The 55,599-nt window shown below is 66.5% G+C and carries 51 protein-coding genes (2 of these 51 cut by a window edge); 24 read left to right on the top strand and 27 right to left on the bottom strand.

Annotation, left to right across the window (positions count from 1 at the left end):
- From E5CHR_RS30060 to E5CHR_RS30075, 4 genes are all read right to left on the bottom strand, one after another.
- Positions 1 to 368: the 5' portion of a Bug family tripartite tricarboxylate transporter substrate binding protein gene (locus tag E5CHR_RS30060; RefSeq protein WP_162583402.1), read on the bottom strand. Its footprint begins 625 nt before the window's first position; the window shows 368 of its 993 coding nt (coding positions 1-368); it begins with the start codon at positions 366 to 368; its stop codon lies off the left edge, out of view.
- A 132-nt stretch (positions 369 to 500) separates the two neighbouring features.
- Positions 501 to 758 (bottom strand): hypothetical protein, encoded by a 258-nt coding sequence (locus E5CHR_RS30065; RefSeq protein ID WP_162583403.1) that lies wholly within the window; start codon positions 756 to 758, stop codon positions 501 to 503.
- The gene (locus E5CHR_RS30070; RefSeq protein WP_162583404.1) at positions 755 to 2,083 is read right to left on the bottom strand and encodes an arylsulfatase; all 1,329 of its coding nucleotides are present in this window, start codon (positions 2,081 to 2,083) and stop codon (positions 755 to 757) included. The genes E5CHR_RS30065 and E5CHR_RS30070 overlap by 4 nt, the downstream gene beginning before the upstream one ends.
- A gap of 105 nt (positions 2,084 to 2,188) precedes the next feature.
- Positions 2,189 to 3,091, bottom strand: a complete 903-nt coding sequence (locus E5CHR_RS30075; RefSeq protein ID WP_162583405.1) for a LysR family transcriptional regulator — start codon at positions 3,089 to 3,091, stop codon at positions 2,189 to 2,191.
- A 218-nt stretch (positions 3,092 to 3,309) separates the two neighbouring features.
- Here E5CHR_RS30075 and E5CHR_RS30080 point away from each other — a divergent pair, with 218 nt between their 5' ends.
- The 3 genes from E5CHR_RS30080 (at position 3,310) to E5CHR_RS30090 (ending at position 6,454) form a co-directional block, all read left to right on the top strand.
- Complete coding sequence (locus E5CHR_RS30080) at positions 3,310 to 4,269, top strand: LysR family transcriptional regulator (protein ID WP_162583406.1); 960 nt, start codon at positions 3,310 to 3,312, stop codon at positions 4,267 to 4,269.
- A 70-nt stretch (positions 4,270 to 4,339) separates the two neighbouring features.
- Entirely contained in the window at positions 4,340 to 5,425 is a 1,086-nt protein-coding gene (locus E5CHR_RS30085; RefSeq protein ID WP_162583407.1) for an adenosine deaminase family protein, read from the top strand.
- A gap of 24 nt (positions 5,426 to 5,449) precedes the next feature.
- Positions 5,450 to 6,454 carry a Bug family tripartite tricarboxylate transporter substrate binding protein gene (locus tag E5CHR_RS30090; RefSeq protein ID WP_162583408.1) on the top strand — a complete coding sequence of 335 codons (1,005 nt, stop codon included), beginning with the start codon at positions 5,450 to 5,452 and terminating at the stop codon, positions 6,452 to 6,454.
- A gap of 55 nt (positions 6,455 to 6,509) precedes the next feature.
- Here the strand turns inward: E5CHR_RS30090 and E5CHR_RS30095 are convergent, their stop codons facing one another.
- From E5CHR_RS30095 to E5CHR_RS30120, 6 genes are read right to left on the bottom strand one after another with little or no spacing between them, the layout of a single operon-like run.
- Positions 6,510 to 7,325 (bottom strand): HpcH/HpaI aldolase family protein, encoded by an 816-nt coding sequence (locus E5CHR_RS30095; protein ID WP_162583409.1) that lies wholly within the window; start codon positions 7,323 to 7,325, stop codon positions 6,510 to 6,512.
- Between the two features lie 5 nt (positions 7,326 to 7,330).
- A complete protein-coding gene (hpaH, locus tag E5CHR_RS30100; RefSeq protein WP_162583410.1) occupies positions 7,331 to 8,143 on the bottom strand; it encodes a 2-oxo-hept-4-ene-1,7-dioate hydratase in 813 nt (270 codons plus the stop codon).
- On the bottom strand, positions 8,140 to 9,015 hold the full coding sequence (locus E5CHR_RS30105) for a fumarylacetoacetate hydrolase family protein (RefSeq protein WP_162583411.1): 876 nt from the start codon (positions 9,013 to 9,015) through the stop codon (positions 8,140 to 8,142). Before E5CHR_RS30105 ends, hpaH begins: the two co-directional genes overlap by 4 nt.
- On the bottom strand, positions 9,012 to 9,899 hold the full coding sequence (locus E5CHR_RS30110) for an amidohydrolase family protein (protein WP_162583412.1): 888 nt from the start codon (positions 9,897 to 9,899) through the stop codon (positions 9,012 to 9,014). The genes E5CHR_RS30105 and E5CHR_RS30110 overlap by 4 nt, the downstream gene beginning before the upstream one ends.
- Before the next feature lie 25 nt (positions 9,900 to 9,924).
- A complete protein-coding gene (locus E5CHR_RS30115) occupies positions 9,925 to 10,344 on the bottom strand; it encodes a RidA family protein (protein WP_162583413.1) in 420 nt (139 codons plus the stop codon).
- Positions 10,341 to 11,306 (bottom strand): Bug family tripartite tricarboxylate transporter substrate binding protein, encoded by a 966-nt coding sequence (locus tag E5CHR_RS30120; protein WP_443083132.1) that lies wholly within the window; start codon positions 11,304 to 11,306, stop codon positions 10,341 to 10,343. Before E5CHR_RS30120 ends, E5CHR_RS30115 begins: the two co-directional genes overlap by 4 nt.
- 205 nt (positions 11,307 to 11,511) lie before the next feature.
- Here E5CHR_RS30120 and E5CHR_RS30125 point away from each other — a divergent pair, with 205 nt between their 5' ends.
- Positions 11,512 to 12,135 (top strand): flavin reductase family protein, encoded by a 624-nt coding sequence (locus E5CHR_RS30125; RefSeq protein ID WP_162583415.1) that lies wholly within the window; start codon positions 11,512 to 11,514, stop codon positions 12,133 to 12,135.
- The gene (locus tag E5CHR_RS30130) at positions 12,135 to 12,929 is read left to right on the top strand and encodes an IclR family transcriptional regulator (protein WP_162583416.1); all 795 of its coding nucleotides are present in this window, start codon (positions 12,135 to 12,137) and stop codon (positions 12,927 to 12,929) included. The genes E5CHR_RS30125 and E5CHR_RS30130 overlap by 1 nt, the downstream gene beginning before the upstream one ends.
- Positions 12,930 to 13,000: 71 nt before the next feature.
- Here E5CHR_RS30130 and E5CHR_RS30135 read toward each other — a convergent pair whose 3' ends face one another.
- Positions 13,001 to 13,807, bottom strand: coding sequence for an alpha/beta fold hydrolase (locus E5CHR_RS30135; protein WP_162583417.1), 807 nt, complete (start codon positions 13,805 to 13,807; stop codon positions 13,001 to 13,003).
- 480 nt (positions 13,808 to 14,287) lie between these two features.
- On the opposite strand from E5CHR_RS30135, the gene E5CHR_RS30140 reads away from it, so the two are divergent.
- Positions 14,288 to 14,581: a copper-binding protein gene (locus E5CHR_RS30140; RefSeq protein ID WP_232062247.1), complete on the top strand. Its 294-nt coding sequence runs from the start codon at positions 14,288 to 14,290 to the stop codon at positions 14,579 to 14,581.
- A 36-nt stretch (positions 14,582 to 14,617) separates the two neighbouring features.
- Complete coding sequence (locus E5CHR_RS30145) at positions 14,618 to 15,442, top strand: methyltransferase, TIGR04325 family (protein ID WP_162583419.1); 825 nt, start codon at positions 14,618 to 14,620, stop codon at positions 15,440 to 15,442.
- Between the two features lie 186 nt (positions 15,443 to 15,628).
- Here the strand turns inward: E5CHR_RS30145 and E5CHR_RS30150 are convergent, their stop codons facing one another.
- Positions 15,629 to 15,808: an oxidoreductase-like domain-containing protein gene (locus E5CHR_RS30150; protein ID WP_232062248.1), complete on the bottom strand. Its 180-nt coding sequence runs from the start codon at positions 15,806 to 15,808 to the stop codon at positions 15,629 to 15,631.
- A 165-nt stretch (positions 15,809 to 15,973) separates the two neighbouring features.
- On the opposite strand from E5CHR_RS30150, the gene E5CHR_RS30155 reads away from it, so the two are divergent.
- Positions 15,974 to 16,621, top strand: coding sequence for a dihydrofolate reductase family protein (locus E5CHR_RS30155; protein ID WP_162583420.1), 648 nt, complete (start codon positions 15,974 to 15,976; stop codon positions 16,619 to 16,621).
- A 205-nt stretch (positions 16,622 to 16,826) separates the two neighbouring features.
- Positions 16,827 to 17,012 carry a CsbD family protein gene (locus E5CHR_RS30160; RefSeq protein ID WP_162583421.1) on the top strand — a complete coding sequence of 62 codons (186 nt, stop codon included), beginning with the start codon at positions 16,827 to 16,829 and terminating at the stop codon, positions 17,010 to 17,012.
- A 66-nt stretch (positions 17,013 to 17,078) separates the two neighbouring features.
- Here the strand turns inward: E5CHR_RS30160 and E5CHR_RS30165 are convergent, their stop codons facing one another.
- From E5CHR_RS30165 to E5CHR_RS30175, 3 genes are read right to left on the bottom strand one after another with little or no spacing between them, the layout of a single operon-like run.
- Positions 17,079 to 18,056 carry a Bug family tripartite tricarboxylate transporter substrate binding protein gene (locus tag E5CHR_RS30165; protein WP_162583422.1) on the bottom strand — a complete coding sequence of 326 codons (978 nt, stop codon included), beginning with the start codon at positions 18,054 to 18,056 and terminating at the stop codon, positions 17,079 to 17,081.
- A 34-nt stretch (positions 18,057 to 18,090) separates the two neighbouring features.
- Entirely contained in the window at positions 18,091 to 19,311 is a 1,221-nt protein-coding gene (locus E5CHR_RS30170; RefSeq protein WP_162583423.1) for an acyl-CoA dehydrogenase family protein, read from the bottom strand.
- A gap of 16 nt (positions 19,312 to 19,327) precedes the next feature.
- The gene (locus tag E5CHR_RS30175) at positions 19,328 to 20,893 is read right to left on the bottom strand and encodes an AMP-binding protein (protein ID WP_162583424.1); all 1,566 of its coding nucleotides are present in this window, start codon (positions 20,891 to 20,893) and stop codon (positions 19,328 to 19,330) included.
- Between the two features lie 127 nt (positions 20,894 to 21,020).
- On the opposite strand from E5CHR_RS30175, the gene E5CHR_RS30180 reads away from it, so the two are divergent.
- Together E5CHR_RS30180 and E5CHR_RS30185 are read left to right on the top strand one after the other, a co-directional pair.
- Entirely contained in the window at positions 21,021 to 21,989 is a 969-nt protein-coding gene (locus E5CHR_RS30180; RefSeq protein ID WP_162583425.1) for a LysR family transcriptional regulator, read from the top strand.
- A gap of 87 nt (positions 21,990 to 22,076) precedes the next feature.
- Positions 22,077 to 22,322, top strand: a complete 246-nt coding sequence (locus E5CHR_RS30185) for a hypothetical protein (protein WP_162583426.1) — start codon at positions 22,077 to 22,079, stop codon at positions 22,320 to 22,322.
- A 155-nt stretch (positions 22,323 to 22,477) separates the two neighbouring features.
- Here E5CHR_RS30185 and E5CHR_RS30190 read toward each other — a convergent pair whose 3' ends face one another.
- Together E5CHR_RS30190 and E5CHR_RS30195 are read right to left on the bottom strand one after the other, a co-directional pair.
- On the bottom strand, positions 22,478 to 23,992 hold the full coding sequence (locus E5CHR_RS30190) for a tripartite tricarboxylate transporter permease (protein WP_162583427.1): 1,515 nt from the start codon (positions 23,990 to 23,992) through the stop codon (positions 22,478 to 22,480).
- Between the two features lie 14 nt (positions 23,993 to 24,006).
- Positions 24,007 to 24,495 carry a tripartite tricarboxylate transporter TctB family protein gene (locus E5CHR_RS30195; protein ID WP_162583428.1) on the bottom strand — a complete coding sequence of 163 codons (489 nt, stop codon included), beginning with the start codon at positions 24,493 to 24,495 and terminating at the stop codon, positions 24,007 to 24,009.
- Between the two features lie 275 nt (positions 24,496 to 24,770).
- On the opposite strand from E5CHR_RS30195, the gene E5CHR_RS30200 reads away from it, so the two are divergent.
- The gene (locus tag E5CHR_RS30200; protein ID WP_162583429.1) at positions 24,771 to 25,202 is read left to right on the top strand and encodes a MarR family winged helix-turn-helix transcriptional regulator; all 432 of its coding nucleotides are present in this window, start codon (positions 24,771 to 24,773) and stop codon (positions 25,200 to 25,202) included.
- A gap of 30 nt (positions 25,203 to 25,232) precedes the next feature.
- On the opposite strand, the gene E5CHR_RS30205 is transcribed toward E5CHR_RS30200, so the two are convergent.
- Both E5CHR_RS30205 and E5CHR_RS30210 read right to left on the bottom strand, forming a co-directional pair.
- On the bottom strand, positions 25,233 to 28,277 hold the full coding sequence (locus E5CHR_RS30205; protein ID WP_162583430.1) for an FAD-binding and (Fe-S)-binding domain-containing protein: 3,045 nt from the start codon (positions 28,275 to 28,277) through the stop codon (positions 25,233 to 25,235).
- Entirely contained in the window at positions 28,277 to 28,975 is a 699-nt protein-coding gene (locus tag E5CHR_RS30210) for a GntR family transcriptional regulator (protein ID WP_162583431.1), read from the bottom strand. Before E5CHR_RS30210 ends, E5CHR_RS30205 begins: the two co-directional genes overlap by 1 nt.
- Positions 28,976 to 29,096: 121 nt before the next feature.
- Between E5CHR_RS30210 and E5CHR_RS30215 the strand changes: the two genes are divergently transcribed.
- A complete protein-coding gene (locus E5CHR_RS30215) occupies positions 29,097 to 30,335 on the top strand; it encodes a pyridoxal-phosphate-dependent aminotransferase family protein (protein ID WP_162583432.1) in 1,239 nt (412 codons plus the stop codon).
- A 40-nt stretch (positions 30,336 to 30,375) separates the two neighbouring features.
- Positions 30,376 to 31,353: a Bug family tripartite tricarboxylate transporter substrate binding protein gene (locus E5CHR_RS30220; RefSeq protein WP_162583433.1), complete on the top strand. Its 978-nt coding sequence runs from the start codon at positions 30,376 to 30,378 to the stop codon at positions 31,351 to 31,353.
- A 15-nt stretch (positions 31,354 to 31,368) separates the two neighbouring features.
- Here the strand turns inward: E5CHR_RS30220 and E5CHR_RS30225 are convergent, their stop codons facing one another.
- On the bottom strand, positions 31,369 to 33,939 hold the full coding sequence (locus E5CHR_RS30225) for a hypothetical protein (protein WP_162583434.1): 2,571 nt from the start codon (positions 33,937 to 33,939) through the stop codon (positions 31,369 to 31,371).
- 242 nt (positions 33,940 to 34,181) lie between these two features.
- On the opposite strand from E5CHR_RS30225, the gene E5CHR_RS30230 reads away from it, so the two are divergent.
- A complete protein-coding gene (locus E5CHR_RS30230) occupies positions 34,182 to 39,443 on the top strand; it encodes a non-ribosomal peptide synthetase (RefSeq protein WP_162583435.1) in 5,262 nt (1,753 codons plus the stop codon).
- On the opposite strand, the gene E5CHR_RS30235 is transcribed toward E5CHR_RS30230, so the two are convergent.
- Positions 39,424 to 40,017: a DNA-3-methyladenine glycosylase gene (locus tag E5CHR_RS30235; protein ID WP_232062250.1), complete on the bottom strand. Its 594-nt coding sequence runs from the start codon at positions 40,015 to 40,017 to the stop codon at positions 39,424 to 39,426. The two genes, E5CHR_RS30230 and E5CHR_RS30235, sit on opposite strands and share 20 nt — an antisense overlap.
- On the bottom strand, positions 40,014 to 40,670 hold the full coding sequence (locus E5CHR_RS30240) for a TetR/AcrR family transcriptional regulator (protein ID WP_232062251.1): 657 nt from the start codon (positions 40,668 to 40,670) through the stop codon (positions 40,014 to 40,016). Before E5CHR_RS30240 ends, E5CHR_RS30235 begins: the two co-directional genes overlap by 4 nt.
- Before the next feature lie 98 nt (positions 40,671 to 40,768).
- Between E5CHR_RS30240 and E5CHR_RS30245 the strand changes: the two genes are divergently transcribed.
- From E5CHR_RS30245 to E5CHR_RS30260, 4 genes are all read left to right on the top strand, one after another.
- A complete protein-coding gene (locus E5CHR_RS30245) occupies positions 40,769 to 41,176 on the top strand; it encodes a VOC family protein (RefSeq protein WP_162583437.1) in 408 nt (135 codons plus the stop codon).
- Positions 41,177 to 41,231: 55 nt separating this feature from the next.
- Positions 41,232 to 41,675: a VOC family protein gene (locus E5CHR_RS30250; RefSeq protein WP_162583438.1), complete on the top strand. Its 444-nt coding sequence runs from the start codon at positions 41,232 to 41,234 to the stop codon at positions 41,673 to 41,675.
- Between the two features lie 328 nt (positions 41,676 to 42,003).
- Complete coding sequence (locus tag E5CHR_RS30255; RefSeq protein ID WP_232062252.1) at positions 42,004 to 43,023, top strand: M14 family zinc carboxypeptidase; 1,020 nt, start codon at positions 42,004 to 42,006, stop codon at positions 43,021 to 43,023.
- Positions 43,023 to 43,820 (top strand): alpha/beta fold hydrolase, encoded by a 798-nt coding sequence (locus tag E5CHR_RS30260; protein WP_162583439.1) that lies wholly within the window; start codon positions 43,023 to 43,025, stop codon positions 43,818 to 43,820. Before E5CHR_RS30255 ends, E5CHR_RS30260 begins: the two co-directional genes overlap by 1 nt.
- Here E5CHR_RS30260 and E5CHR_RS30265 read toward each other — a convergent pair.
- The 4 genes from E5CHR_RS30265 to E5CHR_RS30280 form a co-directional block, all read right to left on the bottom strand.
- On the bottom strand, positions 43,774 to 44,514 hold the full coding sequence (locus E5CHR_RS30265) for a M48 family metallopeptidase (protein ID WP_162583440.1): 741 nt from the start codon (positions 44,512 to 44,514) through the stop codon (positions 43,774 to 43,776). The genes E5CHR_RS30260 and E5CHR_RS30265 overlap by 47 nt on opposite strands.
- Positions 44,511 to 47,774 carry a type I restriction endonuclease subunit R gene (locus E5CHR_RS30270; protein ID WP_232062253.1) on the bottom strand — a complete coding sequence of 1,088 codons (3,264 nt, stop codon included), beginning with the start codon at positions 47,772 to 47,774 and terminating at the stop codon, positions 44,511 to 44,513. The genes E5CHR_RS30265 and E5CHR_RS30270 overlap by 4 nt, the downstream gene beginning before the upstream one ends.
- A gap of 168 nt (positions 47,775 to 47,942) precedes the next feature.
- Positions 47,943 to 49,463 carry a type I restriction-modification system subunit M gene (locus E5CHR_RS30275; RefSeq protein ID WP_162583442.1) on the bottom strand — a complete coding sequence of 507 codons (1,521 nt, stop codon included), beginning with the start codon at positions 49,461 to 49,463 and terminating at the stop codon, positions 47,943 to 47,945.
- 26 nt (positions 49,464 to 49,489) lie between these two features.
- Entirely contained in the window at positions 49,490 to 50,101 is a 612-nt protein-coding gene (locus E5CHR_RS30280; protein WP_232062254.1) for a restriction endonuclease subunit S, read from the bottom strand.
- 75 nt (positions 50,102 to 50,176) lie between these two features.
- Between E5CHR_RS30280 and E5CHR_RS30285 the strand changes: the two genes are divergently transcribed.
- The gene (locus E5CHR_RS30285) at positions 50,177 to 51,196 is read left to right on the top strand and encodes a hypothetical protein (protein WP_162583443.1); all 1,020 of its coding nucleotides are present in this window, start codon (positions 50,177 to 50,179) and stop codon (positions 51,194 to 51,196) included.
- Positions 51,197 to 51,199: 3 nt separating this feature from the next.
- Here the strand turns inward: E5CHR_RS30285 and E5CHR_RS30290 are convergent, their stop codons facing one another.
- Entirely contained in the window at positions 51,200 to 52,018 is an 819-nt protein-coding gene (locus E5CHR_RS30290) for a GntR family transcriptional regulator (RefSeq protein ID WP_232062255.1), read from the bottom strand.
- Between the two features lie 137 nt (positions 52,019 to 52,155).
- Between E5CHR_RS30290 and leuC the strand changes: the two genes are divergently transcribed.
- From leuC to E5CHR_RS30310, 4 genes are all read left to right on the top strand, one after another.
- Positions 52,156 to 53,541, top strand: a complete 1,386-nt coding sequence (leuC, locus tag E5CHR_RS30295) for a 3-isopropylmalate dehydratase large subunit (RefSeq protein ID WP_162583445.1) — start codon at positions 52,156 to 52,158, stop codon at positions 53,539 to 53,541.
- Positions 53,538 to 54,206 carry a 3-isopropylmalate dehydratase small subunit gene (leuD, locus tag E5CHR_RS30300; protein ID WP_232062256.1) on the top strand — a complete coding sequence of 223 codons (669 nt, stop codon included), beginning with the start codon at positions 53,538 to 53,540 and terminating at the stop codon, positions 54,204 to 54,206. Before leuC ends, leuD begins: the two co-directional genes overlap by 4 nt.
- Positions 54,207 to 54,289: 83 nt before the next feature.
- On the top strand, positions 54,290 to 55,192 hold the full coding sequence (locus E5CHR_RS30305) for an isocitrate lyase/PEP mutase family protein (RefSeq protein WP_162583446.1): 903 nt from the start codon (positions 54,290 to 54,292) through the stop codon (positions 55,190 to 55,192).
- A gap of 84 nt (positions 55,193 to 55,276) precedes the next feature.
- A protein-coding gene (locus E5CHR_RS30310; protein WP_162583447.1) for a tripartite tricarboxylate transporter substrate-binding protein crosses the window boundary here: on the top strand, positions 55,277 to 55,599 show its 5' portion. The gene runs 673 nt beyond the window's last position; 323 of the gene's 996 nt are visible here — the first part of the coding sequence; the start codon lies at positions 55,277 to 55,279; its stop codon lies beyond the right edge, outside the window.

The raw sequence follows: 55,599 nt of genomic DNA on the forward strand, positions 1-55,599 counted from the left end.
GCGAGCTCCTTGCCGACCTGTGGGGAGGGCGTCGCGCTCAGAACAGGCCCTGGGACGGTCACGAGGGTGTATCCGTCCGCAGGCGCCTTGGCTGCAAAGTTCAGGGCAATGACTCCTGCCGCGCCAGGACGGTTGTCCACAACCACCGGCTGCCCTAACAGAGCTTCGAGTCGGCGTGCGACGATGCGAGTAGCAGAGTCTGCGCTGCCGCCTGCCGGCCAGCCGACCACCCAAGTGATGGTCTTGCTGGGATAGGTGGGAGCGCCGGTCGTCTGGGCCGTCGCGCTTTGGGCAATGCCGGCCAGCGCAACAATCGTCAAGCACGATGCGACAGCTCGACGGGTGATGTGAAGGTTCGGTAGATGCATGGAGATCCTCGTGGAGTGGAGTTGATGAAAGCAAGACCTAGCTGTCGCCGGATCCCGATGCGCCGGTGGGAAGACGCATGGCATCAGCGATGGCGCGAGCGACGTGGGGCCGGTTTGAAGGCGCAAAGCCGGTCATGCATGCTCGACCGGACCTGAGCATGTAGATGGCGGATGTCTGGCGCAGTCGTCGACTTGTTGCGCCGTGAGGCCGGTGTAGCTGAACATGCCCCGCTGCCGAGTCATGCATGAAAAGTCTTCGCCGGGCAGCATCGACTCCAGGACGCCGCCAAGGCCCGTGCGCATGCGAGCATCTCGGCCGAATTCCTCGTTGAGCGACAGGATCGGATCACCGGCGAAGGGTTGAACCTGGGCGAAATGCATGGCGCTCACTTCGGGTCCTTCGCACCTGGCTTGACGTTCGGGAAAGACTCCACGCTGTCGTTGAAGGCCTTAACCATGCGCAACATCGGGCCTAGCACCCAAGTGTTGAACACGAGGATGTCAGTCTCTTCCTTCGGATCGCGCGTCAGGTTGAAAAGGTACGGCGACTCGAGCTTGCCCTTGCCTTCGTTGACTTCTGGCTCCCAGTAGAAGTGCAACTTCCAATCCCTCCACTTGAGCGCACGCATTTCCTGCTTGATGTAGAAGATGAAGCCTTCGCGCGCCGACTTCGACTCGTTCTTGAAGAGGAAGTCGGCTTGGTCGACGCCGTCGATGGGTCGGTCCGTCGGAATGCTTGCGCCGGCCAGCCTTGCAAGCGTCGTGAAGATGTCGGTGACATGGACGATCTCGTTGCTGACGCGGCCGGGGTCAATGCGCCCAGGCCAACGAGCGATGAAGGGGACACGCAAGCTTCCTTCCATGGCTGTGTGGTACGTGCCTCTCCACGGGCCTGCGGTGCCGCGGAACGGGGCGCGGAACTCCGGGCCGTTGTCGCTGCAGAAAATCAACAGCGTGTTGTCCGAGATGCCAAGGCGGCTGACCTCGTCGACAACCTGGCCGACGCGATGATCCATTTCGGCCATCGAATCTGCGAAGTCCCCGTTTCCTGTCCTGCCCGCAAAGTCGCGATGTGGCAGCGTGGGAAAGTGCAAATGGACCAGAGGCAAGTACAGAAAGAACGGCTTCTTTGCTTGAACATGCCGGTTCATGAACTCGTTGCTCTTTGCTACCAGTTCCTCGTCGATTGTTCGGCGGGACTCCAGGTCGTACAGCTTGACCTGCCTGGAACGCTGGCCGGCTTTGCCCTCCATGATGTAGGGCAGGTCGGCAACGGAAGAGTCATAGCCAACGGACGAGGTGAACTGGCTCTCGTCGGTCGTTCTCGGGATTCCATACCACTCATCGAAGCCGCGATCCGAGGGATAACGTCCTTCGATGTCCCCTAGATGCCACTTGCCGAAATGTGCCGTGGCGTAGCCCTGCGCAGAAAGAAGCTGTGCAAGCGTCAGTTCCCAGCGCGTCAGGCCCTGAGGCAGACCAGGGGGGACGGACTGCAGGCTGCCAGTACGGATCGGATGGCGACCGGTCATCAACGCGGAACGCGTGGGAACGCAGTCGCTTTCGACGTTGAAGTTCTGCAGAAGGACGCCTTCTTCAGCAAAGGCGTCGATGCGGGGGGTCGGGGCACCGCGTAATGCGCCCCCTCCATAGCAACCGAGTTCACCCCATCCGAGGTTGTCGGCGACGATGAGGACGATGTTGGGCTGAGTCATGGCGAGAGTTCACGAGTTCGAAAACTGTGAGACTCACGCCAGAAGCGCACCTGTGGCATTCTTTGTGAGAACTTTTTCCATTCTCACAGGGCATACGTCGGGAAATTACCTGCGCCTTGGGCGCGCTGCATCCAGAAGCAGCCCCCTGAACTCGACCATCAGATGCGACCATTTCGCGTCTGGCCGCGTCAGCAGCACGACTGAACGTTTGATGTGCAGCTCTGAGAGGGAGAGCGGCATCACCCTGCCAAGCCAACCACGCAATAGCGGTGCTCGAACGAGCGCAAGGAGATCAGTCGACGAGATGATTTCCAGCGCCGCCTCGGACATGTAGTCCACTTCCAGTGCCACGTGAGGAACTGGCTGATGATTGCGCTGAAATACGCTGTTGAGCAGCTGACGAGCGGCACTGTTTTGCGATGCCATTACCCAGGGGTAGGGCGTGAGATCGGCCAGCGTCAAGTCAGGGTTGCTTGCCAACGGATGCTGCACGCGTGCGACCAGGCGCGAGTCTTCCTCCGCCAGGCTCAATTGAGTGCAGCTCCAGTGTTGACCCGGGTATGCCGGGGCTATTGCCATGTCGAGAAGGCCATCCTCCACCGCAGAATTGAGCTCGTCAGACTTGCCGATCCGAAGCTGCAACCTGACAGCAGGGCGACGACGCACCAATTCGGACATCGCATGCACCACGTTGCTCTCTCCGGGACTGGTGATACCGATGCGCAAGAGCCCTGAGTGGCGGGCCCGAAGCTCACTCGCCATTCGTACGAGCTCGAAGTGCTGCGCCTCGTAGCGGCGTGCCGTTTCGTGGAACAGTTCACCTTCGTTCGTGAGCTTGGCTCCGTGAATTCCCCTCTCGAGCAGCGGGACGCCTGCTTCGTCCTCGAGTCGCCGCAGCGCTTTCGACACCGAGGGCTGTGTCAGGCCAATGTTCGCTGCAGCTCGGCTAAGGCTGCCGGAGCGCACGACCTCTAGAAAGGTGGAGATATCACTACGGGAGAAGTCCATGCGGTCCAGGAATGAGTTTGGGCTCGCTGGAGAATATCCCAGGGCGCATGTCTGGCTAGCATCAAGATTGAAGGAGTTTCCAGACTCGTCTTCGTCTCGATTTCACCGGTGCAGCCCCAGGCTGCGTCTCCTAGCCAACGGAGCGCGGCAGCAAAGCAGTCGCTCAAGTCGAGCCAGCAGACAACGACAGCCTGGCGTGTCTACGGCACACTGATGTCATGCCACTCCCACCCGAGCCAGATGGCGATGCAGCACGGCGCCTGGACGAGCCGCTGCTCCGCTCCCTGCATGCATTGCTCAGCGAGTCCGGGGTGTCCCAGGCTGCCTCCCGCCTGGGCATTGCCCAATCTGCCATGAGTCGTCACCTGGCCGTTCTGCGCCGCCTGATCGGCGACCCGCTCCTGATCAGGGTCGGGAATCGCATGGCGCTTACCGAACGGGCCCAGGAACTGGTCGCCCCCACGCGGCGCATCCTGGCGGACATGTCGCTGCTGGTGTCCCATGCGATTGCACGGCCCTTGCGCGATCTGCGCCGCAGCTTCCGGATCGCCACCTACGACTTCATGCCCAAGGCCTTCTTCGCCCAGCTCGCCGAGCGCATCGGCCGCGATGCGCCCGAGTGCGACCTGGTCATCCGCGGCCTGGGCTCGCGCTTCGAGCACTACCGGCAGCTTGCGGACGGCGACGTGGACCTGGTGATCACCGTCTGGCCGGAACTGCCGGAACACCTGCGCGCCACTGGCCTGCTCAACGAACCGCTGGTGTGCGTGCTTCGCCCCGGCCATCCGCTGGCTGACGCCGGCGCCCTGACGCTGGAAAGCTATGAGCGGGCCAGGCATCTGACCTCCCTCGAGCACGTGCCGGGGCGGGGCACGGTCATCGATGCCCAGCTGGCCGATCTGGGCGTGACGCTGCGCACCCTGGTGCACACCCAATTCCTGAGCCTGGCCCCCAGCATCCTGTCGCGCACCGACCTCGTCTTCACGACGGGGCGCCTGCTGGCCGAGGACTTCGCGCGCGAGCACGGCCTGGTCATCGTGCCCTTTCCTGCCAAGATCAAGCCGATGCGCTACCGGCTCGTGTGGCACGAGCGCACGCACACCGACCATGCCTTGCGCTGGCTCCGGGAAGAACTGGCGGCGGCGGCGCGCGCCCTGGCCCACCGGCCGAGGTCATGACAACGCTGTCATAACCCGACACCCGCCCCAGCCCTGGGCCGGGTACGTGCCGGCCGATAAGGTTCGCTGCATGCATGAACCTCCAGCCAATTCATTCGCGTCCGGCGTCGTCCCTGCGCAGTTGCTGAAGCAGCTGCCCAAGGTGGACCTGCATCTGCACATCGCAGGTACTCTGCGGCCTGCCACCCTGGCCGAGCTCGCGCGCCGCCACGGACTGCCCCTGCCCCGTCCCGTGGACAGGCTGTACGCCTATCGCGACTTCTACGATTTCATCGACGTGCTGCGATTGAGCGCGCGCGCGGTGCGTACCGCCGCCGACTTCGAACGCATGGCCTACGAGGCAATCGAGGACGCCGCCGCCGCCGGCACGCGACATGTGGAGATGTCCTTCAATCCGCAGTACTACATGCCGACGCAGGTGCCCTACCGGGTCCAGATCGACGGCCTCGCAGCGGGGGTGCAGGCGGCCCGGTCCGACTTCGGCTGCTCCGCCTTGCTCATCGCCTCGCTTGACCGAGGCCTGCCGATGGACAGTGCCGAACACGCCATGGCCGACATCATCTCGCAGCCGCATGACCTCGTCGTGGGAATCGGCGTGGACGGGCCTGAGCGGGAAGGCCCGCCCGCCAAGCTGGCGCCGCTCTTCGAGCGTGCGGGTCGAGCGGGCCTTCGCCGCACCGCCCACGTGTGCGAAGACAACCAGACACCGCAGGAGGCCCCGCCTTCGAACGTGCGTGACTGCCTGCTCATGCTCGGCTGCGACCGCCTGGACCACGGCTACAACCTGCTGGCAGACGACGACGGAGTCCATCGTGCGCGGGATGGCGGTGTGTACTTCTGCGTGTGCGGCATCACGAGCGTCAAGCGCAACCAGACGCGCAGGCTGCAGGGCATTCGCGCGATGCGGGAGGCCGGTCTCCGGCTGACACTCAACACGGACGACCCGGCGATGTTCCACACCGATCAGACCCACACCCTCGGCACGGTGCTCGAGGGTTGCGGCTGGTCCTGGAAGGAGGCCTGCGAATTCAGCCTGGCGGGCGTCGATGCCTCCTGGCTGGATGCGGATGCCAAGCGCGCGCTGCGGCAGCGCTTCGAGCATGAGATTGCTGCGCTCACCGATGCGCCAGGCACGAGCACACCCGCCATTCAATGACCGCTCACCATGCAGGAGCCTTTCATGATCCCGTTCACTTCCTTCTCCCGCCGCTGGTTCAGCGGCCTTCTGGGCGCGCTGGCGGTCCTGGGTGCAACCGGCGCACAGTCGGCCGGTCCGGAATGGCCTGCGCAGCCCCTGACCATCCTCGTGCCCTACTCCGCCGGCGGCAACGTGGATACGCTCGCGCGCTGGATTGCACCTGAGCTCTCCAGGCGTCTGGGCCAACCGGTCGTCATAGAGAACCTGCCCGGCGCCGGCGGCATCATCGGCACCGCGAAGGTCGTGCGCGCAAAGCCGGATGGCTACACCCTGTTGATGTCGGTGGAGAGCGCCGTGGTCATCGCCAAGATGGTCACACCCTCCACGGTGTCCTACGACGGCCTGCTGGACCTCCAGCCGGTCACGCTGCTGGGCGCCCAACCGCTGGCCCTGGTCGGCCGGACGGGGCTGCCTGCCAAGTCGGCTACCGAGTTGTTCAAGGACATGAGGGATCACCCCGGCAAATACAGCTACGCCACCTCCGGCGTCGGTACCTCGCTGCATCTCGGCGGCGAGATGCTCCAGCAGATGGGGGCCGTGAACATGGTCCATGTGCCCTACAGGAACGGCCCGCAGATCGTCACCGACCTCAGCGGCAATCAGCTCGATCTTGCCGTGCTGCCCCTGTCGATGGTGATGCAGCAGGCGCGCGCGAAGCAAGTGCGAATCTACGGCGTGATGGACGACAAGCCCTCGGTCGCGATGCCGGAGGCGCCCATGCTGGGCCAAGACGAGCCCGCCTGGCGCGGCGCCAACGTCACCGTCTGGCAGGGGATCTTCGTGCCCAAGGGTACGCCCAGCGGGATCGTTGCCCGCCTCGACGAGACGCTTCGTGCCGTGCTGCAGGAGCCCGGGGTGCGCAAGAACTTTGCTGACGGCGGCGTCACACCGATGGGGCTCGGGCCTGCCGAGTTCTCGCGCTTTCTGCAGGCGGAACAGAACAAGTTCGGCGCCGTCGTGACCAAGGGGCAGATCAAGGCTGAATAGTGAGCTTCAGATGGCCAGGCCGTCGATCTTGCGCGTCCCTTGCAAGAGACGCAGCCTAGTACGTCACCTTGGCCTGGGGCGGTTGGTGCAACGCGAAACGCGCCGCTGCGGCCTCGGCGCCGCGCGCGAGGATCTGGAGGTCCATCGCCACCGCGACGAACAGGGCGCCGGCACTGAGGCACTCGCGTGCCCTGGTCTCGTCGAGCATCAGGATGCCGGGCGCCTTGCCCTTGGCACGAATGCGGCGGATTGCGTCGTCGATGGCCGCCTTGACTTCGGGATGCCCAGGGTTGCCTGGATGACCGAGACCGGCGGAAAGGTCCGCAGGCCCGATGAACACTCCGTCGACGCCGTCGACGTCCACGATCGCATCGAGCTCGTCGAGTGCAGCAGGGGTCTCGACCTGCACCAGGACGCAGAGTTCATCTTGCGCGCCCTGGATGTAGTCGCGAGTACGCCCAAAGTTGGAGGCTCTCACGGAGCCGCCCATGCCGCGAATGCCGGCAGGCGCGTACCGGGTGGCAGCAACAGCCGCCTGCGCCTCGGCCGCGCTTTGGACAAAGGGCAGCAACAGGCTCTGCGCCCCGATGTCGAGGTAGCGCTTGATCATCACTGCATCGTTCCAGTCGGGCCGAACCACCGCCGCGGTTCGCCGCAACGGGTCCGCTGGCACTGCCGCCTGGACCGCCTGCAACTGGTTCAGCATGCGCGGCACGTCCGTCGGCGTGTGTTCCGTATCGAGAAGCATCCAGTCGAAGCCAGCACCCGCGACGATTTCCGAAACATAGGGGTCTGGCAAGGTCGACCAAAGGCCGATCTGCGGCTGTCCGGCGGCGAGGGCGCGCTTGAATGCATTGGTAGGTACTGGCATGCCGTTCATCCGAAGTAGCAGGAGACCGTCCCGAACTCGCCGTAGTCGGCGACCACCGTATCACCCCTGGCCACGTCGACCGGTCGGATGAAGGAGCCCGCCAGCACGACCTCCCCTGCTTCCAGGGTCACGCCGAAGCGATGCAGCCGGTTCGCGAGCCACGCGACGCCGTACCCTGGATGATTCAGCACGCCCGCTGCCAACCCCGTTTCCTCGACCTCGCCATTGCGGCTCACGATCGCCCCGATGCGGCGCATGTCGGCATCGACCGCATCGGGCCGGAAGGGTCGCCCTCCGAGCACCAGGGCCGCGTTGGCGGCGTTGTCGGAGATGGTGTCGACCACCTTGCGCGTGCGCTGGGTCTCGGGGTCGACGCGCTGGATCCGCGCGTCGAGGATTTCCAGCGCCGGCGTGACGTAGGCGGTCGCGTCCAACACGTCGAACAACGTGCAATCCGGGCCCGACAGCGGCTTTCGCAGCACAAAGGCGAGTTCGGCCTCGATCTTCAGTTGCAGGAAGCGGTCGGCGGGAATCACGGCGCCGTCCCGGTAGAACATGTCGTCGAGCAAGGTGCCATAGTCCGGCTCCGATATGCCCACCGCGCGCTGCATGGCCTTGGAAGTGAGGCCGATCTTGTGCCCCTTGATGAACCGGCCGTTGTCCACCTTGAGCCGCATCCACGCATGCTGAATCGCGTAGGCGTCCTCGATCGTCATTTCCGGATGGTCGAGCGAGAATTGGCGGCAGGGCACGCGGGTGCGCTCCGCTTGCTCCAGTCGCTCGGCCGCCCGCACCAAGGTGTCCGCGTCCAGACTCACGACGCAACTCCTTCGGCATGCACCGTGTTGCGCAGGACGCCGACACCGCCGACTTCGATCTCGACCACGTCCCCGGGTTGCAGGAACTTCGGCGGGTTGAAGCGGATGCCTGCACCGATGGGTGTTCCGGTGGCGATGATGTCTCCGGGCTCCAGGGTGGTGAACGTCGACAGGTAGCCGATCAGATAGGCGAAGTCGAACATCAGGTTCGCGGTGGTGTCGTCCTGCCGCGTCTCGCCGTTGACTCGCGTCTGCACGCGCAGATCGCCATAGCCCTGCGGAAACTCGTCCGCCGTCACGATCCAAGGTCCGATCGCGCCGGAAGCGTTCCAGTTCTTGCCCTGCGTGACGTTGAACTTGGCGTGATGCACCCAGTCGCGGATCGTGCCCTCGTTCATGCAGGTCAGGCCTGCGATGCAGGCCAGAGCATCGCCGTCCTTGACCCTGCGCGCACGGCGGCCAATGACGATGGCAATCTCGCCCTCGTAGTCGAGCTGCCTCGATTCGAGCGGCTGCAGCAGAGGCTCGCCATGGGCCACGAACGATTCGGCCACGCGCATGAAGATGCTTGGATACTTCGGCAGCTCGCTGCCGTCCTTGTACTCGGCGTTTCGGTGTGCATAGTTCACGCCGATACAGAACACGCGACGCGGTCGGGCAACGGGCGTGTCGAGGCGGACGTCGGCCAACGCGTGGTCGGCAGCGGCGCCTTCGGCCACGGCACGCGCCTGGGACAGAGCGGCTTCTCCGCCCTCCAACAACGCCGCAACCGATGAGAACGATGGCAGTCGGCGGCCGAGATCGATGATGCCGTCGTCGACGACACACCCCCAGCGCGCAGCGCCTTCGTGGAGATAGCTGACGAGTTTCATGGGGTCTCGAATCCGAAGAAGCGGGCAGGGTTGTCGACGAGGATCTTGCGACGCGTTGGCGCGTCGGGCGCGAAGCGGTAGAGAAGTTCGAGCAGCGCGCCTTCGTTGGGGGGCTGCTTGACAGACACCGGGTGCGGCCAGTCGCTGCCCCAAACGCAGCGATCGGGCGCCGCATCGATCAGGCGCTGCGCCAGCGGCACGACGTCGTCCCATGGTGCGCCGGCTTTGGACAGCTTCTCGGAAAGCGACAGCATCACCCAGAAGTTGCCGCGCTTGAACAACTCAAGCATGCGTCGCAGGCTTGGATCGGCGTCACCCAAAGATGGATCGGCCCGTCCCATGTGATCGAGCAGTACCGGCACATCGAGCCCCTCGAAGGTAGAAAGCTGCTCGGCGATGCCGCCGGGTTCCGGCTGCACCTTCACGTACCAGCCGAGTTCCTTGACGCGCGCGAAGGCACGCGCCTGCTCATTGGCGCTCAGGCTGATGCCGAGGCCGCCGCGCGTGAAGCGAGCGCCGCGCACGCCGGCGTCATGCAGCTTCTGCAGATAGGCGTCGTCGCGTTCGGTCAGCACTGCGGCATTGGCGCACGCCATGTAGCGGCGAGGCCCTCCGCCATTGAGACCCTCCAGTGCATCGAGCACCACGCTGTGGTCGGCGCCGTAGGTAGTGGCCTGCACGATGACGCCGCGTTCGATGCCGATCGTGGCATGCATGGTTGCGGCCACCTGCCAGGTGGCGCTCGGCATCTCGTAGGCGGCATTCGGCCGCACCGGATAGCGCTCGCGCGGACCGAAGACATGGAACTGGCTGTCGCAAGCAAGTGCAGGAGGCAGAGGCGCGGGCGCGCGGGGATGCGGGTCGAAAGGAAGATAGTCGGGCATGGAAACTCCGGAAATCGGGGGCGGCTCAGGCGATCCAGGCCGTGAAGCTGCACTCGATCAATTTGCCCATGTCGAGTTCGGGCGCGATGATCGCGTGGCGGGCGGGCCGCGAGGCAGCGTCCGGGAACAGCTCGAGCCATGGCACATTGAGCGCCGGGCGCTGGCTGCGGTCCTTCATCCAGACCGTGACCTTGACGATGTCCTGCGTGCCGCCGCCAGCCGACTCGACGATGCGACGCATGTTCTCGAGCATGAAGCGGCATTGCGCCTCGATCGTGGCCGCCGGCTTGCCAGTCGCGGGGTCGTTGCCCTGGATGCTCCCGCTCTCCAGCAGGGGGCCGATCCGGCACGCCGCGGGAATGGGATTCTTGTGGCTGAATCCCTCGACGTAGATGCTGGTGCGCGCGGCCGGAGCGGCACGCCCGAGGTTTGGGGCCGTAGTCATTCTGCGGTGATGTTGGCTTGCTTGATGACGGGCATCCAGCGCGCGTCTTCCTTGGTCAGGAACTCACGAAACTGCTCGGGGGAACTGCCGCGCGCCTCGGAGCCGAGCGCCTGGAATTTGCCCTGGACGGCCTTGTCGGCCAGGATCTTCTGCAGCGCCTCCGAGAAGCGCGCCACGATCTCGGGCGGGGTGCCGCGCGGCGCCAGAATGCCCGTGAAGGTTTCAGTGCTGAAGTCCTTGAAGCCGGCTTCCTGCAGCGTCGGAACGTCGGGCAGCTGCGGCAGGCGCTTGGGCGACGTCACGGCAAGCGCACGCGTGCGGCCTTGCTGGATGAACGGGCCTGCCACCGAGATCTGGTCGAAGTTGAATTGGACCTGGCCGCCGAGCAGATCCGTGGTCGCCGGCGCGTTGCCCTTGTAGTGCACGGTGGTCCAATGCGCGCCGCTTTCCCGCTGCAGGTATTCGCTGACCAGATGGTTTTGAGTTCCGGCGCCGGGCGAGGCCATCGTCAGCGCGTTGCCAGACTTCTTGCCTGCAGCGATCAGGTCGGCAATCGTCTTGTACGGCGTGGATGGATGCACCTGAAGCACCAGCGGTGTGAATGACACCGAGCTGACCGGCGCGAAGTCCTTCTTCCAGTCATAGGCGTTGTTGCGCTTGAAGATGGTTGGAGAGAACAGGATCGGCCCGTTCGCACCCATGAAGAAGGTGTAGCCGTCCGGTTGCGCCTTGGCGACGGCTTCGCCGGCGATCATTCCGCCGGCCCCGGGTCGGTTGTCGACGATGAAGGGCTGCTTCAGGAGGGCCTGCAACTGCTCGCTGATGATCCGGGCGGCTCCATCGACGTTTCCGCCCGGCGGATACGGAAGCACGAGCTTGACGGGTTTGTCCGGCCAGTTGCTCTGGCCCGCCGCAGGCAATACCGCCAGAGCGGCGCTGACAGCAAGAATGACGTTGGCGATTTTCAAGGTGTATGTCTCCTGTGGGTGGAGCCACGATTCGCGAGCTCCGTGGCCGAATGGAGACTGTAGAAATCAGCTTGCCTCGCTGCAATGGCAGATGCAGACTTAAGTCCATAAGGTGGACGTTTTTGGAAGTCTCTGGTCGGCATGCGGTGCACGCCTGCGGACAATCGAGCGCACTGCAACTTTGGCAAGAGGCCCCGCCATGTTCCTGGAAGCTGCCACACTGTCGCCGGAAGCCACCTACCGCTTGATGAGCGGCATCGTGGTGCCGCGTCCGATCGCCTGGATCACCTCGCTCTCCTCTCAAGGGGTGGTCAATCTTGCCCCGTTCTCCTGCTTCACCTTCGTGTCCAACAAGCCGCCGCTACTGGGCGTGAACGTGGGTCGCAAGGCGGGTCAGCGAAAGGACACCGGGGCCAACATTCATGCGCTGGGGGAGTTCGTGGTGAACATCGGCAACGCGTCGCAATTGACGGCCATTCACGAGAGCAGCGCGGAGCACCAACCGGACGTCAGCGAGACGGAGTTGCTGGGACTGCCCACGTTGCCCAGCCTGACGATCCGTGTGCCTCGTCTTGCCGAAGTGCCAATCAGCATGGAGTGCCGGCTGGAGCGAGTGATCGAGTTCGGAAGCACAGGCGCAGAGTTCTTTGTCGGCGAAGTCACTACCTTCCACCTTCGGGAAGGATTGGTGAGCGACGGCAAGGTGGACACCCGGCTGCTGGATCCGGTCTGTCGCATCGGCGGGCCGAACTACGCGAGGCTCGGCGAGATCGTCACCCTGCGAGGCATGCAGCAGACTCCCAAGTCGGTGATGGATCGCTGATGCCCCCTGATGAAGGCGAAGGGACTGCGGGTGCGCAAAGCGTGCGCCGTGCCTTGGCAGTCCTCCGCGTGCTCGCCTCTGGGCAGGAGCGCGGCGTCCGGCTCACGGACGTCGTCAGTCATACCGGGCTCAATCGCCCGACCGTGCATCGCTTGCTACGCGTGCTGATCGAGGAAGGCGCGGTCGAACAGGACCCTTCAACAAGGCGCTACATGATCGGCGGAGATGTCTCGCTGCTTGGCCTTGCGCGATCAGCACGGTTTCCGATCCGCGCCATTGCGGAGCCGCATCTGCGCTATCTCAGCGACGTTTTGGGCGACACCGCGTTCCTGACCATCCGCAACGGGGCCGACTCGGTCTGCATCGATCGCTGGCCGGGCAGCTTTCCTGTCAAGGTGCTGTCGATCGAGATCGGTGCCCGCCGGCCTTTGGGCGTTGGGGTCAGCGGCCTGGTGCTGCTCGCGTCGTTGCCCCATGCAGAGACCGTCGAGATCGTGCGGCGCAACACACACCGGCTGCAAGCCATGCACGTCGACCCGGACGAAGTCTTGGACCGCGCGGCACGGGCCCGCGCCTTGGGTTATGCCTACGCCCCAGTCGGCGTCGTGCCGGGCTCTCGTGCTCTCGCAGTTCCCGTGCGCCTGGCGGATGGGCGCACCATTGCCGGCTTGGCGATCGCCACGATCACGGAACGGCTTCCGGACAAACGGGTGCAAAGCGTGGTGCAAGTGATGAAGGAACGTGCGGACTTGATCGGCGCTCAAGCGGCAGAGATCGCACGGCGCAGGCGATAGAACACTTCGCCTCGACCGAAGGGTTCGGGCCGCAGACATGGCCGCCGGGCCACGCGGGCGAACGTCATGCCTTACGTCGTCGGCATTCCATCGACGTGTTGCCTGATCACTGCGGCGATCTCCGCCGCATGGCTGCTGGGAAGAAAGTGGCTCCCGCCCTCGATCGTGACGAGATGGGCCCAGGGGATCGAATCGTATAGAAGCTCGGCGATCCGGCGCATGGCAGGGTGGCCGTTTGCTCCGCGAACCACCGTCGTCGGAATGGCGATCGACCGCAGCGTCTCCTTGCCGGGTTCGAAGGGCGTTCCGGAGGACCAGTCGCGTACGTTCACCGCCGTGGTCGAGACGACGTAGCTGCGAACCTTCGGCGGCATCGAATCGAAGGTGCCCAGGCCGCCATAGAAGTCGATGACGTGGCGAGCCGCCTCGGCATCGCCCCGCGCGAAGTCGGAAAAGTACGGACGCGTCATCGACTCGAACATCGCGTAGTGCTCCAGATCGCCCGCCGCACGCAGGAGGCCCAGAGGGTTTGCCTCTACAAGCAGCAAGCTCTGGGGCTTGCGCCGCCCCGTCAGGGCATGCACGAGGGCGGAAAGTCCACCGTACGAGTGCCCCACGACATGGGGAGACGTGCCGATCCGGTGGATGATCCGATCGACGAGATCGACCTGCTGCGCCATGGTGGCATTGCCGTCCGGCCGGGTGTCGGGCGTCGATCCGTAGCCCAGCAGGCTGGTCGTGACCGTGCGGTAGTGGTCACCGAGATGTCCCAGAACGGCCTTCCAGCCCGTGCCCGTTCCGAAACTCCCGGGCAGAAACAAGATGGCGGGGCCTGAACCCTTCTCGGCGTAGTCGAACGCAATGGTTTGCTCAGTCACGACAACCTCCTGGCAGAGAGCACATCGCGTTGCGCCGCTTGGCCGCGCCGCTCATCGCCCGATCGGAATGCACAGACCCCCCAGGCGATGCACCCGGAGGCCGACATCAATGTACATCGCAATTGGATGATCGTTCGAATCAGCGAATGCCCGCATTTGACTCGTTCGCGAACGCCGCAGACGCGCCATGGGACGACCGCTCCTGGCCCGCATTCAGCCATCAAAGTGGAATATGAATCGAAAGCGGAGTTCACCAGCTCCGATGACATCTCGCGCCAAGAGGTCCGCCGCCTTCACGTACTAAGGACTTCACAATGGGGCCAAGCGTTTGCACAACGACCTCGGCCGCGTCCGGACGACGACTCGCATGCTCCGCCAACGCGCGTCAATCAGATCGGTGATTTAGCTCTGACATCCGATAGCTGATAGATGCGAGGCCTCGCGCATCCAGCTCTGCCACGGTCAGCGGCCACCGGCTTGGTGCCTCCCTCGACAACGCTATGCGGCGGCGCAGCGCCAGCGACAAGCGGTGATCCCGCCACCACCACCACCGAGCTCGCCGAAGGCGAGGTCCGCAAGGTGGACAAAGAGAGCAAGAAGCTCACGCTCAAGCACGGCCCGGTGAAGAACCTGGATATGCCCGCCACGACCATGGTCTTCCAGGTGAAGGAGGACGCGATGCCCGACACGGTTCAGGCTTGCGTCAAGGTTTGCTTTCAGGCCGAGAACGTCGACTGCAAGTTCACGGTCACCACGCTCGAAGCGGCGCATTAGCCCGGCCCCTGCGAAGCCGCCGAGAAGGAGGTTGCCATGACGACACATGCGAGCGCCGCGCAGATCGTGCGCGAGCTTTTGGAGGGACCGGTCACTCGATCCGCATTGGTGCGATGGCGGCGGAAACAGTTTCTTGGCAAGGATGGGTTCGGCTTCTACTTCGGTTTGTTCGACAGCTTTGCGGCTGCGCGGGCATGGCTGCCTCCGAACCCGGAATTCAACAACGAGGCTCTGGCGACCGAATACGTCGAAGTCCGGACCCAGCAGGTATTCGCCTATGACTATCCTGTGATGTGGTGGCTCGAGCGCGCGTTTCGTCATGGGGCCAGGAGCGTGCTGGACATAGGCGGCTCCGTCGGTGTCCATTGCCTTGCCTATCGGCGCTACATCGAAATGCCTCCCGAGGTGACTTGGCGGGTCGTCGAGGTTCCGGCAATCGTCTCGATCGGCCGCAAGCTCGCTGCCGAACGTGGAGTTCCCGAACTGTTTTTTACCGATGACCTGGAAGGAGCTCTGAGCGGCGGCGCTGAGGTCTGGATTTCCGCGGGCGCTCTCCAGTACATGGAAGATGCGCGACCGGGCGATCTGCTCAAGCGGAGCAAGGCGATGCCCATGCACCTGTTGCTCAACAAGTTGCCTCTCTACGACGGTGATGACTTCGTGACCACCCAGAACATCGGCGAGGGATGCTTCGCGCCCCTGCATGTGTTCAACCGAGATCGCTTGATTCGCAGTGTCGAGGCACTGGGCTACACCTTGCGGGATCGATGGCTAGTTCACGAGAGATCCCTGTACCTGCCGGGCTACCCGGAACGTTCGTTCCCGTTCTTCAGCGGACTGTATTTCGCGGCTGAACCCTGACCAAAGGCTCCGTTGCAAGCCTCGAGAGCGTCAAACAAGGGGTTCGAGATCATCGTTCGTTAGCGATGTCGGGAGGAACAGGGACCCGACTCGAAGGTTTTTTTGCCAGCGCAAACCGTGAGCGGCCGGACCACTGTGCCGCACCTTCGGCGTGAGTAGGTTCCTCTAGGCTCGGATGCCTGGCAGTCAGCCCGGCCCGCGCGCCAGGTGCTCCAACGCATCCTCGCACCACCACGTCACGGCCGCGAAGTAGCCTTCCCACACACAACCGTTGCAGCCCCTGCCGCAGCAGGTGGTGGGTTCGGGGGGCGGTGCACGGAATTGTTGTATGCCCTCGGCGCGCAGGCGGGCAGCGATGGGGTGCATGGCCACTCGGGCTGAGATGGCATCGGTAATGGGGGGAAGGGGCGACACGCGGGTCATGGAGCGAAGCGTCATTCTCAATGGCGGCAGAAACCGCGGCTTGATTGTCATTGCTGCGCGAATCCGCAGCTCCTAGACTCGCTGCTTCGCATTCAACGGGTGAACAGCATGTCAAGGCTTCGATTGAGGATCTCCATGTCGCTGGACGGATTCGTCGCGGGTCCAAATCAAAGTTTGCAGGAGCCGCTGGGCACCGGCGGCGAGCAGCTGCACCAGTGGGTGTTCCCGCTGGAGGCCTGGCGGCGCCCGCATGGCCTGGAGGGCGGCGTGGCCAACGAGAGCACGCCGGTGATGGAAGAGGAACTTGCCAACATCGGCGCGACCATCATGGGCCGCAACATGTTCGGCGGCGGGCCGGGCCCGTGGAGCAAGACAGACCCCTGGGAGGGCTGGTGGGGCCGCAATCCGCCCTTTCGTCACCCTGTGTTCGTGCTGACGCATCACGCGCGCGACCCGTTGATCATGGAAGGCGGCACGAGCTTCACCTTCGTCACCGACGGAATCGAAAGTGCGTTGGATCAGGCGCGGCGCGCCGCCGGCGGAAAGGACGTCGCGCTGGCGGGCGGCGCGCGCGCTGCGCAGCAGTACCTCAAGGCCGGGCTGGTCGACGAGATGCAGTTGCACCTGGTTCCAAAGCTGCTCGGCGGTGGCGAGCGCTTGTTCGATGGCCTCGGCTCCCTGCAGGCGCTCGCGTTGGCCAAAACGGTCACGGCCCCGGATGTGACTCACCTGAAGTTCGTGAGAAACGCCGCATAGGCCGGCGCTGCAGCGCGAGGAGTTCGCGCCGTGATCGCGCTGTCTCGAATGCGAAACCAGCGAGGTGTCAGGCAGGTACTACAGCAAGACGCGACGAAATAGCTCCAGCGCTGGACTGGCATCAGCCGACACCTCGACTGCTGCCACATGGCAGTGACACGGTGGTGCCATCGCTCCCGGGTCAACACCTTCCAGAGGAATCGAGATGAACAAGGATCAAGTCAAAGGCGGCCTCGAGCAGGCCAAGGGCAGTGTGAAGGAGACCGTGGGCAAGGCAACCGGCAATGAAAGACTGCAGGCCGAAGGCACTGCGGACAAGACGGCTGGCGCTGTGCAGAAGAAGGTCGGCGACGTGAAGGACGCCGTCAAGACGGTCACGAAGAAGCCCTGAGTTCCGCCAACCGCCCAGTCAGAAACTTCACACGCGGCCGTCGGCGGCCGCGTGCAGCCGCAAGGGCTATTGCGGCTCGATATTCGCCACCTTCATGAGCTTCTCGGTCAGCGCGATTTCCGCCTGCAGGCTCTGAGCAAACTGCTCAGGCGTGCTCGGCACGACTGCCGCGCCATTGGCCTCGAGCTTCTCCCGCACTTCGGGCGTCGCAAGCGCCTGGCCCAACGCCTCCCGCACCTTCTGCACGACGGGCGCGGGTGTGCCCTTGGGCAGGGCCAGCCCGCCGAAGGAAACGAGTGAAATGCCGGGTACTCCCGCCTCGGCCAGCGTGGGCACCTTGTCGAGCCGGACGTTGCGTTCGGGTGAAAGGACCGCCAGCGGCACGAGCTTGCCGCCCTGGATGTGCGGCAGCGCAGGCGCGACGAGGGAGAGCGCAAAGTCGACCTGCTTGCCGGCAACGGCATTGGTGGATTCCGAGGCGCCCTTGTACGGCACATGCAGCGCCTTGGTGCCGGTGGCTGCCAGGATCAGCTCGGCGCCCATGTGCGAGGGCGTGCCGACGCCGCCGGAGGCATAGGCCATCTTGCCGGGACTCTTGCGCAGGTGCTCGACGAGCTGCTTCACGCTGGTGATGCCCGAGTCCGGGTTGACCACGATGACCGAGTCGGATTGCGTGATGCGGCCGACGTGGATGAAGTCCTTCATCACGTCGAAGCCGGGCTTGCGGTACATGCGCATGTTGGTGGCCATGGGCGAACCGCTGTAGACCCAGGTGTAGCCGTCGGCGGGCGCCTTGGCGGCGAGCTGGGCGCCGATGTTGCCGGCGACGCCGCCGCGGTTCTCGATGACGATGGGCTGACCGAGGATCTTCGACATCGCGTCGCCTGTGATGCGCACGGTGGTGTCGGGCGCGGTACCGGCGAGGTAGGGGACGATCCACTTGATGGGGCGGCTGGGGTAGTCCTGCGCGTGCGCGCCGGCAGTGGTGGCGAGGGCGGCCGCTGCTGCGGCAGCGAGGACGAGGGCGCGGCGAATGGTGTTCATGGGTGTGTCTCCAGAGGCTGTTGTATGGAAGGCGTCAGCGGACTGCGCCGCCCAGCAGTTCGCGGGCGATGGTGTTGCGCTGGATCTCGCTGGTGCCGGTGAGCACGCGGTACATGCGCAGCAGGCGGAACAGGAACTCGACGCGGCTGCCCTGGACGATGCCTTCTCCGCCGTGCACCTGCACGGCCCGGTCGGCGATGCGAAAGGCGGTCTCGGAGCAGAAGAGCTTGGCCATCGAGGCATCGGCGCGGGCCTCGCCGCCGGCGTCGAGGGTGCGGGCGACGCTGAGCATGAGCGCGCGGGCAGCGGCCAGCTCGGTGGCCATGTCGGCCAGGATGTGCTGCACGGCCTGGAAGGCGCCGATCGGCTGGCCGAACTGGCGACGGTGCGTCGCGTGGGCCAACGAATCCTGCAGGGCGAGGCGCGCAAGGCCGAGCATGGCAGGACAGTGCAGCAGCCGATTGACGGTGATGCGCCCGAGCGCAAGCGCAAGGCCCTTGCCCTGTTCGCCGATGAGGTTGGCGGCGGGGATGCGGCAGTCGGTCAGCACGATGTTGCCGGTGCCCGACTGGCCGGCCATGGTCTTGTAGCCGGTCTCGACCTTGAAGCCGGGGCGGTCGCGCTCCACGAAGAAGGCGGTGGTCTCGCGCCGCTCGGGGTCGTCGCTGGTGGAGGCGATGACGACGGCCATGTCGCAGAAGGGCGACCCGGAGATGAAGCGCTTGGTGCCGTTGAGGACGAACTCGTCGCCCACGCGCACGGCGCGGGTCTGGACGGCGCCCGCATCGGAGCCTGCCTCGGGTTCGGTGATGGCGAAGCAGATGGCCTTTTCGGCGCGGGCCACGGGGAGGATGAAGCGGCCCATCTGGTCAGCCGTGGCGTGCTTTGCCAGCGCGCCGACGCGCGGCGGGCCGGACAGCTCGCCGAGCACGTGCGCCGCCAGGGGCGAGCCGCTGGCGTAGATGGCTTCCTTGATGAGGCAGTGGTCATGCACGCTGAAGCCGGCGCCGCCCAAAGCCTTGGGCAGGGTGACGCCGTAGAAGCCGTGTTCGCGCGAACGGCGCCAGACCTCGTCGAGCACCGGGCGCGGCGCGCCGGACTCGTAGTCGATGCCGTGCTCGGCCACGAGGGGCTGCAGCTCCTCGCGGATGAAGGCCAGCACGCGCGCGATGAAATCCCGGGCGGCTTCGGAGCCTTCGAAACGGGGGGCTTCGGCGCTGCGCAGGGTGGGGGTGGAGGTGGTGTTTGCATCCATGGCGTGGGCCCCGTGCTTAGTTGACGCGTCGCTCGCGGCCGCGCCAGTAGGGCTCGCGCACGTCCTTGCGTGAGAGCTTGCCGTTCGCGTTCTTGGGCAGGTGATCGATGAATTCCACCGAGCGCGGCCGCTTGAAGTCGGCGAGCCGGCCGCGGCAGAAGTCCATGAGCTCGCCGGCCTCGGCCTGGGCGCCGTCTCGCAGCACGACGATGGCCTTGACCGATTCGCCCCAATGGTCGTCGGGCACGCCGATGACGCAGACCTCGTACACGGCGGCATGCTGCGCGAGCACGGCCTCGACCTCGGTGGGGTAGACGTTGAAGCCGCCGGAAACGAGCATTTCCTTCTTGCGGTCGACGATGTGGATGTAGCCCTCGCGGTCCACGCGGGCGAGGTCGCCGGTGTGCAGCCAGCCGTCGTCGCCGAGGGCTTCGCGAGTGGACTCGGGGGCGCGCCAGAAGCCGGCGAAGACGTCGGGCCCGCGCACGCAGATTTCGCCGATGTCGTCGCCCTCGACGGGGCGCCCCTGCTCGTCGAGCACCTGGATGTCGGATTCGCAGGAGGGGCGTCCGCAGGCGGAGAGCAGCTCGGGGCGGCCGCCTTCGATGGCGAGCGCGTGGTCCTCGATGCCGAGGGCAATCACGCCGCCGGTGGTCTCGCCGGCGCCGTAGCCTTGCGACAGGACGGGGCCGAAGGCGGCCCAGGCCTCGCGAATGCGCGCCGGGGACATCGGCGCGGCGCCGTAGGAGACCAGGCGCAGGCTGCTCAGGTCGCGGGTGCGGATGGTGGGCTCGGCAAGGAGCGCATTGATCATCGCGGGGACGAAGAAGCACATGGTGACGCGATGCTTTTCGATGGCCTCGAGGATCTCGGCGGGCTGGAAGCGCTCCATGAGCAGCACCGTGGCGCCCTGGTAGAGCATGGGCTGGATGAACATGCCACTGGCGTGGGTGATGGGGCCGCAGAGCATGAGCAGGTCGCCGCGGCCGGCATGCATGCGGCCCATGACGATCTTGCGCAGCGATGCCATGCGGTTGCCCACGGTCTGCATGGCCGCCTTGAGCTTGCCGGTCGAGCCCGAGGTGTAGTGCAGCACGGCGAGTTCGTCGGGGCGCATGTCGACGCGAATGTGCGTGTCCGAGGCCTGGGCCAGCAGGGCTTCGTAGTCGAGCCAGCCACGCTCGGCGGGAGCGGGGGTGAAGGCGATGCGGTGTTTGAGGCCCTCGAGCGGGGCGGCGGCTTCGTCAACCATGGTGCGGTGCTCGGGGCCGGCGAGACAGGCCACCGGCTCGGCGTTGGCGAGCGCATCGGCCAGCTCGGCGGGAGCGAGGCGCGCGTTGAGCGCGACCTTGACCAGGCCCAGCTTGTAGAGCGCGCATTCGAGCTCGACGATCTCGGGGCGATTCGGGGAAACGACGGCCACGCGGTCGCCACGCTGCAGGCCGAGCGCGAGGAGGGCGTGCGCGAGGCGATTGGACCGACGTTCCAGCTCGGCGTAGCTGACCACGCGGTCGCGGAAGAGGATGGCGGGCCGGTCGGCCCAGAAGCGTGCGCTGCGCGCGGTGTACGTGCCGAGGTTCATGAGGTGTCTCCGTATGGCTTGCAGTCTAGGAAGACGGCGGGCAACGCTGGATAAGCGAAACGGCAGCCCTGATAAGCTGGCGTGATCACCAGACAAGGGCCCGGCGCAGGGCCCGGAGGCAAGCGACATGGGCGTGCGGCTCGACGACATCGACTATTTCCTGGCGGTGGCGCATCACGGCAAGGTGCGGGCCGCCGCGGCGGCCTTGGACGTCTCGCAGCCGGCCATCACGCAGGGACTGCAGCGGCTGGAGAAGGAGCTGGGCTTTCCGCTCTTCGAGCGCAGCAGCCGCGGGATGCAGCTGACGGCCGTGGCCACGCAGTTCCGGGAACGCACTCAGGCGCTGCGCACGAGCCTCGGTGAGGCGATCAAGGAGGCGGCGGACATGCACCTCGGCGAGCTGGGACTGCTGCGAGTGGGAGTCTCGCCGCTGTACGCGCAGCGGCTGTTCGTACCAACAACGGTGGCGCTGCACCGGCAGCGACCGGCCGCGCGGCTGCGGCTGATGCTGAATTTGAACGATGCGCTGGTGGCGGCGCTTCGGCTGGGGGACATCGACCTGTCGATCAACGCGCTGCCGGGCGTGGTCGCGCCGGACCTGCAGGCGCTGCCGCTGATCGACGACGCGCTGTGCCTGGTGGTTCGCGAGCACCACCCGCTGCTGTCGAAGCGGCGCCTGCGGCTGCAGGACCTGGTCGATGCGCGCTGGATCCTGCCGGGGCCCGCGGTCGCGGCGCGGCGCAACGTGGAAGGCCGGCTGGCCGAGGCCGGGCTGCCGCCGCCGCGCGTGACGGTGGAAGTGAGCAACACAGCCGGCGGGCAGCTGAACCGGCTGGTGGCGCAGAGCGACCTGGTGTCGATCATGAGCGAGTCGCAGCTGGGCATGGCCATCGGCGAAGGATTGGTACCGCTGCCGATGGCCGATGCGCGCTTCACGCGCACCATCGGCGCACTGACGCGCAAGGGTGCCGCACTGCCTCCGCTGGCGCTGCGCTTCCTGGAGCTGTTGGAGGAGACGGCCCGCGCGGAGGGCGCGCCGGCGCGGCCCGCCGCGCGCAGGGGCGGCGCGGCCAGGCCCCGGGCGTCATCGACCTGAAATCGCGCTGAACGCCGTGTAGGCCGGCGCTGATTGCGCGCGTCCCGATTGCCGGCAATCATCCGGCGGACTATCGAGGACTGATGTATGAATCTGTTGAGCGTCGACCTCTATCAGAGTGCCACCAATCCAGAGAAATTTCTGGCCCTTCCGGCTGGAGTCGATCCGGCCGAACTGACGGGTCCGATGGTCTTCGACAAGGACTACGCGGAAATCGTCAGATACCAACAGGCGTTCGAGTTCGATCCTGAGGAGTCTTATGCGGGGGTCAACGCCGCCAAGATCGCCGCAGACCTGTTGACATTGAAGTGGGCGATGTACCAGCGCTCGTAGGTCAGCCCCGCCGGCTCACGCCATAGCATTGCGGGTCGACCCGAAGAGCGCCGACCCGGAATCGGGTATCGCCGGGGAGTTTCGACGACTCGCTGCGAGTCCCATTCCACCCGCTCCCTGGCCTGGGTCTTCAGGTGGATCCACGCCACCGGCCATCAACCTTCCTCGACAAAGGCCTCCTCGCGCTTGGACCGTACCGCGGGCATCAGCACGATGGTCAGCAGCAAAGCGGCGGCCACCAGCAGGCCGGCCGAGATGGGCCGCGTGACGAGAACGCTCCAGGAGCCGCGCGACAGCAGGAGCGCACGCCGCAGGTTCTCTTCCATCATCGGTCCGAGGATCAGCCCCAGCAGCAGCGGTGCAGGCTCGCAGCCCAGCTTGCTGAAGGCATAGCCGATGATGCCGAACAGGCCCACCATCCAGACGTCGAAGGTGTTGTTGTTGGTCGAGTAAACGCCGATCGCGCAGAACAGCACGATGGCCGGGAACAGCCAGCGGTAGGGAATCGACAGCAGCTTGATCCAGATGCCGATCAGCGGCAGGTTGAGCACGATCAACATCAGGTTGCCGATCCACATCGAGGCGATCAGGCCCCAGAAGAGCTCCGGGTTGCTGGTCATCACCTGCGGGCCGGGCTGGATGTTGTGGATGGTCATCGCGCCGACCATCAGCGCCATCACCGGGTTGCCGGGAATGCCGAGCGTCAGCAGCGGAATGAAGGAGGTCTGCGCGCCCGCATTGTTGGCCGACTCGGGCCCGGCCACGCCGCGGATGTTGCCCTTGCCGAAGGGAATCTCGCCGGCACCGAGCCTGAGCTTCTTCTCCAGCGTGTACGAGGCAAAGGCCGACAGCAATGAACCGCCGCCGGGCAGGATGCCCAGGGAGCAGCCCAGCGCGGTGCCGCGCAGCACGGCCGGAATCATGTTCCTGAAGTCCTCCCGCGTCGGCCACAGGCCCTGCAGCTTCGCGGTGAAGACCTCGCGCTCGTGCTCGGGTTGCGCCAGGTTGGAGATGATTTCACCGTAGCCGAACACACCCATGGCGATGGCGATGAAGCTGATGCCGTCGGTCAGTTCCGGAATGTCGAAGCTGAAGCGCGCCACGCCGGAGTTCACGTCGGTGCCGACCAGTCCGATCAGCAGGCCCAGCACGATCATGCAGATGGCCTTGAGCAGCGAGCCCGAGGCCAGCACCACCGCGCCGATCAGGCCCAGCACCATCAGCGAGAAGTACTCGGCGGGGCCGAACTTGAAGGCCAGCTCGGTCAGCGGCGGTGCGAAGGCCGCGAGGATGAGCGTGCCGACGCACCCTGCAAAGAAGGAGCCCAGGCCGGCGGCCGCGAGCGCGGCGCCTCCGCGCCCCTGCTTGGCCATCTGGTGCCCGTCGATCACCGTCACCACCGAGGACGATTCGCCCGGCAGGTTGACCAGGATCGCGGTGGTGGAGCCGCCGTACTGCGAGCCGTAGTAGATGCCGGCCAGCATGATCAGCGCGGCCACCGGCGGAAGCGCATAGGTGGCCGGCAGCAGCATCGCGATGGTGGCGACCGGGCCGATGCCCGGGAGCACGCCGATCAGCGTGCCCAGCAGGCAGCCGACGAAGGCATAGATCAGGTTTTGCAGCGTGACCGCATGGCCGAAGCCGAGCGCGAGATGTTCGATGAGTTCCATGATGATGCGGGTCCTCAGCCCGTGATGAAGGTGGGCCAGACCTGGAACTGCAGGCTCAGGCCGAGGATGAAGGTCACGTAGCTGCCGATGGCAAGCACCGTGGCCAGGATCAGCGCCGCCTTCATCTGGAAGGTGGAGCCGGCCAGGCTGGCGACGACGACCAGGGCGTAGATCGCGACAACGAGGCCGAGGGCCGGCAGTCCGATGCTGGGCAGGCCGCCCAGCAGGATGCCGAAGACCAGGTTCGCGCCGATGATGAGAAGCAGCGGCTTCCAGGCAATGCGGCCGATGGGTTCGCCATCGGGAGTGTCGATGGTGACGGCGCCGAGGATCACGCCCAGGCCCAGCACGGCCAGGAGCACGCCCAGCATGAGCGGGAAATAGCCCGGACCCATGCGGGCGCCGGTGCCGATGCTGTAGTTGGTGGCGCCGATGGCGAACGCAGCGCCGACGACTGCGAACATCAAGCCGGCGAAGAAGTCTCGTTGGCTCCTGATTTTCATGAATGCACTTTCGAAGGATCGGGACAAGGAGGAAACGACCGCCGTGCCGGCGCAGGCCGGTCGGCCATGCGCAGCCGGAGGGCCGCGCAGGCGCAGGCGACGCCCGTCCCGCATGCGGATGCAGGTCCGTCTACGGCGCCGCGATCGAATTACGTCATGTTATGAGGCTTTTTACCTCACATAATGAGTAATTACCCTGGCCCCGGCATTTGTGCCGCTCGGCAGGAAAGGAAGCGCCTTGCTACATTGCGGGGACTTCCCGCAGGTAGATCAACATGTCCAAGAACGAGCAGAGCGCGTCGAAGCGGCGCATGGAGGCGCTGTCGGCGTTCAGGCACCGGCTGCGCAGCTTCCTGCGATTCAGCGAGGATGCGGCGCGCGAGGCCGGCGTCACCGTGCAGCAATACCAGGTGATGCTGCACACGCAGGGTTTCCCGGGCCGCGAGTGGGCCTCGATCAGCGAGATTGCCGAGCGCCTGCAGGCGCAGCCGCACGGGGTGGTGGCACTGGTATCGCGCTGCGAGGAGGCCGGCCTGGTCCGGCGCCAGCCCAGCACCGTCGACCGGCGGCTCGTGGAGGTGCACCTGCTTCCCAAGGGGCGCAAGGTGCTGTCGCAGCTCGCGCGGCAGCATGCGCTGGAGCTGTCGCACCTCGCCGAGGCGGTCCGGCTGGCGAGCGAGATCGGCGGCGAGGGCGAGGAAGGCTAGGCGCCTCGATCCATCGCCGGCGCTCGTCGTTCAGACCATCAGCGCGTCCAGCAGCAGCGCCACATGCACCGCCCGGCGCTGCGCGCCGTCGGCGATCTGGTGGCGGCAGCTGGTGCCATCGGCCAGGACGATCGCGTCGGGCTGGCCGCGCACCGCCGGCAGCAGGGCGGCCTCGGCCATGCGCATCGACACCTCGTAGTGCGAGGCCTCGTAGCCGAAGCTCCCGGCCATGCCGCAGCAGGAACTCTCGATGAGTTCCGGCTTCGCACCGGGAATGCGCTTCAGCACCTCGAGGATGGGGCTGACCGCACCGAAGGCCTTCTGGTGACAGTGGCCATGCAGCAGGATGGGCTTGCCGGCGGGCCTGAAGCCGAGCTTGAAGCGGCCTTCGCGCATCTCGCGCGCCACGAACTCCTCGAACAGCAGCGCCTGCGCGGCGACCGTCTGCGCCTTGTCGCCGAGGCCCATGGCCAGCGTCTCGTCGCGCAGGGTCAGCAGGCAGGAAGGCTCGAGCCCGACGATGGGGACACCCTCCTCGGCCAGGGGCAGCAGCGCGTCGATGAGGGCACCCGCCCGCGCCTTGGCCTCTTCCACCATGCCGGTGGCCAGGTAGGTGCGGCCGCAGCAATGGTGGCCGCCGAATTTCTCGACGGTGTGCAGCAGGTAGCCAGCGGCCTTGAGCACGCGGGCTGCCGCCCAGGCGTTCTCGCTCTCGAAGCCGCCGTTGAAGGTGTCGACGAAGAGCACCGCGGCCTTGCGCCCGCTGATGGCCGCGGCGATGACCATGTCGCGGCTGGTGAAGAGTGCGGCGTCGCGCTCGCGCCAGAAGGTGTCGCCGCGGAACGCCGGCAGCGAGCGCCTGGCCGACAGCCCCAGCAGCCGCTCGCCCAGGCGGGCGAGGACCGGCATGCGGTTGCGCAGGTTGAAGAGCCAGGGCATGCGGCTGGCGGTGTGCAGGTACTCCGGCAGGCGGGCAACCAGCCGGTCGGCGAGCGTGTGTCCGTGCTTGCTCCTGTGGTGCGCCAGGAACTCGATCTTCATCTTCGCCATGTCCACGCCCGTCGGGCAATCGCGCTTGCAGCCCTTGCAGCCGACGCACAGGTCCATGGCGTCGCGAACGGCGTCCCCGGTGAAGGCGTCGGGGCCGAGCTGGCCGGAGAGCGCCAGGCGCAGCGTGTTGGCGCGCCCGCGCGTGAGGTGCTGCTCGTCGCGCGTCACGCGGTAGCTGGGGCACATGGTGCCGGCGTCGAACTTGCGGCAGTGGCCGTTGTTGTTGCACATCTCGACGGCCTTGGCGAAGCCGCCGGTCACGTCGCCGCCGGTGCCGGGGAGGGTGGTCTCCTCGGTCACCGGATCGGCCTGCACGTTCCAGGCGGACCAGTCCAGCACGGGCGTGATGGGAATGCGCTTGTAGGGCTGCGGTGCGGAGGCGGGCGCGAAGCGGAAGAGGGCACCCTCGTCCATTTTCGGCGGGTCGATGATCTTGCCGGGATTGAACAGGCCGATCGGGTCGAACCGGGTCTTGATGGCGCGGAAGGCCTCGTTGATGGCCGGGCCGAACTGCCACTCGATCCACTCGCCACGGCACAGGCCGTCGCCGTGCTCGCCGCTGAAGGCGCCCTTGTACTTGCGAACCAGCTCGCCGGCTTCCTCGGCGATGGCGCGCATCTTGGCGGCGCCATCGGTGCGCATGTCGAGGATGGGGCGCACGTGCAGCGTGCCGACCGATGCGTGGGCGTACCAGGTGCCGCGCGTGCCGTGCTTCGCGAACACCTCGGTCAGCCCGTCGGTGTAGGCGGCCAGGTGCTCGAGCGGCACGGCGCAGTCTTCGATGAAGCTCACCGGCTTGCCGTCGCCCTTGAGGCTCATCATGATGTTCAGGCCGGCCTTGCGCACTTCCCACAGGGCTTTCTGCGCGCCCTCCTCGGGCATGCGCACGACGCTGTCAGGCAGGCCCAGGTCGCCCATGAGTTCGACCAGCTGCTGAAGCTGGTGCAGCAGCCCGGCGCTATCGTCTCCGGAGAACTCCACCAGCAGGATGGCGGCGGGCTTGCCGATCAGGGCCTTCTCGACCGTCGGCCGGAAAGCCGGGTTGCCGAGGCTCAGCTCGATCATGGTGCGGTCGACCAGCTCGACGGCGGTCGGGCCCAGCTTCACGATGTGCTGGGCCGAATCCATCGCGGCGTGAAAGCTGGCGAAGTTGACGACGCCCAGCACCTTGGCACGCGGCAGCTCGGAAAGCCGCAGCGTCAGGCTGCGCGTGTAGGCCAGCGTGCCCTCGGCGCCGATGAGCAGGTGCGCGAGGTTGACGCTGGCGTCGGCGGTGTAGGGCCGCTCGCTCTGGTTGTCGAAGATGTCGAGGTTGTAGCCGGCGACCCGGCGCATCACCTTGGGCCAGTGCTCGGCAATTTCGGCGCGGTGCTGCCGGGCCAGCTGCTGCACATGCTGCGCGAGGCCCGCGGCGCGCGCGCCGAGCGTGGCGACGGGGCCGAAGTCGACCAGCTCGCCATCCGACAGCCAGGCGCTGGCGCCCAGCACGTTGTGCACCATGTTGCCGTAGGCGATGGAGCGCGAGCCGCAGGAGTTGTTGCCCGCCATGCCGCCCAGCGTGGCCTGCGCGCTGGTGGAGACATCGACCGGAAACCACAGGCCGTGCGGCTTGAGCTGCGCATTGAGGTGATCCAGCACCAGGCCCGGCTCGACGGTGACGCGGCGCTCGGCCACATCGAGCTCGAGCACGCGCCGCAGGTGCTTGCTGTTGTCGATCACCAGCGCCGCGCCGGTGGTCTGGCCGCACTGGCTGGTGCCAGCGCCGCGCGCGAGCACCGGCACCTGCAGGTCGCGCGCGATGTCGATGGCGATGGCGACGTCGCGCTCGGTCTTCGGCACCAGCACGCCCACCGGCATGATCTGGTAGATGGAAGCGTCGGTGGCATAGCGGCCGCGCGAGGCGTCGTCGAACAGCACCTCGCCCTCGGTTTCGGCCGCAAGGCGGCGCGCGAGCTGGGCGCAGACCTCGTTGGACGGCAGCACGGTGCCGGCGGGCCGCAGGCGGCTGGCAGGATCGATGCGCATCAGCGCTTGCCCGCCTGGGCCGCCTCGGGATAGACCTGGCCGGCGCGCAGCAGCGCCAGCACCGTGTCGCGCTTGCGATGGAGGTGCTCGATCAGCACCTCGCGCAGGGCCGCGGCGTCGTGGGCGGCGAGCGCGTCGATCATGCGTTCGTGCTCGGCGACCGCCTGCTTCCACTTGGCCTCGTCCTGGTTGGTGCGAAAGCGCAGCGACTGCACGCGCGCATTGATCGCGCGGTAGGTGTTGGCGAGCACGGGGTTCTTGGCGGCGTCGTTGATGGCGGTGTGGATGCGCGCATTGATGCGGTAGTAGCCCGAGAGATCGCGGCGCGCGAAGCAGGCCATCATTTCGTAGTGCAGGGCGCGCAGCTCGGCCACTTCAGGGGCGGTGATGCGACTTGCCGCCAGCTCGCCCGACAGGCCTTCGAGCGCGGCCAGCAGCTCGAAGGTGTTCTCCACGTCGGCCTCCGTCAGCTTGACGGCCACCGCGCCTCGGTTGGGCAGCAGGTCCACCAGGCCCTCTGCGCCCAGCAGCTTGATGGCTTCGCGCAGCGGCGTGCGCGAGACGCGCAACTGCTCGCACAGCTCGCGCTCGTTGAGCTTGGCGCCCGGCGGGATCTGGCCTTCGATCAGCATGGTGCGCAGGCGGGCCGCCACCTGGTCGTGCAGCGCCAGCCGCGAGATCTCGATCACTTCTGCCATGGCTCTTTTCCTCTCCGGATGCATTTTGAATGCAAAAACTAGTGGCCTCTGGGCGATGCCTTCAGGGTAATCCATCATGGCCCGATATATTTTGCATGCAAAACTTTAAAAAAGGATCGCCATGCTTCAACTCGACTTTCATCCCACCGGCCGCCACTTCCTGCAGATCCCCGGCCCGAGCCCGGTACCCGACCGCATCCTGCGCGCGATGAGCCTGCCCACGATCGATCACCGCGGGCCCGAGTTCGGCGCGCTCGGCCTGAAGGTGCTCGCAGGCATCCGCCAGGTGTTCCAGACCCGGCACCCGGTGGTGATCTATCCGGCTTCGGGCACCGGCGCCTGGGAAGCCGCGCTGGCCAATGTGATGAGCCCCGGCGACGCGGTGCTGATGTACGAGACCGGACACTTCGCCACGCTGTGGCAGAAGATGGCGCTGCGCCTGGGCCTGGCGCCCGAGTTCCTGAGCCTGCCGGGCGTGGACGAGACCGGCCTGCCGCGCGGCTGGCGCCATGGGGTGCAGGCCGACCTGATCGAAGCACGGCTGCGCAGGGACGCGGACAGGAAAATCCGCGCGGTCTGCGTGGTGCACAACGAGACCTCCACCGGCGTGACCTCCGATATCGCGGCGGTGCGCCGCGCGATCGATGCGGCGGGCCATCCCGCCCTTCTGATGGTCGACAGCATCTCGGGGCTGGCGAGCGCCGACTACCGCCACGACGAGTGGGGCGTGGACGTGACCGTCAGCGGCTCGCAGAAGGGCCTGATGCTGCCGCCCGGAATCAGCTTCAACGCGGTGTCGCCCAAGGCGATGGAGCGCAGCAAGACTGCGCAGCTGCCCAAGGCCTTCTGGGCCTGGGACGAAATCGTGGAAATGAACCAGGGCGGCTACTGGCCTTACACGCCCAACACCAACCTGCTCTACGGGCTGAGCGAGTCGCTGGACATGCTGCTGGGCGAGGGCTTGCCGCAGGTGTTCGCGCGCCACCAGCGATGGGGCGCGGGGGTGCGCGCCGCAGTCAAGGCCTGGGGCCTGCCGACGCAATGCGCCGACCCCGCGGTTCATTCGCCGGTGCTGACCGGAGTGATCACGCCCGAAGGGGTGGACGCGGATGCGCTGCGGCGGCTGATCCACGAACGCTTCGACCTTTCGCTGGGCACGGGCCTGGGCAAGCTCAAGGGCCGCATGTTCCGCATGGGCCACCTGGGCGACAGCAACGACCTCACGCTGGTGGCGATGGTGGCCGGCGTGGAGATGGGGCTGAAGCTTGCGGGCGTGAAGCTCGCGGGCAGCGGCGTGCAGTCGGCGATGGACCATTTCGCGAGCCACCCGGCGCCGGCGGCGCTGAAGAAGGCGGCCTGAATCGACGCCGGCCGAAGCCAATCAACCAGGAGACCCGACCATGCAACGACGTTCCTTGATTCAGGCAGCAGGCGCGGCGGCGGTCACCCTCGGCGTGCCGCGCGTGTTCGCCCAGGCATGGCCCAGCGGCCCCGTGCGCATCGTGGTCGGCTTTCCGCCGGGCGGAGGCACGGACGCGCTGGCGCGGGTGGTGGCGCAGAAGCTGACGACCCTGTGGAACCAGTCGGTCATCGTGGAGAACAAGGGCGGGGTGGCCGGGGTGCTCGCGGCCGAGTACGTGTCGACGCAGCCGAGCGACGGCTCGACCCTGTTGATGGCGCACATCAACAGCCACGCGCTCGCGCCCAACCTGCAGCCCAGGCTGCGCTACAGCGTGGAGCAGGACTTCGTGCCGATCGTGCTGGTGGGCGTCACGCCCAACCTGCTGATCGCGGGGCCGGCGCAGAAGGCCCTGACGGTGAAGGACATCGTCGCGCTGTGCGCCGCCGAGCCGGGCAAGGTGAGCTTCGGCTCGGCCGGCGCGGGCTCGGCGCAGCACCTGGCACTCGAGATGTTCAAGCTGCAGGCCAAGGTCGATGCGCTGCACGTGCCCTACAAGGGCAGCGGGCCGTTGCTCGCGGACCTGATGGGCAACCAGATCCAGTACAGCTTCGAAACCATGACGGCGGCCACGCCGCACGTGAAGAGCGGCAAGGTCACGGCGGTGGCGCAGACGCGCCTGAAGCGGGCCAAGGGCCATCCGAGCGTGCCGACCATGCAGGAGCAGGGCTTCGAAGGCTTCGATGCCACCACCTGGTACGGCCTGGCGGGGCCCGGCAAGCTGCCGGCGGAGATCGCCGACAAGATCAACCGCGACGTCAACACCGTGCTGGCAATGCCCGACGTGCAGGAAAAGCTCGACACCTACGGCGCGGAAGACGGCGGCGGCTCGCGCGAGAAGTTCCGCCAGTTCATCGCGTCGGAGATCCAGAAATGGGGCCGGGTGGTGCGGGACGGCAAGGTGAAGGTGGACGCCTGAGCGCCACGCCTCGGGCTACGTGAGGTCGACGATCTGCATCAACCCGAGCTTGACCAGCACGGCATTGCCGAGCTTTCTGTTCGGCAAGCTCCAGCCTGACACGTTGCTTCGAATGAGTTGGGCAAAGGGCACGAGACACAGCGGAAATCCGTCAGGCAGCAGCTCGAGCAGATCCTTGTGCTTCGGGGCACGCCGGCCCGTGAGGAAAAGCGTCGCGAGGTACCCGCCAGGTATCGGATCCGAAGCCTGCCAATTGCGTGCCATCGTGAGCAGTGTTTCGTACTGGGCGGGTGTTAGTTTGCCGTAGACCACACGTTCGATGGCCTGGGCGCCGGTCGTGACAGTGGGGTCCGACTTCAGGTTCCTGATGGCCGCCTGCTTATTCGAATAAGACGAGTATTGCTGGAACGCATGCAACATCACCTGCTGAGACGCGAGAACCGCCGGGTCGCTCGAGGTCTGCGAAATTCGCTTTTCGACGTTGCCAGGAGGACGCAAGACCCATGTCCCCGCCGCTTCGACGGGGCGAGACGCTTGAGCTGCGCCCAGGACGAGCTTGGGTGAAGTGACCCGGACGACACGAGGCGTCACCGTCAGCGCGCGCGCAAACCCGGCGCGTTTCATGTGTTCGTCAGGAGCGAGTCTCTTGAACAGCGCCTGTTGCCCGTTCAAGACCTCCCACAAGGAACGCCGCGACCTGGTCGCGCTGTCGAACGCAAGCCATTCGCCCGAGGCGGCGCGCGCCACGGCCACCACCATGGGGTCGGTTCCCGTCCACAAGATGGCCTCGGTGCTTCCGAGTGTATCGAGCCAGCTCACGATCTCCTGGCTACGGCCAAGCCCCTCCGGAACCCTCTTTTGGTGACTGGCAGCATGGGGCAGAGAAAGGCTGCCGCGGCAGAACGCCGCCGCAAAGTCTGCGTCGATCTGGCGCGCCGCGTCCTCCCTGCCATTCAAGGGGAGCGACTTCGCAAGTTCGATGATGGGTTGCCTGTTAAGCAAGACCCCGAGCGCCTCGCAGGTCCTCCAGAAAAGCTCGATGGCCATCAGCTTCACGTACTTCGACAGCGGATGGTCGCCGTCGCCCCGAATGGCCATGTAGACGCCGCCTTGCAGGCTCTCGAGGTAGTCCTGAAGGCTCGGAAGCCAGCGTTTGGCCGCCGTGTCATCCGGGGCCATCGACTCCAGTTCGAAACACACGCCGTTCACATTGATCAAGGCCGTGTAGTGGTGGGTCTGGTGGACTTGCGAGTCGCCGAATTGCAGGTTGGTGGGGCCTTTGAAAACGATCGCGAGATCCAGATGGGCTTCGAGTTCGGGCATCAGCGCATGCCACTGTCGAGGCATGAGCCGCAGCCTCTGCATGGGATATCCGTCAGGCGTCTGGATGGCGTCGATGCGGCTCAGTTCCTGGGCTTCGTTGGGCAGGGAAAGCTTTTCAAACGGAAGCTCGGGGCGGTGCAGCGCCAGCCAGTTGGTCCAGCCGTTGTTGAAGGCATGCTGCAGACAGCGCAAGCCTGCCTGGAACTCGAAGTCAACGCTCAACATGGCGCGCGCACTGGCGGCCATGTGCAGTCCTTGAACGCGCGCCGCTTGTTGTTGCGTGTGTTGCGCGGGGTCGCCGAATGTCCTGGTTGCAGGGGGTTGTTCCAGATCCTCAGGGCCCCGCTTTCTGTTGCCGGGGCCGAGCTTATCGAGTGCCACGTGCACGTGATGCTGGATCCGTTGATTCATGTGCTGGGGCCCCTCTTCACCCAGGCAGAACGAGTGACCGAGCACGGCGCAGTAGGCAGTGCCGATGGCCTTCGCCAAATCCTTCTTGTTGTCCTCTGTCAATGGCACCTTTGTGTCCGCCGCTCGAACAAGCAGTCTGTCGAGCCAACGCGCCGATGCGCTCAGCAAAGGCGCCAGCGGGTCGTGCGCCTCCGCGAGTTGCTCGGCCACTTCCATGTCGATCGCGTTCAGCGTGCCGCTGAACAGCGAATCGTTGTGCAATGTCCGCCCCTGGAAGCATTCATGCGCCGTCATGCTTTGATACAGCTGCCGCGCTTGATACGGGTCTGGAATGCGCTCGCCGGCGGGGAATCGTCTTGCTATTTCACGCGCAGCGAATTTGGCCAGGGTCAGCACGTCCGGCAGCGACAGACACGAGCGCATGCGGTCGACTTCCCGCTGCAGTGTTTCGACGACGGCTCGAGGTGAAGACGAACAGGGCGGCTCCTCTGCGCCCAGCTTGCGCAGGGAGCTCGAGTCAAAGCCCTTCCGCAGGCCCTTCATGACGTCCGCACTCAGTCGAAGCGCGTCGCGCAGCGCAGCGACGTCCACCTCGCATCGATCGCTCTCGATCGCCTTGATGATGAACGCACGCGTCTCCGGGTCTTCGCTGTGCAACAGCCGCACCAACAGTTGGTGGACGTTGGCGGGCCCGCCTGCCGAAACCTCAGGTGCCACGAGCACGGTGCCATCGGCGCGGATCTGGAAGCCCGGCCGGCCGTAGACCATCGGCGGCTTGTTTTCCTGAGGTGTGGGAGTGGGGCGAAGCGGTTTCTGTCCGCCGGAAATGATTTGCAAGGAAGTGAGTCGCACGGTGGATGTTCCCGAAGAAGCCTTTTTGGCTCGGTGCTGCTGAGTAACGGGGGAGCACGGAAGATTCCCGCGCCAAGAAATGGGCAAGGAACTGCGCTTTCCCATCCTCAACCTCCTGTCAGACAAAGTCACCATCGAACTGACGAATATCACCGGCGTGTTGCAGCGCAACATGATGACAAAAAGGCAGCGCTCGTTGCGTCGCACGATGCCCCCCCTTCAACCGCAGGGCGCTCCCATACATGTTCAATTCGCACTCCATCGACAGCTTGCAGCCCGTTGCAACTCAAGCGCCACAAGACACCCTGGCCTTCGTCTTCGAGGAGCAATGCGCGGCACGCCCCCAGCAGTTGGCCTATGGGTTCCTTGCGGAGGATTTGTCCCTCGCGCAGCACAGCAGCTATGCCCGGTTGCGTGACGAGGTCCACCACATTGCCGCATGGCTGGCTACCGCAACCCGTCCAGGCGACCGCGTACTGCTGGCATTTCCGCCGGGGCTGGATTTCGTGCGGGCCTTCTGGGCCTGCCTGCTCGGCGGACGGGTCGCAGTGCCGGTGCCGGCGCCGGATCCGATGCGCCTGCATCACGCGGCACCACGCCTGCGCAGCGTGATCGCCGATTCGCGCGCGGCACTGGTGCTGACCAGCGCGAAGCTGCTGGACGCCGCGGCCGCCGCGCTGGACCCTGCCACCTTGGCAATGGCGCGCTGGACGGCCCTGCCCGATGCAGCACAGCTGGCGGCCATGCGGCAAGACTTCATCCCGCCGTTGCTCGATGCCCAGGCGCTGGCCTACCTGCAGTACACCTCCGGTTCCACATCGGCGCCGCGCGGCGTTCGCCTGTCGCACCTGAACGTGCTGGCGAACGTGCGCGCGATGATCGCCGCGGGCCATGCAGATGCCGGTTCGCGCGGACTCAGCTGGCTGCCGCATTTCCATGACTACGGCCTGGCCTTCGGCGTGTTGGCGCCGGTGGTGGCAGGGGGCACCGGCTACCTGATGTCCCCCGTGGCCTTCCTGCGCCGGCCGCTGCGCTGGCTGGAGGCCGTCGAGACCTATCGCATCACGCACACGGGCGCGCCGGACTCGGCGTTCGTCGCCTGTCTGCAGGCCCTGGGCGACAAGCCGCTGGGCGCACGCCTGGACAGCCTGGTGTCGCTGAACTGCGGCGCCGAACCCGTCAAGGCCGACACCGTCGAGCGTGTGCTCGCGGTGTTCGGTGCAGCCGGCATGCCCGCGCGCGTGTTCGCGCCGTCCTATGGACTGGCAGAGGCGGTGCTGGGTGTCAGCGCGAGCACGCTCGAAGCGGCGCCCCGCATCGTCTCGGCGGACGCCGGGGCCCTGCTGGCCCACCGCTTCGAGCCGCTGCCTGGAGGCGCGGGCCAGGGGCGGCGGCTGGTCGGCTGCGGACAGGCCATGCGGGATACGGAAATCCTCATCGTCGACGAAGAGCAGCAGCCCTGCGCCGATCGCTGCGTCGGCGAGATCTGGGTGCGCGCGCCCGGCGTCGGCGGCGGCTACTGGATGCAGCCCGAGGCGACCGAGGCCACGTTCGCGGGGCACCTGGCGGACGGTACCGGCCCCTTCCTGCGCACCGGCGATCTCGGCTTCCTCGACGAGGGCGAGCTTTTCGTCACCGGCCGATCGAAGGACTTGATCATCGTCCACGGCGAAAACCACTATCCGCAGGACCTGGAGTGGAGCGCGGAGCGCGCCCATCCGGCGCTGCGGCCGGGTTTCGGCGCGGCCTTCGCGCTGGAGACGCCCGCCGGCGAGGGCGTGGTGCTGGCGTTGGAGCTGGACCGGCGGGCCCAGGCCGACGCCGATGCCGCGGCCGTGTTCCGCGCGGTGCGCCGGGCCATCGCGGTGGAGCACGGCCTGCCGGTGCATGCCGTCGCCCTGCTGCGCGCGGGCGGATTGCCGCGCACCTCCAGCGGCAAGGTGCAGCGCCACCGTTGCCGTGAGGCCTTCCTGGCCAACGAACTGCCACTGGCGGTGCCGATCGATGCCGGCACCGAGCCCATGCACGAGGAGGGCGCCGAAGACGGCGAGCGCCGCGGGCGCCTGGGCTACGTGGCGCCGCGCGACGAGCGCGAGAAGGCGGTGTGGGACATCTGGTGCGAAGTGCTGGGCACGCGTGCCTTCGGCGTGGACGAGAGCTTCTTCGAGCTCGGCGGCAACTCGCTGCGCATGACGCAGGTGCTCTCGCGGCTCGGGGCCCGCTTCGGCGTGGCGCTGCCGCTGGCCGAGCTGTTCGAGCATGCCAGCGTGGCTGCGATGGCCGCACACGTCGCCAAGGCCGAGCAGGCGCCGCAGGAGAGCCGGGCGCTGCTACCGGCCGGCATCGAGCCCGTGCCGCGCGGCGCACCGCTGCCGGCCTCGCTCTCGCAACGGCGGATGTGGGTGATCCAGCATTTCGACCCGGCATCGACCGCGTACAACGTGCCGATCGCGATCCGGCTGCGCGGCCCCTTCGATCCTGCGCTGTGCCAGCAGGCGCTCGACGCCATGGTGCAGCGGCACGAGGGCCTGCGCACCTGCTTCGTGATGGGCGAGCACGAGCCGATGCAGTCGATCCTGCCCGCGCTCGCCGTTCCGGTCGAACAGATCGACCTGAGCCGCCTGCCCGAGCGCGAGCGCAATGCACAGGCGCGCGTGCTGCTCGCCGAGCGCGCGGCCCAGCCCTTCGACCTGTCGCAGGCCCCGTTGCACCGGCCGACCCTGATCCGGCTGGGCGAGCGCGAGCACGTGTTGTTCTGGGTGCTGCACCACGCGATCACCGACAACTGGGCGGGGGCGCTGCTGATGCGCGAAGCCCTCGCAGCTTACGGCGCGCTGGCCATCGGGCGCGAGCCGGTGTCGGACCCCCCGGCCATCGGCTATGCCGACTATGCGGCCTGGCAACGCAGTCCGGCGGCCGTCGAGGCACGGCGGGCGCACCTCGACTACTGGCTGGAGCGCCTTCGCGACCTGCCCGACCTGGACCTGCCCACCGACTTCCCGCGGCCGGCGAAGGCCAGCCACCGGGGCGCGCGCGTTTCGGCCGGGCTGCCGCCGCGGCTGCGCGAGGCCATGCGCGATTTCGGCGGTCGCGAGGCGGTCACGCCCTTCGTGGTCTACCTGTCGGCCTTCGTGCTGATGCTGTCGCGCCACGCGAAGAGCGACGACATCGCGATCGGCACGCCGATCGCGAACCGCCACCGCTTCGCCGCCGAGCCGCTCGTGGGAACGCTGGTCAACACGCTGGTGATGCGCACCGACCTCGGTGGCGATCCCAGCTTCACGCAGTTGGTGCATCGCGTGCGCCGCAACGCGCTGGAGGCGTACACGCACCAGGACGCGCCTTTCGACGAGCTGATCGACGCGCTGGGCCACGACCGCACGCTGCGGCCCGAGGGCCCGGTGCGCGTGCTCTTCAACGTGCTCAATGCGCCGGTGGGCGAGCCAGAGCTCTTCGGGCTGGAGGTGGACGAATTCGACTTCGAGCGCGTGGCCGCGCAGTTCGACCTGTCGATGCACATCGACACCGAGTTCTCGCACCGCATCCACCTCGAGTACGCGAGCGATCTCTACAGCGAGGCGACCGCCGCGCGCATGCTGGAGAACTATCTTGCGCTGGTCGAACGGCTGCTCGCGCAGCCGGAGCGGCGGATCTCGACGCACGAGATGCTCGCGCCGGCGCAGCTGAACCTGCTGCGCAACGGCTGGAACGGGGCGCGCTCGCCGCTGCCCGCGCGGCAGCTGGTGCACGACTACCTGGACCTGGGCGCGCCGGAGGTACGCGAACGCGTGGCGGTGATCGACGCGGCCGGCCGCACGCTGAGCTACGGCGAGCTCGAGGCGCGCTCGAACCGGCTGGCCCACGCGCTGCGCAAGCGCGGCATTGCACGTGGCCAGCGTGTGGGCCTGTGCATTGCGCGAAGCCCTGACATGCTCATCGCGCAACTGGCCGTGATGAAGGCTGGCGCGGCCTACGTGCCGCTGGACCCCGACTACCCGCCTGATCGTCTGCGCTTCATGGCGGCCGATGCCGACCTGGCCGCCGTGCTGGCGCAGCAGGACACGCACGGCATCCTGGAAGGACTGGCGATCCCGATGCTGTCGCTCGATGACGAACAATTGGTGTCCGGCCATCCCGCACAGCCGCTGGCTCCCGACCCGGCGCTCGACGCCACGCCGGTGGACGAGGCCTACCTCATCTACACCTCGGGCTCCACCGGCCAGCCCAAGGGCGTGCGCGTTCCCCATCGGGGGGTGGTGAACTTTCTCGCGGGAATGGTGAAGGCCCCGGGCCTGTCGGCGGAGGACTGCTTGCTGGCGATCACCAGCCCCTCCTTCGACCCGTCGGTACTCGATCTGCTGCTGCCGCTGGTGGTGCGCGCGAAGGTGATCATTGCCTCGCAGCAGCAGGTGCACGACCCGGCCGCGCTGCGCGCGTTGCTCGAGACGCACCGGGCCACGCTGCTGCAAGCCACGCCCTCCGCCTGGCGCGGGCTGATCGAGACCGGCTGGGCGGGCGCGCCGGGCTTCCGCGGGCTGATCGGCGGCGAGTCGCTGCCACCGGTGCTGGCCGAACAGCTGTTGTCGCGCATGGCCGAACTCTGGAACATCTACGGGCCCACCGAAAGCACGGTCTGGGCGACCGGTTGGAAGGTGACCGAGCCGCGCAAGGCGATCGCGATCGGGCGGCCGATCGACAACGTCGCGGTCTGGGTGCTCGACGAGCACGGCCACGCCTGCCCGATCGGCGTGCCGGGCGAGCTCTACATCGGCGGCGCGGGCGTCACGCTGGGCTACCACCGCCGCGACGAGCTCACGGCCGAGCGCTTCGTGCCCGACCCCTTCGGCGATGCGCCCGGCGCGTGCCTTTACCGGACCGGCGACCTGGGCCGCTGGCGCCATGACGGGCTGCTCGAGCTGATGGGCCGCGCAGACCACCAGGTGAAGCTGCGGGGCTTCCGCGTCGAGATGGGCGAGATCGAGTCCGCTCTGCTCGACCATCCCGAGCTCGCGCACTGCGTGGCGGTGACGCGCGCCGAGCGCGAGGACGACGTGCGGCTGGTGGCCTACTTCGTCTCGCGCGGCCCCGTGCCGCCGGCGCCGCCGGTACTGCGCGAGCACCTGCGCACGCGGCTGCCGCACTACATGATTCCGCAGCACTTCGTCTCGCTCGACGCGATGCCGCTGCTGCCCAACGGCAAGGTCAACCGCGCCGCGCTGCCTGCGCCGGTGATGGACGTCACCCTGGCCGACGGCCGCAGCTACGTGGCGCCCGCCACGCACGGCGAGCAGGTCATCGCCGGCGTCTGGTCGGAACTGCTGGGCGTCGAGCAGGTTGGCCGCACCGACAACTTCTTCGACCTTGGCGGCCACTCGCTGCTGGCGATGCGAGCTGTCGCGGCGATCGAGTCGCTGATGGGCTGGAAGGTGGCGCCGCGCCGGCTCATCTACGAGAGCCTGCAGCAGATCGCGCGCGAGGAGAACCTCAGGCGCGCGGAGACCTGAAAGGCTTGCTCAGGAAGGGCGAGCCCTTTTCTCCGAAACGCCAGGGCACGTCGGCCGCCTTGGTGATGCCGATGCGCGGGCCGGTCTCGACCACCACCGCCGGGTGATCGTCCGGCGCGGCGAGCAGCGCGAAGGGCGGCCGGTCGAGCCGCTTGCCGTTGAAGCCGGCATCGATTGCCAGCGCCTGCCCAACGCGGCCGGGCCCCGCGCACAGCAAGCGCACGTCATCCATGCCGCGCCGCGCGCGCATGCGTTCGAGCCCCGCGGTTGGCGCCAGCGCGCGGATCAGCACTCCGGCGCCATGGCCTTCCTCGCGGCAGACGAAATTGAGGCACCAATGGATGCCGTAGGAACGGTAGACATAGGCGCGGCCGGGTGGCCCGAACATCGCAGCATTGCGCGGAGTGAGGCCGCCGAAGGTGTGCGAAGCCGGGTCGTCCCGGTCATAGGCTTCGGTCTCGACGATGCGGCCGCCGACGCCCCCGACGAGCAGCACCAGGCCGATCAGGCGCGGTGCCACTTCGTGCGACGGTGCGAGGAAATCGATGTCGGCGGCAATGCGTGTTTGGCTCACAGTCCCTTTTCCACCATTTCGAGGAGCTTGCGGCCCAGTTCGTCGGTTTGCTCGCGGGGCACGCCGCGCAGAGGTCCGTCGATGATCAGGAGCGCCAGGCCATGGACCGCCGACCAGGCCAGGAACTCGGCGCCGGGACGGCGTTCAGGCGGCAGGAGACCCGCGGCCACCATCTGGTCCAGCGAAGCGCCGAGCAGCTGGAAAGGATTGAGCCCGCTCGCGCCGCCCTTGGCGTCGTCGGGGGGATCCTGCAGCGCCACGGGTGCACCGAAGGCGGTGCGGAACAGGCCCGTCTGTTCCTGGGCGAATCGCAGGTAGCCGGCGCCGATCGCGCGAACGCTCGCGCGCGCAATGTCGGCAGCGGAACCGTCGCGGGGCACCGCGGCGAGCTCGGCCTCCATGGCCCCGGCGGCGGCAGACAGGGCTGCCGCGCGCACCGCCAGCAGCAGCGCCTGACGGCTGGCGAAATGCCGGTAGGCCGCATTGGGCACAACGCCGGCACGCCGCGTGGCTTCGCGCAGCACCACCGCCTCGGGGCCGCCTTGTCGCGCCAGCTCGACCCCCGCCTCCAGCAACGCCCGGCGCAGATCGCCGTGGCGATAGGTGTTGCGTGGCGGGGGCGTGGTGCCAGGGAGTGTATTTTCGTTTTCCATGTGGACGCCGTCCATTATCTTTGCTATTGTTTTGTGGACGTTGTACACAACAACGGAATTTTTCCTCCCTGACCCCAGCTCTTTCCAAAGGAACCGCCGTGAGCACCAAGATCTTCGTGAATCTCCCCGTCAAGAACCTCGAGAAGTCGAAGGCCTTCTACGGGGCGCTGGGCTACAGCTTCGACCCGCGCTTCACCAACGAGCAGGGTGCCTGCCTGGTGATCAGCGACGACATCTACGTGATGCTGCTGGTCGAGAGTTTCTTCAAGACCTTCACCCCCAAGGCCATCGCCGATGCGTCGAAGAGCACGGAGGTGCTGCTGTGCCTGTCGTGCGAAAGCCGCGCCGAGGTCGAGGCCCAGGTCGCCAAGGCGCTGCGTGCCGGCGGCAGCACGCCGACCGAGGCGAAGGACCACGGCTTCATGTACCAGCACGGCTTCCAGGACCTCGACGGCCACATGTGGGAGCTCGCATACATGGACATGAGCGCCTTCCCGCAGGCCTGAGCGCCGCACGAATCGAATCCCTCACCCGCCCCACCACCACGCAAAGGAGATTGCCATGCATGTCCAGCCCTACCTCTTCTTCGAAGGCCGCTGCGAGGAGGCACTCGAGTTCTACCGCACCCGCCTCGGCGCCGAAGTGACGATGCTGATGCGGTTCAAGGACAGCCCCGTCCCCACCGGCAACGCCGAGATGTGCGCCGGCGCCGAAATGTCCGGCCCGCCCCCCGAGAACAACGTGATGCACGCCGAGTTCAAGATCGGCGACACCACGCTGCTGGCCTCTGACGGAATGGCCAAGGACGCGCCCGTCTTCCGCGGCTTCTCGCTGTCCCTGACGGCGGCGGACGAAGCCGATGCCAAGCGCAGGTTCGCGGCGCTCGGCGAGGGCGGCCAGGTGCAGATGCCGCTCGGGCCGACCTTCTTCTCGCCCTGCTTCGGCATGGTGCAGGACCGCTTCGGGGTCGGGTGGATGGTGATCGTGCCAGGGCCGAAGGCCTGAGCGGTTTCGAACCACAAGACGGCCGACCATCGTCGGCTGCAAGGCGCTTTCCATGAGGCCCCCGTCCGCGGACGGGTCGCTTTAAAGCGATTCGTGCCTGTTGCGGCGCGAGCGCGCCAGAGCCAGGACTTCGATCAAGCCCCAAAGGACGGCAGCACCGAGTCCGCGCAGGCCGTCGGTCGTAGGGGGCCAGAAGTGGGAAGCGTGCATGGTCTCGAGAATGCCGTCGATGGGTAGAGCCGTCTTGCAACCCTAAAAGCTTTGCATGACAAGTTGATGGCATGCATTGCCGCTATCCTGCGCGCACCCCTTTCCCGGATGCCGACGCGTGAACTCCCCGGACTTGCCCGAATTGCTGGAGCTGGCGCAGCTGGTCCAGCTGGCCGGTACGCAAGTGGAGGTGCGCACCATGTGCGAAGTGGCGGCCGGCGAGAGGCGCTTCCCCATTCAGGCCTTTCTGCTCGGCAGCACGCGAGCAGACGCTCCGGCCGTCGGCTTCTTCGGCGGCGTGCACGGCCTGGAACGCATCGGCGCGCAGGTCGTGATCGCCTACCTGCGCAGCCTCGTGATGCGGCTCGCCTGGGACGAGACGCTGCACCGCCAGCTCGATACGATGCGCCTGGTCTTCATGCCCCTGGTGAATCCCGGTGGCACGTGGCTCGGCACGCGCGCCAATCCCAACGGCGTCGATCTGATGCGCAATGCGCCGGTCGAATCGAAGGAGCATGTGCCGTACCTGATCGGCGGCCAGCGCATCAGCGCGAAGCTGCCCTGGTACCGCGGCGCGCCCGACGAGCCGATGCAATGCGAGAGCGCCGCGCTGTGCATGCTGGTCGAGGCCGAGCTGCTGGGCCGGCCGCTCAGCGTGGCGGTGGACTGCCATTCGGGCTTCGGCCTGAGCGACCGCATCTGGTTCCCGTATGCGCACACCACGCGGCCCATCGGGCACCTGGCGGAAATGCACGCGCTCTGCGAGATCCTCGACCAGAGCCTGCTGCACCATCGCTACAAGCTGGAGCCGCAGAGCCGTCAGTACCTGGCCCATGGCGATCTCTGGGACCACCTCTACCTCGGTGCCAGGCGCCGGGCCGGGAGTGTCTTTCTGCCGGTGACGCTGGAGATGGGATCGTGGCTTTGGGTCAAGAAGAACCCGCGCCAGCTCTTCTCGCGCCATGGCATCTTCAACCCGGTGATCGAGCACCGGCACCAACGCGTGCTGCGCCAGCACATGGCGTGGCTGGACTTCATCACCCGCGCCGTCGGCAGCCACGAACGCTGGCTGCCCACCGGCGCGCAACGGGCGCAGCACGAGCAGCAGGCGAAGGCGCGCTGGTACGGGGGGCACTGATGGACACCTGGGTGCTGATGCGCGGACTCACGCGAGAGAGCGGGCATTGGGGGCGCTTCATCGGCCTGCTGGAGGACGCCTTTCCGGCCGCGCGGATCGTGGCACTGGACCTCCCCGGCAACGGGCGGCTGAACCAGCTGCGCAGCCCGGCGCGCATCGGGGCCGCGATGGAAACCTGCCGTGAGCAGCTGCGCGCGCTCGGCATCGCGCCGCCTTATCGCCTGCTCGGGATGTCGCTGGGCGCGATGGTGGCGGTGGACTGGGCGGTGCAGCACCCGCGCGAGCTCGAAGCCTGCGTGCTGATCAACACCAGCCTGCGCCCGTTCAGTCCGTTCTACGAGCGCCTGCGCCCGGCCAACTACGGCGCCCTGCTCGGCCTGGCCTTCGGGCGCCAGAACGCTCGCGAGCGCGAGGCGACCATCCTGCGGCTCACCACCCGCCATGCCGGCGGCGGCACGGCGGTGCTCGACGACTGGACGGCGATCCGCGAGGCACGGCCGGTGTCGCCGTCAAACGCGGTGCGCCAGGTGCTGTCCGCCGCGCGCTACAGGGCGCCGCGGCAGGTCCCTTCCGTGCCGCTGCTGGTGGTGGCGAGCGCCCGCGACGGCCTGGTCAGCCCGAACTGCTCGAGGAGGCTGGCGCGCCAGTGGGGCGCCGAAATCGCGGAGCACCCCAGCGCCGGCCACGACCTGCCCCTGGATGACGGGCCGTGGCTTGCGGCGCAAATGGCGCGCTGGGCCGCGCGGGGCATCAGGCGGGCAGCAGTTGCTCCGCCAGGGCGTCCAGACGCGCCTTGACCCGGCGCCAGTCCGGCATCCGTGTGTCCAGCAGCCGGCAGAAGCGCGGCCCGTGGTTGTGCTCGCCAAGATGGCACAGCTCGTGAAGGAGCACGTAGTCGATGCACTCGCACGGCGCCTTGACGAGATTCGGGTTGAGCGTGAGCCGCCCCGCCGGCGAGCAGCTGCCCCATCGCTTCTTCGTGACGCGCAGCTGCATCGGCGGCGGCGTGCGGACCCAGCTCAGCGTGTGCGCAAGGACGGCGAGGCGCGCGGCCAGCACCCCGCCGGCGCGCTTTCGGTACCAGGCGTCGAGCAATGCCTGCACGCGCGCGGTATCGGCCTTTGCCACCGCGACTTCAATGCGCGCGCCGTGCAAGCGCACGTTGCCATCCCGGCCTTCGTCCACGACGACTTTGAGCACGTAGCGCCGGCCGAGATAGAACAGGGATTCGCCGCTGGCATGCGCACGCGGCAGCGCATTTGCAAGACGCGCCCGAGCCGCCGCGACCTGAGCGCTGATCCAGCGTGCGCGCCGCTGCACGGCCGCCTGGACCACGGCGTCGGGTGTTTGCTCGGAAACGTCGACCACGACGCGCCCGTCGGGTTCGACATGAATGGCCATGCGCTGTGCCCTGCGCACAGGATGGACGCGCACGCTGAACGCAATCCGTTCGTCGCCGTAGCGAAGGCTTCGAAAGCCCGCATCGCTCATGCGCGGCGCCCCAGCGCGACGCGGGTGATCTGGAGCACATGCCCGATCACGGCGTTGGCCCTGTCGAGGCCGAGCGGCGCGTAGAGCAGCTGCAGCACACCCTTGCGGATGGCGGCTTCGATGTCCTGCGGGTTCAAGGAATGCTCGGCCAGCGCAGCCTGCACCACGCCGCTGATGGCGAGCGCGTGGTCGACAAGCCGGCTGCGCTGCGCCTCGTCCAGCCTCGTTGCCTCATCGCCCAATGCGATCAGGATCGCGCCATAGCAGGCCTTCGCCCGTGGGTTGGAGGCCAGGATTTCCGGCATGCCGGGCGTGATCCGCCGATCCACGTCGCGCTCGAGCTCCTTGAAGAGCGCGTACTGCCTGAGCGGATGGTCGAACATGGCCTCCGCTTGCTCGATCGCGCCTTTCAGCAGCTCGGAAAACACTTGATTTGCATAGGGGTCGTCCGCCAGGTCCTGCTCGATGGTCTTGCGCAAGCGGGTCTTGATCAGGTCTGCCTCGTTGCGTGCCTTGTCCTGCGGCCAGGTCTCTGGAACATCGGGCGCCGCCAGCTTGTGCACCACATAGGTCCCGCCGATCTCGCGAACATCTGTTCCGATCACCTGCTCGTCGATCAGCCTGATGACCTGCTCGTCGTATTCGCTGAAGTCGACGGTCTCCCTTGCGTCGCGCTGCACCATCTGTCGTACCTGGATCAATGCCTTGAGATCCGCCTTGTACTGCGCGATGAGCGCCTCGGAAACGCCGCGGTCCTCGAAGAAGCCACGGCACGACAGCGCCGTCTGCAGACAGGCACCGAAGGCCGTCAGGGCTGCATAAAAGTCGTCGCGGAGCTTCTGCCGCACGTCGTATTCGCCGCCCTGCTTGTCGCTCACGAAGCGAGGACTCAACGCCTGGCGCAGCAGCTCAGGGTCCTTGCGATTGGCGACTCCCTTGAAGAAGGACCACACCGTCTCGTGCCGCATCGGCAGCTGCTTGTACTCGGTGCTCACCTGCGCATAGAGCCCATCGAGATCGGCAATGTCGAAGCCGCCTTGCGTCCGGGCCTCGAGGTCCTGGTAGGCGCGGATCGCCGTGTCGAGCTCTTTCAGGATGCCGCGGTAGTCCACCAGCAGGCCGTGGCGCTTGGCATCGTGCAGGCGGTTCACGCGGGCTACGGCCTGGATCAGGTTGTGGCCCTTCAGCGGCTTGTCGATGTAGAGCACTGCGTTGCGCGGCTCGTCGAAGCCGGTGAGAAGGCGATCGACCACGATCAGCAGGTCGGGGTCGCCATCGGTCCCGAAGGCCTGAAGCACCTGCCTCTGGTGGTGCAGCGCGTCGACGTCCTGGTTCAGCACGCTCTGCTTCCACCATTGCTGCACCTCGGACATGCCGTCTTCGTCGACCTCCTTGTTGCCCTCGCGCATGTCGGGCGGGGAAATCACGACGGCGCTCGTGACCAGGCCCGTCGCGTCGAGCGCCTTCTTGTAGCGGATTGCATCGAGCTTGCTGGCCGTGGCGATCTGCCCCTTCAGGCCAGACGCCAGCCTCTTGAAGTTCTCATGGAAGTGCGTGGCGATGTCCCATGCGATCAGCTCGATGCGATTGGCCGCGCTGTAGACCGTTCCGCTGCTGGCGTACTTCTTCTTCAGATCGGCGCGTTGCGCCTCGGCGAGGCCGGCGGTGATCTTGTCGAACCAGCGATCGACCGCGTCGGCATCGATGGACAGCCCGGGCACCCGCTCTTCGTAGAGGAGCGGTGCGACGGCATGGTCCTCGGCTGCGCGCCGCGTGGCGTACGCGTGGACGATGGGGCCGAACTTCTGCGCTGTCTTCTCGTCCTTCAGCAGCGGCGTGCCGGTAAAGGCCACGTAGGCCGCGCGAGGCAGCACCTTCTTCATGCGCTCGTGCGTTTCCCCACCATGGCTGCGATGGCCTTCGTCCACCAGCACCACGATGTTGGGCGACTCGTTGCGGCACTCCGCCAGCCTGGCGGCGGTGTTGAACTTCTGCACCAGCGCGAAGGTGATGCGCTTCGTGCCCTGCCCGATGCGACGGGCCAGGTCGCGCCCGGTCATGGCGCGGCTGTGCTCGCCCTCCTTGTGCGTGGCGATGGACGATCCGAAGGCGCCTCCGGTCATGAAGTTGCGTGCGAGCTGCTGTTCGAGATCGCGCCGGTCGGTGATCACCACGAGCCGGCATTCCTTCAGGCCTTCGTTCAACAGGAGGGCCTTGGCAAGGAAGACCATGGTGAAGCTCTTGCCCGAACCCGTGGTGTGCCAGATCACGCCACCGGTACGCGCGCCATCGGCTCGCCGCCCGGCCAGCCGGTCGAGCAGTGCGCGAACACCGAAGAACTGCTGGTGCCGCGCGACGATTTTTCCGACCTTGCTGTCGAACAGCACGAAACCGCGCAGCAGGGCAAGCAGCCGTTGCGGCTTCAACAGAGACACCAGCAAGCGGTCTCGCCCGTTGGGCAGCGCCGGCCGGGACCGGAGCGACTCGAACCATTCACGTATCGGCGCAGGCTTGCCCTTCAAGAGCGCTGCATGGGACCGGGCGGACAGCGGTGCGTTCTTCAAGGCACCCACATGAGCGTCGTCGAATTCTTCTTCCGTGTTCCACTGCGCCCAGAACTTGGCCGGCGTGGCCGTGGTGCCGTAGCGGCCCTGGGTCTGGCTGATGGACAGCAGCAGCTGAGCGTAGGCAAAGAGCTCCGGAATTTCGTCGTGGCGCTGGTTGCGCAATTGCTGGCTGATGCCTTCGAGCACCATCGCGTCGGCCATGCTGCCGCTGTGGCGCCCGTGCGGCTGCTTGGCCTCGATCACGACCAGCGGAATTCCGTTGACATAGCCGACGATGTCCGGTGAGCGATGGTGGGTACCGTGGCTGGAGAGCACCCGCAGCTGTTCAGTGACATCGAAACGATTGGCGCTCGGATCGGTCCAGTCGATGACCTGGATCGTCGGCTGGTGCCTCCGGCCGTCGGGCATGAATTCGGTGACCGTGATTCCGTAGGCGAGCTTGGCGTAGATGCGCTCGTTGGCTGGCAACAGGCCCTCGCCGAGCCGAACTGTCATGAGCTCGCGAAGGATCTGATCGATGGCGCTGGGTGAGAGAGGAAAGACGTCGCCGTTGTACTCGAAGCGTCGGGTTTGCAGCACTTCGATGAGGCGCGGCTTGAGGAGGACCTCGCGTGCCGAGCCACGCAACCTGGAGCACTCGGTAGCGCTGATGTAGTTCCACCCCAGGTTGCAGAGCATGTGCAGCGCGGACATGTGAGCGCTGAATGGCTCGCCGGTGGAGGCATTGAAAGTCATTGCGTGTGGCAGTCGGGGATCAGCCGGCGCATGACTGCTGCACTTTGTTGTCGCGTGCGAAGGAACAATTGTTCGGTGCGTCGAGGCCAACGAAACGGTGGGTTCGGGAAGATTCCGGCGCTGCGCTCACACGCCGATCTCGGTCAGCTGGGCAGCTATTTCTTCCTCGATGCCGGCAAGCTCCTCCTTGAGTGCCTCTCGCTCTTGCTGGAGTACTGCTATGTCCAGCAGTTCTTCCCTCTCGAAGGTGTTGACGTAGCGCGGAATGTTCAGGTTGAAGTCGTTCTCTGCAATTTGCGCAGGCGTGGCCAGGTAGGCATACCTCTCCACCGGCTCGCGTTTGCCATACGTATCAAGCACGCGCTGCAGATCCGCCTCGCGCAGCACGTTCTGATTCTTCCCGGCCTCGAAATCGCGACTGCCATCGATGAAGAGCACCTTGTCATCAGCCTTGTTCCTGCGAAACACCAGCACAGCCGCCGGGATGCCGGTTCCATAGAAGAGCCCCTCGGGCAGGCCAATGACGGCATCGAGCAGGTTCTCCTCCACCAGCTTCTGCCGGATGCGCCCCTCGGCCGCCCCGCGAAACAGGATGCCGTGCGGCACGACAACTGCCATGCGGCCAGCGCCGGGCTTCATGGTCTCGACCATGTGGAGGATGAAGGCGTAGTCGCCCTTCGTTCGCGGCGGCACGCCGCGGCGGAAGCGGCCGAACTTGTCCGTCTGCGCGCCCTCGTGCCCCCACTTCTCGAGGCTGAATGGCGGATTGGCCACGACGACGTCGAAGTGCCTGAGACTGCCATCGCCGAGCAGCAGCCTGGGGTTGCGCAACGTGTCGCCCCATTCGATGCGATGGTTGTCCTCGCCATGCATGAACATGTTCATCTTGGCCAGCGACCAGGTGTTGCCGATGGCCTCCTGGCCGTAGAGGGCGTAGCGCTTGGAGCCGGTGCGGTCACGGATCAGGCGGCCGCACTTCAGGAGCAGGGAGCCGGACCCGCACGCCGGGTCGCAGATCTCATCGCCTTCCTGGGGGTCCATCAGGCGCGCCATGAGGCTGGAGACTTCGGGTGGGGTATAGAACTCTCCGGCGGTCTTGCCGCTCGACGAGGCAAAGTGGCTGATGAGGTACTCGTAGGCGTTGCCGATCAGGTCGAGCTGGCCGATCCGGCTGGGACGAAGATCGAGCTCCGGCCTGGCGAAGTCTTCGAGCAGGTGACGCAGGATGTCGTTCTTCTGCCATTCGTCGCCGAGCTTGTTGGAGTTGAAGCCGATGTCCTGGAACACGTCGCGCAGCTTGGCGATGTTGGCGTCTTCGATGGCATGCAGCGCGCGATCGATGCGCTCGCCGTTGCCGGGCTCAAAGCGCGCGGCATGCAGGGCGTAGAAGCTGGCGGTGGGCGGCAGGACGAAGCGCTCGGTCTTGAGCAGTTCCTCGATGAGGTCGGAGGCGGTGTCGCCGTACTGCGCCTTGTAGCCGTCGTAGTGGTCCTGCCACGCGTCCGACACGTACTTGAGGAAGAGCATCGGCAGCACGTAGTCCTTGTACGTGCTCGGATCGACGACGCCGCGAAAGGTGTCGCAGGCCGCCCACACGGCGGCATTGATGCTGTCCTGGCTGACGGCGCTGATGGCTGTCTGATTCATGCGTTGCTCGATTTCCCTGGGTCGTGTCATGCGTTGCCGGAGGCGCTGGCAAGCGCTTCGGCGATTGATTCGAACTGCCGTTCGCGGTTGCGGATGAGCAGGTCCTGCAGTTGCCGCTCGCGTCGCGCAAGGCGGGCGAGCGCGACGATATTCTCCTGATCGGCCAGAGATGGCAGGCCGATGGGCAGCGATTCCAGCACAGGCCGCCGCACGCTCAGCTGGCTGGAGCCCTCGGCAGCGCGCTGCAAAGCCCGCTGGAAGGGAGCCTGATTGATTTGCCAGGCGAGGAACGCGGGCAGCAATGCGCGCGCGGGCTTCACCCGCAGATGGAAGAGGTGCTGGCCGCACACGGCCGGCCCGGGAAGATCTCCAACGCACGCGGCGTAGAAGCGCGTACCGCGTGCGACGAAGAGCAGATCTCCCGCCGCCAGCCATTCAGGCTCCCGCCGTCCGGCCAGTTGCGTCCGGATGACGCTTCGCCAGTCGACGCCGTCGAGGGGGTCCAGGTCTTTCATCTGCACCGCATGAACCCCGCCGCCCCGGACCTCCTTGATGGCGCCACGGAAAGGATGACCGGCTCGTATACGAACCTCCGCGCCCAGGAGCGTGTTCACTGCATGAATCGACATGATGCGCATGCTACTTGCACTTCGGCCTTGTCTCGCACACACTCTCCGCATTCAACAACAAGTTTCAGTGCATCAAGTCTAGTGATGCACAAACATTCAGGGAGCACAGCTGTGGGCTACGAAGTCGACTTTTTCACTGGCGATACCGGCGGCACGGCCATCCTGGTGCGGTGGGGCACGCCCGGCAACTTCAAGTTGCTGGTCTGCGACGGCGGTACACCGGCCTCGGCCCAGCTGCTGGTCAACCATGTCCAGGCGTATTGCCTCAGTTCGCACGTGGACTACGTGGTGAGCTCGCATCCCGGCGCCAGGGGTGCGGAGGGTCTCGGGCTCATTCTCGAAAAGCTCAGCGTCGGGGAGCTGTGGGTGCACCGGCCCTGGGCGCACACCGACCGTACCTGGGAGGCGATGGCGCTGATCCGGAAGCTCGAGACCATCGCGCACGCGCGACAGGTGCCGGTAAACGAGCCCTTCGCCGGCGCGGTCATCGGACCGTTCACGGTACTGTCGCCCAACCGGAGCTGGTACGTGGAGAGCTTGCTGCCGGCCTTCGGAATGACGCTGGCGCGGGGCGCCGGGCTGACGCTGGCCGACGCGGCGCGATGGATGCGGCTGGCGAGTGCCGGCATGAGCAGCCGCTGGGATTTCGAACCCTTGCCCCGTGACGCGGCGACGTCCGCGGAGGACGAGTCGAGCGCCGTGCTGTACGGCGAATTCGAAGGCAGGGGCGTGCTGCTGACGAGCAACGCAGGCATTCGGGCACTGAGCGACGCCTCCACCTTTGCCGAACACCTGGGCCTCGGCCTGCCCACGAATCTCCGGCTGATGCAGGTACCCAATGCCGGCAACCCCGACCATCTCTCGAGCCGGGTGCTGGACCGCCTGGTCGGCGCACGCCGGCCGCGCGATCAGCGCGAGTACACCAAGACGGCTTTCATGTCGGCGCCCATCGACTCACTCTCGATGGGTTCCCGCATCGTGACCGACGCCCTGAAGCGGCGAGGCGTCCTGACCTTCCTCAGCCAGGGCACTCAGCTGCATCACGCCCATGACATGCCGCAGCGCAATTGGTACCCGGCCAAGCCGTTGGGAGCCGGCGCTTGAGGCTCAGGCCTGAGGGCCGCCCCGCCGCGTGTCGAAGACCACTTGCCCGGCGGCCATGGTGTTCACTGCCTGGCCGCTGACGTCCATCAGGACGCGGCTCGCATCGGATGGCAGGTAGACCGTGCTGTAGATGACGGGCTGCTCCTGGCTGTCGTACATCACGCGCCGCATCTTCAAGAGTGGCGCGCCGTTCTCCACGGCCAACAGGCCGGCGTTGCGGAAGTCCGCGATGCTTGCGGTGATTTCCTGCACGGCGCGCCCGTAGGTCACGCCGTTGGCCGCGAGGATCTCATAGAAGGCCATCTTGCTCAGCGCCTCGGGGGTGATGCACGCCTTGAAGGCGAGCGGCGCCCAGACGTCGGTCAGCATGACGGGACTTCCGTCACAGCTCCTGAGGCGAACCGCATTGACAGCCTCCTCCCCCGGTTGCAGGTTAAGTGCCATGCCGATCTCGCGCGGCGGCACCGCGTGCGACACCGCGAGCACCCGCACCTGCGTCTTCATCTCCGTGTTCTTGAGGGAATCGATCACACCCAGCGTGGGGATCAATCGCGGCGGCGGCAGCTCCTTGCGCACGAAGGTGCCCCGGCCCGGCTTGCGCTCGATCAGCCCCATCGCCGCGAGGTCACCCAGCGTCCTGCGCACTGTCACCCGGGAGAGTGAGAAGCGCTCGCACAGGGACTCCTCGCTCGGGAACAGCCCGCCGCGTTCGAGGGTGCCGGATTCGATCTCGTTCTTCAACATCAGCAGCAACTGCCGGTGGAGCGAGGTCCCCTTGGACAGCTTGAATGCGGCGGACTGCGGCGGCAGGTCGTCTTCCATCAACATTCCATTCGGTTAGTGGTAACCCCAGGGGGTGGAAATGTCTTACTGTATTAAGGTTAATACATTAAGACAGTCTACGGACCCGCAGATTCTATGGCCCTGACCCTCCCCACTCCCCGGCATCGCTGAACGCCATGGGACGCACACTTTTCGAGAAGATCTGGGATGCGCATGTCATTCGCGCACTGCCAGGTGGATGGGATCTGATCCACATCGACCGACCGCTGCTCCATGACCTGGTGGGCCCGGATGCGCTGGCCCAGCTGAGAACGCGCGGCCTGAAGGTGCACAACCCCGAGCTGGTCTTCGCAACCATCGACCACACCGTAACCACACGTCCGGGCCGCACCAACGAGGCGCCGGGGCCCCATGTGGAGAAGGCGCGCTCGGAAGCCGCGGCGGCCGCCATTGCCTTCTTCGATGTAGGCCGGCAGGGACAAGGCATCGTCCACGTCACCGCACCAGAACTGGGCATCGTTCTTCCGGGCACCACGGCCGTCTGCGGTGACAGCCATACCTGCACCAACGGCGGCCTGGGCGCCCTGGCCTTCGGCGTGGGCTCGTCCGAGATCCTCCATGTGCTGGCGACACAGACGCTGCGCCAGCGACGGCCACGGCAGATGCGCATCGTCTGCACTGGGCAACTGGACGCGGCCGTCTCGGCGAAAGAATTGGCGCTGCACATCATCCGCCAGCTGAGCGCCAGGGCGGGCATCGGCTACGCGGTCGAGTTCGCCGGCCCCGCTGTCACCGCGCTGGACATCGAAGGCCGCCTGACCCTGTGCAACATGAGCGTCGAACTCGGCGCACGATGCGGCATGGTGGCGCCTGACGAGAAGACCGTGCGCTACCTGCAGGGCGGTGCCTACGCACCCAAGGACGACGCGTTCGACCTGGCGGCATCGCACTGGCTGTCCCTGCAGAGCGACGAGGACGTGGTCTTCGATGCCGAGTTCACGGTGCGAGCGGACGAGGTTGCGCCCATGGTCACCTGGGGCACCAACCCCGAGCAGGCCATCCGCATCGACGAGCGGATTCCTGACCCATCCGCACAAGGACCGGGCGCGGAACTCGGTATCCAGGATGCGCTGGACTACATGGGGCTCGAGGCGAACACGCCGATCGAAGGCACGGCGATCGACTGGGTGTTCATCGGCTCCTGCGCGAACGCCAGGCTCACGGACCTGCGCAGTGCCGCCGCCGTGGTGCAGGGCCGCCACGTTGCCGACGGCGTCACCGCCTGGGTGGTGCCCGGCTCCGAGAAGGTCAAGCAGGCGGCGGAGCAGGAAGGTCTCAGGCAGGTCTTCGAATCCGCGGGCTTCGTCTGGCGCGAACCGGGCTGCAGCATGTGTGTCGCGGCCAACGGCGAGCGCGTGCCGCCGGGGCAACGATCGATCTCGACCTCCAACCGCAACTTCGTCGGACGCCAGGGGCCCGGCGCGCGCACGCACCTGGCAAGCCCTGCAATGGCCGCCGCCGCTGCCATCGCAGGCCATATCACCGACGTGAGGAACCTGTGACGAGCGCCAGACCCTTCGACGCAGTGACCAGCCCGGCGGTGGCAATTCGGCGCAGCAACGTGGACACCGACATGATCATCCGGATCGAGAAGTCCATTCTGCCGCCGCACACGCTGGGACCTTATGGCTTCGAAAGCCTGAAGATGCGCGACGACGGCTCGCCTGATCCCGACTGTCCTCTGAACGATCCGCGGTACGCTGGCGCACGCATCCTGCTCGCGGATGACAACTTCGGCTGCGGCTCATCTCGCGAGGCGGCGGTCTGGGCCCTCGCGGGCATGGGCATCCGCTGTGTGATCGCCCCCAGCTTCGGCGACATCTTCTTCAACAACTGCTTCCAGAACGGCATTCTGCCGATCCGGCTGTCGCAGGCGCAGATGGAAGCCCTTTTCGCCGCCTGCGATTCGGCCCAGGCCCTCACGGTCGACCTTCGCAACTGCGCGATCACCACGGCTGAAGGCCAGAACGTCCTATTTGCGGTCGACGAAGCTCAGCGGGAGTCCTTGCTGACGGGGAGCGACGAGGTCGACAGGACGCTCGAGATGGATGATGACATTCGCGCATGGCAGCAGGCGGACCGGCAGCGCAGGCCCTGGGTCTGGACCGCTCAGAACCGGGCCACGACACCGGCCGTCTTCAAGGCGCAGTTCTTTCAGCGCCAGTAGTTTGGCTTCGACGCATGCGAAAGACCGATGTGCCCACCCCTGCGCATCGGCCCGAAATCCCAGGGGATTTGATTGGACGACTCATGCAAACCAAGTTCAAGACCAGTGAACAGAAGACAGCCCGGCTGCGGGAGCTTTTCAACAGCGGGAAGATTCTTCTCGCACCCGGCTGCTTCAATCCCGTCTCGGGCGTGCTGATCGAGAAGGCGGGCTTCGACGCCATCTACATCTCCGGCGCTGGAGTCGCGGTGAACAACATCGGGTATCCGGACATCGGCCTGACGACGATGACCGAGATCCTGGACAACGCGCGCAACGTGGTGAACGTGACAAACCTGCCCGTGATCTGCGACATCGACACCGGCTACGGCAATCCGCTCAACGTCGTACGCACGGTGCGAGACTTCGAGAACGCCGGCGTCGCAGGCCTGCAGATGGAAGACCAGATCATCCCCAAGAAGTGCGGTCACATCGCCGGCAAGGGACTGGTCTCCAAGCAGGAGATGGTTCAGAAGATCAAGGCCGCGGTAGACACACGGCGCGATACAAACCTCACGATCTTTGCGCGCACCGATGCGATCGCGGTGGAAGGCCTCGATGCCGCCATCGAGCGCTCCCTCGCCTACAAGGAAGCCGGCGCCGACGTGACCTTCGTGGAGGCGCCCGGCAGCCTGGCGGACATGAAGAAGATCACATCCTCCATCCCCGGCCTGCACATGGCCAACATGGTGGAGAAGGGTGGCAGCACCCCCATCATGCCGCCGGCCGAGCTCCAGGAGCTGGGGTTTCATTTCGTGATCTATCCGGGCTCCACCTGGATGGCGGCCATTAAGTCGATCGAGGAGGTGCTTCAAGTCCTGAAGGAGGACGGCACCACCGAGCGCTATTACGACCGCATGGTGCCCTTTCACGAGAAGGGCAACGAGCTGTTCGAGACCGTCCGGCTCTCGGACTGGCGAAAGATCGAGGCACGCTACACGAGTTGAGCAGGGAACACGGGCCTTGCCAAGGCTATCCCGCGCCGCCCCGCCGCCCCAGGCTTCCCCAAGAATCTCCAGGAGACAAAGGCCATGAACTCACGTCGACAGGTACTCCAATATGGCGCAGGTGCATCGCTGCTGGCGAGCCTTGGCGCGCTTCCGGCCTGGAGCCAGGCATTCGACACGGTGAAAGTGCTGATGGGCTTCGCCGCAGGTGGCGCGAACGACACCGTCGCGCGCAGCGTGGCCAGCAAGATGGGCGCAAGCAACTACGTGCGCAGTTCGGCGCTGGTGGAAAACCGCACCGGCGCGGGGGGACAGATCGCCTGCGCGGCGCTCAAGTCCGCGCCCGCCGATGGCAGCATCATCCTGTGCGCGCCCTTTTCCTGCACCGCGCTCTACCCGCACACCTA

Origin of the sequence: Variovorax sp. PBS-H4 (assembly GCF_901827205.1) — a bacterium.
Lineage (GTDB): Bacteria > Pseudomonadota > Gammaproteobacteria > Burkholderiales > Burkholderiaceae_C > Variovorax.

Excerpts from the sequence above, each read along its gene's own strand:
- E5CHR_RS30150 (WP_232062248.1), bottom strand. The coding sequence starts at position 15,808 with ATGCACCCCATCGCTGCCCGCCTGCGCGCCGAGGGCATACAACAATTC.
- E5CHR_RS30265 (WP_162583440.1), bottom strand. The coding sequence starts at position 44,514 with ATGAGCGATGCGGGCTTTCGAAGCCTTCGCTACGGCGACGAACGGATT.
- E5CHR_RS30200 (WP_162583429.1), top strand. The coding sequence starts at position 24,771 with ATGTCCAAGAACGAGCAGAGCGCGTCGAAGCGGCGCATGGAGGCGCTG.
- E5CHR_RS30195 (WP_162583428.1), bottom strand. The coding sequence starts at position 24,495 with ATGAAAATCAGGAGCCAACGAGACTTCTTCGCCGGCTTGATGTTCGCA.
- E5CHR_RS30075 (WP_162583405.1), bottom strand. The coding sequence starts at position 3,091 with ATGGACTTCTCCCGTAGTGATATCTCCACCTTTCTAGAGGTCGTGCGC.
- E5CHR_RS30275 (WP_162583442.1), bottom strand. The coding sequence starts at position 49,463 with ATGAATCAGACAGCCATCAGCGCCGTCAGCCAGGACAGCATCAATGCC.
- E5CHR_RS30115 (WP_162583413.1), bottom strand. The coding sequence starts at position 10,344 with ATGACTACGGCCCCAAACCTCGGGCGTGCCGCTCCGGCCGCGCGCACC.
- E5CHR_RS30095 (WP_162583409.1), bottom strand. The coding sequence starts at position 7,325 with ATGCCAGTACCTACCAATGCATTCAAGCGCGCCCTCGCCGCCGGACAG.
- E5CHR_RS30285 (WP_162583443.1), top strand. The coding sequence starts at position 50,177 with ATGCACAAACATTCAGGGAGCACAGCTGTGGGCTACGAAGTCGACTTT.
- E5CHR_RS30155 (WP_162583420.1), top strand. The coding sequence starts at position 15,974 with ATGTCAAGGCTTCGATTGAGGATCTCCATGTCGCTGGACGGATTCGTC.
- E5CHR_RS30110 (WP_162583412.1), bottom strand. The coding sequence starts at position 9,899 with ATGCCCGACTATCTTCCTTTCGACCCGCATCCCCGCGCGCCCGCGCCT.
- E5CHR_RS30180 (WP_162583425.1), top strand. The coding sequence starts at position 21,021 with ATGGGCGTGCGGCTCGACGACATCGACTATTTCCTGGCGGTGGCGCAT.
- E5CHR_RS30080 (WP_162583406.1), top strand. The coding sequence starts at position 3,310 with ATGCCACTCCCACCCGAGCCAGATGGCGATGCAGCACGGCGCCTGGAC.
- E5CHR_RS30250 (WP_162583438.1), top strand. The coding sequence starts at position 41,232 with ATGCATGTCCAGCCCTACCTCTTCTTCGAAGGCCGCTGCGAGGAGGCA.
- E5CHR_RS30085 (WP_162583407.1), top strand. The coding sequence starts at position 4,340 with ATGCATGAACCTCCAGCCAATTCATTCGCGTCCGGCGTCGTCCCTGCG.
- leuC (WP_162583445.1), top strand. The coding sequence starts at position 52,156 with ATGGGACGCACACTTTTCGAGAAGATCTGGGATGCGCATGTCATTCGC.
- E5CHR_RS30170 (WP_162583423.1), bottom strand. The coding sequence starts at position 19,311 with ATGGATGCAAACACCACCTCCACCCCCACCCTGCGCAGCGCCGAAGCC.
- E5CHR_RS30125 (WP_162583415.1), top strand. The coding sequence starts at position 11,512 with ATGTTCCTGGAAGCTGCCACACTGTCGCCGGAAGCCACCTACCGCTTG.
- E5CHR_RS30105 (WP_162583411.1), bottom strand. The coding sequence starts at position 9,015 with ATGAAACTCGTCAGCTATCTCCACGAAGGCGCTGCGCGCTGGGGGTGT.
- E5CHR_RS30185 (WP_162583426.1), top strand. The coding sequence starts at position 22,077 with ATGAATCTGTTGAGCGTCGACCTCTATCAGAGTGCCACCAATCCAGAG.
- E5CHR_RS30305 (WP_162583446.1), top strand. The coding sequence starts at position 54,290 with ATGCAAACCAAGTTCAAGACCAGTGAACAGAAGACAGCCCGGCTGCGG.
- E5CHR_RS30175 (WP_162583424.1), bottom strand. The coding sequence starts at position 20,893 with ATGAACCTCGGCACGTACACCGCGCGCAGCGCACGCTTCTGGGCCGAC.
- E5CHR_RS30160 (WP_162583421.1), top strand. The coding sequence starts at position 16,827 with ATGAACAAGGATCAAGTCAAAGGCGGCCTCGAGCAGGCCAAGGGCAGT.
- E5CHR_RS30280 (WP_232062254.1), bottom strand. The coding sequence starts at position 50,101 with ATGCGCATCATGTCGATTCATGCAGTGAACACGCTCCTGGGCGCGGAG.
- E5CHR_RS30190 (WP_162583427.1), bottom strand. The coding sequence starts at position 23,992 with ATGGAACTCATCGAACATCTCGCGCTCGGCTTCGGCCATGCGGTCACG.
- E5CHR_RS30240 (WP_232062251.1), bottom strand. The coding sequence starts at position 40,670 with ATGGAAAACGAAAATACACTCCCTGGCACCACGCCCCCGCCACGCAAC.
- E5CHR_RS30145 (WP_162583419.1), top strand. The coding sequence starts at position 14,618 with ATGACGACACATGCGAGCGCCGCGCAGATCGTGCGCGAGCTTTTGGAG.
- E5CHR_RS30130 (WP_162583416.1), top strand. The coding sequence starts at position 12,135 with ATGCCCCCTGATGAAGGCGAAGGGACTGCGGGTGCGCAAAGCGTGCGC.
- E5CHR_RS30220 (WP_162583433.1), top strand. The coding sequence starts at position 30,376 with ATGCAACGACGTTCCTTGATTCAGGCAGCAGGCGCGGCGGCGGTCACC.
- E5CHR_RS30165 (WP_162583422.1), bottom strand. The coding sequence starts at position 18,056 with ATGAACACCATTCGCCGCGCCCTCGTCCTCGCTGCCGCAGCAGCGGCC.
- E5CHR_RS30070 (WP_162583404.1), bottom strand. The coding sequence starts at position 2,083 with ATGACTCAGCCCAACATCGTCCTCATCGTCGCCGACAACCTCGGATGG.
- E5CHR_RS30090 (WP_162583408.1), top strand. The coding sequence starts at position 5,450 with ATGATCCCGTTCACTTCCTTCTCCCGCCGCTGGTTCAGCGGCCTTCTG.
- E5CHR_RS30230 (WP_162583435.1), top strand. The coding sequence starts at position 34,182 with ATGTTCAATTCGCACTCCATCGACAGCTTGCAGCCCGTTGCAACTCAA.
- E5CHR_RS30270 (WP_232062253.1), bottom strand. The coding sequence starts at position 47,774 with ATGTCCGCGCTGCACATGCTCTGCAACCTGGGGTGGAACTACATCAGC.
- E5CHR_RS30210 (WP_162583431.1), bottom strand. The coding sequence starts at position 28,975 with ATGGCAGAAGTGATCGAGATCTCGCGGCTGGCGCTGCACGACCAGGTG.
- E5CHR_RS30290 (WP_232062255.1), bottom strand. The coding sequence starts at position 52,018 with ATGGAAGACGACCTGCCGCCGCAGTCCGCCGCATTCAAGCTGTCCAAG.
- E5CHR_RS30215 (WP_162583432.1), top strand. The coding sequence starts at position 29,097 with ATGCTTCAACTCGACTTTCATCCCACCGGCCGCCACTTCCTGCAGATC.
- E5CHR_RS30205 (WP_162583430.1), bottom strand. The coding sequence starts at position 28,277 with ATGCGCATCGATCCTGCCAGCCGCCTGCGGCCCGCCGGCACCGTGCTG.
- E5CHR_RS30260 (WP_162583439.1), top strand. The coding sequence starts at position 43,023 with ATGGACACCTGGGTGCTGATGCGCGGACTCACGCGAGAGAGCGGGCAT.